The organism is Anaerotruncus sp. AF02-27, assembly GCF_003465835.1.
In the GTDB taxonomy this organism is placed as follows: domain Bacteria; phylum Bacillota; class Clostridia; order Oscillospirales; family Ruminococcaceae; genus Anaerotruncus; species Anaerotruncus rubiinfantis.
In genome coordinates this window covers 53953-107194 of record NZ_QSBX01000001.1, presented here as the reverse complement: position 1 = coordinate 107194, position 53242 = coordinate 53953, and the positions used below count along the sequence as shown (strand labels likewise).

Here is a 53242-nt window from a genome sequence, read left to right as displayed (position 1 = left end):
TTGGGCCCCAGCCGCTTCCGGTGATTCCGCCGTCGGAGGGCAGGCGGCCGAAGCGGAAACCATCCGCATCGGCGTGGTCTGTCCGCTGACCGGAGAAAGCGCTATCTTCGGCGACGTGCTTTCTCAGACTATCATGCTGCTGGCGGAACAGAAAAACGCGGAGGGCGGCCTGCTGGGCAAACAGATCGAGATCAAGGTGTACGATAACCGTGACGACGCGGTGGAAACGACCAACGCGGCACGCAAAGCGATTCTGAACGACAAGGTTGTGGCCTTCATCGGGACCGATTCCTCCGCCAGCACCATCGCGCTTGTGGAGGTTGCCAGCGAATATGAAATCCCGGTCCTCACCAGCATCGCGACCAACTCGAAGGTCACCATGACCGACGACGGCCAGGTGCGCCCGTGGGCGTTCCGCGCCTGCCTCAACGACCCGCAGAGCGGCGCCATCCTCGGCCAGTACGCGGTCAAGGAATGCGGCTATAAGAACATTGCGATCATCTACGAGATCGGTTCCGACTTCCCGATCGGCGTCACCAATGAATTCACCAAGAATGTGGAAGCTTCCGGCGGCAAGATCGTCTGCAGCGAAGCTTACAACACCGGCGATGTGGATTACCGCGCGGTGCTCACCCGCATCAAGAATTCCGGTGACTTCGACGCGCTTTACATCGCGGCGGGATACTATAAGCAGATCGGCCTAATTGCCAACCAGGCGCGCGAGCTCGGCATCGAGCAGCCGTTTTTGACCACCGAGGGCGCGATGTCCAGCGACCTGTTCAACATCGCGGGCGATTCGGTCGAGGGCATGATCTATAACGTTGCGGTTGATACCGGATCCGACAAGGTGCACACCCTGCTGGAAGACTTTATCGAGAGATGGGAGTATGACCCGAGCGTCAACGTCGGCCCGGACTGCTATCTGGCTTACGACGCATTCAAGATTCTGACCGGAGCGATCGAGAAGGCCGGTGCGGCGGATTCGAAGAAGATCCGCGACGAGCTGGAAAACACCACCGAAATCGAGGGTCTGACCAGTAAGATCACCTTTGACCCTGAAACCCATCTGGTTTACCGTGAAGTGCCGATCTGCCAGATCGAAAACGGCGATTTTAAAACCCTGGGCCTGTTTATGCCTGAAAAGACTGCATGAGCAGAGATTAAAAAACCATAACGAGTACGTGCGGTTGTAATGAACCTATAGTTACTGTGCGCGGGCTCTTAAAAAAGGAGGGTGCCTTCATTTGTTTATTCAGCAATTGATAAACGGGTTATCAGTTGGCAGTGTGTATGCATTGATGGCAGTTGGTTACGCACTCATTTACAGTCTACTCAACTTTACCAACTTCGCGCACAGTATCTCTGTTACCATCGGCGCGTTCGCAACATTCTTTTTCCTGACCTACGCGATGCAGGATCTGCTCGCTGGTGTGATCATGGGGATCGTGGCGGCGGCGGCTCTGGCGGCGTTCATCCAGTTCGTCGCCTACCGCCCGCTCTTAAAGCGCAACGCCCGGCGCGTCTACCTCATGATTATCGGGCTTGGTATTTCGGTCATGGGCGACAATCTGATCATCATTGCGTTTTCGGGAAGGTTCCGGATCTATCCGGTCAACTTCTCCTCCCAGAGCCTTGAGATTTTTGGGGCGAGCGTCGGCGTGGTGGACGTCGTTATCTTTGTAGTGAGCATGCTGTCCCTTCTGGTGGTGGAGCTTATCATCCGTAAAACCCGGCTGGGCCTTGCGATCCGCGGCGCCTCCTACAGCCTGGAGACCACCTCCCTCATGGGGGTGGACACCTACCGGCTGATTCTGGCGATCTTTTTGATTGCGGGCGCTTTGGCGGGGGTCGCGGGCGCGCTGCTCGGCGCGAAATACACGACCTATCCGTCGCTGGGCACCTTCTATACGAACAAGGCGTTCATCTGCGCGGTGTTCGGCGGCCTGGGAAGCCTTCCTGGAGCCGTGGTCGGCGCATTGGTGCTGGGCGTGTCGGAAGCGATGATTTCCGCTTATGTCTCCACCACCCTGCGTGACCTGTTCGCATACATACTGCTCATTGGTATTCTGCTGATCCGCCCCTCCGGCCTTATGGGGAAATCCAGCGAAGACAAGGCCTGAAGGAGGGTTATGAGATGGAATATTGGTTGGGTGTAGCGACTCTTGTCGGTATCTATATGATCGCTGTCCTGGGCGTGTCGATCCTATGCGGTTTTACGGGCATGTTCTCAATGGGACACGCGGGCTTCATGGCGGTCGGCGCCTACACGTCGGCGCTTTTGACAAAGCAGTTTGGAATCCCGATTTTCCTTGGCGTCATCGCGGGGATGATCACGGCCTCTATTGTCGGCGCCATCGTCAGTTATCCCACATTGAAACTGCGGGACGACTATTTCATCATTGTGACGCTGGGGATCGGCGAGGCAATCAAGCTGATCATCCAGAACGCGACTTCGATCACGGGCGGCGCGCGCGGCCTTTCGGACATCCCGAAGGGCGCGAGCTTTGGCACCGTGTGGATCATTGTAATCGTCACGATCATTGTCCTGCGGCTCTATATCAATTCGAAACATGGGCGCAACTGTATTGCGGTGCGTGAAGAGGAACTCGCGGCCCAGTCGGTTGGCATCAATATTTTCAAATATAAAATGGAAGCGATGGTCATCAGCTGTGCGCTGTGCGGATGCGCGGGCGCGCTGCTGGGCCACTATATGCACTACCTGCAGCCCAATATGTTCACAATGGTCAAATCGGATGAGTTGGTCATTATCGTCATTCTGGGCGGCCGCGGAAGCCTCACCGGCACTATCCTTGCAAGCCTCCTGCTATTGCCGCTTCCGGAACTTCTGCGCTTCGGCTCCGCCGAACAGTGGCGCATGGTGCTTTACGGCCTGCTGGTGGTCTTTGTCATCCTGTTCCGCCCATCCGGCCTGATGGGTACGCGCGAGCTGTGTCTCAAGGACTTTAAGAATGCTTTTCACTGGGTGACCGGCAAATTTAGAAAACGCCCGGCAGATGCACAAAGTCAAAAGTAACGATACGAGAGATCGGGAAAGGGATACAGCTATGGGAACAAGTACCTATTCACTGGAGATCAGGGATGCCTGCAAGCGGTTCGGCGGCATCGTGGCCACCGACCATGTCAATATCAAAGCACAGCGCGGCCAGATCTTTGGGATCATCGGCCCGAATGGCGCCGGAAAAACCACGCTGTTCAATATGATCACGGGCGTTTATCGGCCCACCGAGGGAGATATCTTCCTGGAAGGCGAATCCATCGCGGGGAAGATGCCCTATCAGATCGCGCGCGAGGGGATTGCGCGCACCTTCCAGAACATCCGCCTTTTTAACGACCTGAGCGTGTATGAAAACGTCCATATCGCCTATCAGAAGAATATGACCTATAACCTGGTGGAAGGCGTTTTAAAGACAAAGAAATACCGGGAGCAGGAGCGGCAGTGCGCCGAAGCCTGCGAGACGTCACTGAGGAGCGTGGGCCTCTGGGAGATGCGCGACCACGTCGCAAGCAACCTGCCGTACGGCATGCAGCGCCGGTTGGAAATCGTACGCGCGCTGGCCACTTCGCCGAAAGTCCTGCTTCTGGACGAACCGGCCGCCGGTATGAACGAGGAGGAGTCGGAACGGCTCTCCGAAATCATCAAAAATATCCGCGACACGCACAGGGACATCACAATCCTGGTCATCGACCATCATATGGACGTCATCATGGATGTCTGCGACGCCATCACGGTCATCAACTTTGGCAAACAGCTGGCCACAGGCACGCCGGATGAGATCCAGCAGAACCAGGAAGTAATCGACGCTTATTTGGGGGTGGGTGACTAAGATGCTGCGGATAGAAAACCTGACTTACAGTTACGGCAAAATCCAGGCGCTCAACGGCGTCAGCTTTGAGATGCGGCAGGGAGAGATCATGTCCATCGTCGGCGCGAACGGCGCGGGCAAATCGACCCTGATGCGCTGCATCGCGGGGCTCTTGAAACCGCAGGGCGGCAGAATCCTTTACGATGAGAAACCGCTCACATCGGCCGCGCACGCGGTGGTGGCGCGGGGAATCGCGCTGGTGCCGGAAGGACGCTGGATTTTCCCAAACCTCACGGTGGAGGAAAACCTTCTGATGGGCGGCTACCTGGTAAAGAACCGGCAGCCCGGCCTGGAGCGTTCTTACGAGCTGTTCGAGCGTTTAAAGGAACGCCGCAGCCAGCGCGCGGGCACCCTTTCGGGCGGGGAGCAGCAGATGCTCGCGATCGCGCGCGGGCTGATGTCGAACCCGAAGGTGCTGCTGCTTGACGAGCCTTCGCTCGGACTTGCGCCGCTCATCGTCAACGATGTCATCAACATCATCGACGAGATCAACAAACAGGGTGTGAGCGTCCTGCTCGTCGAACAGAATGCGCGCAAAGCACTTAAAATTGCACATCACGCCTGTGTTATCGAACAGGGCAGAATTGTCAAATTCGGCACCGGCGATGAAATTGCCAAAAGCGAGAGCGTGGTCTCCGCTTATCTTGGCAAACGGAAAAATGAAGGAGAAAGAGGGCAGCAGTCATGAAAGATTATCTGCAGATCGGCGGAAAAGTAGCGATCGTCACCGGTTCGGGCCGGGGCATCGGCCGTGGCGTGGCGGAGGAGCTCGCCGCCTACGGCGTGAAGGTCATGGTCAGCGATATCAACGATGAAAACGGGAAGAAAGTCAAGGAAGGGATTATCGAAGCGGGCGGCATTGCCGAATACTGTCACTGTGATATCATGAAAATCGAGGACATCAAGAATCTGGTTGCCGAGACGGTCCGGGTGTTCGGTACAGTTGACATTCTGGTCAACAATGGCGGCGGCGGCGAGCCTCCGTGCGATTTCTTCACCATCACCGATGAGCGTTGGGACCACTACATTCGCTTCAACCTCTACAGCGCGTTCTTCATGATCCGGGAAGTGTTCCCGTATATGCGCGCCCAGAAGAGCGGCAAGATCGTGAACATCAGTTCCGGTTATGCGATCGGCGGCGGCGACCAGTGCGCCCACTATGCTTCCGCGAAGGCGGGCATCATCGGGCTCACCACTTCGATTGCGAAGGAAGCCGCGCCGTACAACATCAACGTGAACGTCATCCCGGTCCCGACGACCGACACCCCCGGACTGCGGGAAGCGGACTTCGAGCTGGTCGCGGACGAGATCCCGCTCATCCCGATGGGACGCATCGCGGTGCCGAAGGACGTTGCGAACACGGTGCTGTTCCTTGTTTCCGAAGCGGCGGACTATGTGACCGGCCAGATTGTCGCGCCCAACGGCGGCAAACGGATGCTGGTGTAAGGGCGCCCGGTTAAGAAATACGGGGCGGCCGGGAGTCAGAATATGGTTCCCGGCCGCCTTTTTAGGCTTTTGCAGATTTGCGGCCGCGGCTGGCGCGGCAAGAATACCAACGAAAAGGAGCAATCATTATGGTTTGGCCAAACAAAGCCAAATGCGCGTTTTCCCTGGGCTTTGACATGGACGGCGACACCATCTGGCGCAACAAGATCCGGCATCTGCCGAACGGTTCCGCCTATATCAAAGGGCCGTCGATCGGTCAGTATGGACCGCGCAGAGGCGCTCAGCGCATCCTTGAAATTCTGGAGGAGTATGATCTTCGGGCGACCTGGTTCATACCGGCGGACATGGTGCGGGAATATGCGGACGTGGTGGAAAAGATCCTAGCCAAGGGCCACGAGATCGCCCACCATGGGCTTGACCACACCGGCGCATACGGAAAAACCTTTACGGAGCAGGTCGAGCGGTTCGAACGCTGCCAAGAGATCTTCTTAAAATATGCCGGTGTGAAGGCGCTCGGCATCCGTCCGACCGGTTCGCTGCTGCCCGAGACCGAGCGCTGGCTTTACAGCGACGGCGGCTTTGTCTATTCCAGTGCGGGCACCAGCGGCGAGGAATGCGGCTGGTACAAGGTCGAGGGGACGCCGACAAAGGGCGTCAACATCCCCTGCCGTGACGAACAGACCGACGACTATGTTCAGACGGTCCTGCACAACTACCCTGCGGTGCTCGAAGGGATGCCGCGGCTTGCCTCCTACGACTGCGTTTACCAAAACTGGATTCGTGAAGTGGAAGGCGCGGCGCGTTTCGGAAATTCCGGTTCCACCGCGTTTCATCCGCAGATCGCGGGAACCCCGGGCCGCGCAATTATGCTGGAGAAGTTCTGCAAATATCTTGCGGAAAATCCCGATGTCTGGAGCGTCCCCTGCATTGAAATTGCAAACCACTTTAAATCGGTCATGGAGGGCAAAGGTCATGAGGAATGAAAAAGCAGTATGGCCGGAAGGGAAAAGATGCGCCGCTCTGATCAGCGTGAACCTTGACGCGGAATTCTATGGGCGGATTTTCTATCCGGAGGTGGACGTGGACGAAGGGGATATCCTGCGCCTCGGTCGCACCGGTATGGAATTTGGACTGCCGCATCTGCTGGATGCGCTCGACAATTACGGCGTGAAGGCCACTTTTTTTGTGCCGGGAGAAGTGGCGCGCCGTTATCCGGAAAAGGTGAAAGAAATTGCCGCGCGCGGCCATGAGATCGGCTGCCACGGACTAAAGCATGAGATCTTCGCACATCTTCCCCGCGCGGAGCAGGAAGCTCGGCTGCGCGAGGCCCAGTCGATCCTCAGGGAGACGGTCGGAAAAGACCCGGTGGGCTTTCGGATGCCGGAAGGGGAGATCACCGAGGAAACCCTCTGTGTCGCAAAGGAATTGGGCTTTGCCTATTCGAGCTCGCTTTCGGACAGTGACCTGCCGTATATCCGCGAACCGGCGGGCCTGCTGGAACTGCCGATTCATTGGGCACTTTTCGATCTGCCGTATTTCACCTTTGCGTTCGATCCGCCGATCCCGCCGGGACAGGCGCGCAGCGCTTCGATGGACGACGTGCTGCAAAACTGGCGCTATGAGCTTGAGGGCGCGCGCCGCTGGGGCACCTTGCTGAACCTCCAGCTCGACCCGCAGGCGGTCGGCGAGCAGGGACGCATCTTCATGCTGGAAAAGCTGCTCGACGAGATGCAGCGCGCGGGCGACGTCTGGATCGCCACCGGCGAGGAGATTGCCGCGCGCTGCGGGAAGGCATAACCGCCCCATAACAGAAAATCAGAACAAAGGAGTCTCCCGTCATGTCAGAAACCGCACTTAATGCAATGGCAAAACAGTATGAGGAAATGACCTTATGCAAAAGCCGGTACGACGATATCGATATCCAGTGGTATACCGAAGGCCCTTTCTGGAGAAGGACCGATATGCGGTATTCCCGCGAATACAAGATCCTGCCCGACTATGAGATCGCGGACGCGAAACACGGGCGCACCCTGCGCGACATTCTGGACGAGTCGACCCACCTGCTTGACAACCTCGCGCTCTACAAAAAAACCGCCCGCCCGGAAGAAATCCACCGGGTCAATTACCTGATCGACCACGTGGGCCATGTGCGCACCCGCACCCGGATGCTGCTGGGTGAAAAGATCCCGTTCGATACGATGACCGACGAGCTTTACAGCCTAGTGGCGCCCGACTATGACTACAAAAAATTCGACGATATCCTCGCGGAGCTCGGCCAGGCGCTGCCCGGCGCGGGTTCCGCGCAGGAGAAGGCCTGGGCGTTCCGTGAAAAAATCTCCATTCCAAAGGACAGGGTCCTGCGGGTTCTCAAGGAGACCACCCAGGTATTCCACGATATCTCGATGCGTAGGATGACCCTCACCGGCAACAGCATGCCGCGGGTACGGGTGCGCGAATATGCCGATCCGGGCATGGCGTTTTTGTCGATCCTGTTCGGTTATGACTACAACCACCTCGAATATGAACGCAACTTCAATCTGAACTTCCCCTGGACAGTGGATAATGTAGTGGAATGCATCGGACATGAGATGGAACCCGGCCACATCACCTACTATGAGAAGCGCACCCAGACCTTTATCGATACCTGCTGGCCGGAGATGGCGGTCGTTTCGCAGTTTTCTTCATCTTCAGCCTTCACTGAAGGTTCGGCGCGGTATGTTATCCCCATGTGCTTTGACCTGTCGATGGAAAAGCAGCTCGACTTTGAGCGTGAAACGATCTTTAAAAACGCCGGCCTGGATACCGGGCTGGTCGAATTGATGCCGCTCTGGCACAAGTACGTCGAGATTGCGGGCTATGCGAAGCTCGAGGTCACCCGTAATCTGTGGGAGAACCGCTGGAGCGAAGCGGAAGCGGCGGCGTTCCTGAAAAAGTATGCGGTCATCGGCAAGGACGCGGAGGACTCCTGCGTGAGCCGCCTTGCCGCGGATGACGGACATTTTGTGGCGCATGATTATGCCCGCGACGTGGTCAAGGATTACTTCAACGCGGTCGCGCCCACAGTCGATGAGCAGTGGCGGCTGTATGAGAGCCTTTGCTGCGCCGATATGTCGATGCGGGAGATCCAGGACAAGACCTTCCGGATCGATTTCTAAGCGTTTTTCCTTCTTTTAATCAGCAAGGGGCCCCATACCATCGGTATGGGGCCCCTTGTGTTTTTATCCGCTTTTATTTATTCTGATTCGGTGTTCATACAGAGCGCCGCGGCGTAAAGCCCCAGGCAGAAGTAGAAGCCCGCTTCGGAAAGGCTGATTGCAATGTCGGTAGCCTTTCCAAAGAACGGCGCGGCCAGGATGCCTGCCGAAACGCTGAGCGCCACAATTGCGAAGGAAAGCCCGAACGCGGTCATCTGCCGCATGCCTTTTTCCGGGTTCACGCCGCCCATCACCCGGCCGTATGCGAGCAGGAACGGCACCAGCAGGATCAGCATCACAACGGTGTAACGCTGGTCGGAAACGCTGCGGATCGCAGTATAGGACATATAGGAGGTCAGCAGATTGGCAACCTGCCAAATGAGAGGCACCAGCATCAGTAGGCCGTTGATCCGGAAGGTACGGGAATCGCCCGTGCCTTTAAAACCGATATAGATGAACAGCACAGCCGAGACAACCGGCGCGGCGGCAAGACAGATGAGCCGCAAAAGGAGCATCAGGGCGCCCACCACGACAGGGCCCGGAAAATCGAGGTCGGCCATATATGAAAACTGCGCGAAAGCGGAAAGCCCCGCGACTGGCAGCGCCACGATACCCGCAAGGGCGGCCATCCCGCGCACCTGGTTTGGATAGGCCGCGTAGACCGTGGATGTGTTCTTTCTGGAAAACAGTGCGCTTACAATGATTGCGATGCAGGACGCGCCAAGGATTACGCCGTAAACGATGGCGAAAAGCCGGCCTTCGTCGGTGTAAAAACCGGTATCCGGGTCGATATAGGATAGCTTCAGATAGATGCGCAGGCCGACGCAGGCAACCATAGAAAAGAAAAAGATGAATTTGGAAGTTTTATAAGGCATCGAAATCCTCCGTATTGTATGGATTCTTGAAATTTGCATATTATTAACCTAATAATTATACCTCTTGCCATCGGGGATGGCAAGAGGTATCTTTTTTTGGATTTGGATTATTTGCGCTCCGCAAGGGGGATATACGGCCGGTCGCCAATGACAGGCTTGTAGGCGGGGCGCATGATCTTATTGCTGGTGCAGATCTCCTCGAGCCGGTGGGCGCACCAACCGACCGTGCGCGCGATGGCAAAGAGCGGCGTATGCAGCTCGTCCGGGATGCCGAGCATCCGGTAGACCAGCCCGGAATAGAGGTCGACATTGTTGGAGATCGAGCGGTCGGTTTTCCATTTTTCACGCAGGATATTGGGCGCGAGACGTTCCACCGCATTGAGCAGGCGGAATTCCCCTTCAAAATCGGTGCCGTGCGCGAGGCGGAACGCGTTCTTTTTGAGCACGGCGGCACGCGGATCGCTTTTGGTATAGACCGCGTGCCCAATGCCGTAGATGAGCCCCGACCGGTCTCCTGCCTCCCGGTTGACGACCTTGCGCAGATAGTCGCGGATTTCGTTGTCGTCATCCCAATTTTGGACATTTGCCTTGAGGTATTCGAGCTGTTCTATGACTTTAAAGTTGGCGCCGCCATGCCTTGGGCCTTTGAGCGCACCAATGCCTGCGGAGATGGCCGAATAGGTGTCGGTGCCAGAGGAGGTGAGCACCCGCACGGAAAACGTGGAGTTGTTGCCGCCGCCATGCTCGCTGTGCAGCATCAGGCATAGGTCAAGCAGATTCGCTTCCTCTTCGGTAAAGCGTTTGTCCGAGCGCAGCAGGCGCAGAATGTTCTGCGCGGTGGAGAGCTCGGGATCGGGGTTGTGCAGGTACATGCTGCGTCCGTCGTAGACGCGCTTTTTCACCTGATAGGAATTGACCATGATCGAAGGCATCCGCGCAATCAGCTGGATCGACTGGCGCAGGACATTTTCGATTGAAGTGTCATCGGGGCGGTAGTCATAGGTATAGAGCGCCAGGACCGACCTGGCGAGCATGTTCATGATATTGGGGCTTGCGACCTTCATAATCATATCTTCTGTAAAGTTGTCGGGCAGATTGCGCGATTCAGCGAGCATCTCCTGGAATTTGGCGAGCTGCTGACCGGTGGGAAGATTGCCAAGCAGCAGGAGCCAGGCGGTTTCCTCGAAACAGAACCGGTTGTCAGCGGCGCAGCCAGCGATAATGTCGTTAATATTGACGCCCCGATAGGTCAGCTCGCCGTCGATGGGAACCTTTTCCCCCTCGTTGATGAGGTAACCGTGGACGTTACAGATCTGGGTGATGCCGGCCATCACACCGGTGCCGTCCGCATTGCGCAAGCCACGCTTTACGTTGTATTTGGAGAAGAGTTCCGGATTGATATTGTTATACTGCGCGTACTCGTTGCATAAACTTTTAATATCCTGCTGCAGCTGTTCGCTGGGCAGGTCGAGTTCCTTCATATGCATGATTCGGTGGCTCCTTTCGTCGGTTGGATGCGTTTGACATCGCCGGATGACAGGTATAATTGTACTGTAGCTATGGGGTGAAGTCAAGCAAATACATTCTGAAAATAGAAATAATATGAAGGCGTTCGCGAAAAATCTTTCATAATGAGAGGAAGTAAAAGACAGATGAAACTGATAAACACCCTCGTGTTTGCCCTGGTTATGTTTTTGATCCCACTCCTGGCGCTGAACCAGGATGCTGGAAATCTCCAGCTTCTCCCAGTGCGGGAGCCGGCTCAAAGCGCACAGACGAATAATGAGAACCGGGTTCCTGCAAATTCGCAGCCGCAGGAAGGGGATCCTGCAGAACCGGCCGCGCCGCATCAGACGGTGGAACTGCAGGACGACGGCTTTCAAATCCTGGACGAGCGCACCGGCGAACTTTTTTCGGTGAGCGCGCGGGATTATGTGCGCGGCGCGCTTGCAGCTGAATTGCCGCCGACCTTTCATCCCGAAGCGCTCAAAGCGCAGGCGGTGGCGGCGCATACATACGCTCTGAATCTAAAGCGGCTCAACGCCGAAGGCCTCGGAGAAGAACGGCTGAATGGCGCCGACCTTTCGGCCGACCCGCTCAACTGGAAGAGTTACACCACCGAAGCGGTCTTCCGTGAACGTTACGGTGAACTGGCAGACGCCTACTGGAAAACCATCTGCGACGCGGCGGATTCGGTGAGCGCTTACCTTCTGACCTATGAGGGAGAGCCGATTGTGGCGGCCTATCATTCGATGTCCTCCGGAACCACCGAGGACGCCGCCAATGTCTGGATCGGCGGAAAGCCTTACCTCGTGCCGGTCGAGAGTTTCGGAGATACGCTCGCGCCCGATTTCGTCACGACCGAAACCTTCTCCGCCGATGAGGTCGCCGCGGCCCTGCGCGGCGCCTGTCCGGATATCCAGCTCGGGGCCGACCCGTCCGGATGGTTTTCGGTGCTCGAACGCTCGCAGGGCGGTTATGTGACAAAACTTTCGGCTGGGGATCAGCAGATGCACGGCAAGGAGCTGCGTTCGCTGCTTGACCTGCGTTCTTCCGACTTTGCAATCAGCTGGGACGGCGCAAAATTCATCTTCACAGTCACCGGCTATGGGCATGGTGTCGGCCTTTCGCAGTATGGAGCGGATTATATGGCGCGCCAGGGCGCCACCTTTGATGAGATCCTCGCGCATTATTATCCAGGCACCACCCTGGCGGCAATCGGGCAGTAGGAAGGAATGCGAGAAGCGCCCGCGGACGGAAGTCCGCGGGCGCTTTTTTTACGGGACAACCCCTTGTATCCGGGGAATTTCTGTGATAGTATTGCATTGTTCGGATATAAAGACTATAATAATATTTCGCGCATTTTGGTTAAAGTTTTGCAAAGATGCCGGGGGAAAACGGCAAGAGGAGATACGGAATATGAAGATCGTGATTGTGGGCGACGGCAAGGTCGGTTATACCCTGACCGAGCAGCTCAGCAAGGAAGGCCATGACATCGTGGTGATTGACTCTAACAAACAGGTGCTGCAGGAGTCGGTCGAGACGCTCGACGTGATGGTGGTGCATGGAAACGGCGCGAGCCTCAAGGTGCAGAAGCAGGCGGATGTCGGCGACTGTGACCTGGTGATCGCGGCGACAAGCGCGGATGAGATCAACATCCTTTGCTGCATCATCGCGCGCAAGCTTGGCTGCGCGCATACCATTGCCCGCATGCGCAACCCTGAATATGCCGAGCAGCTTTTCTTTTTAAAGGAGGAGCTGGGGCTCAGTATGACCATCAATCCTGAACGAACGGCAGCGAGCGAGATTTTCCGCCTGTTGCAGTTCCCCTCCTTCCTCAAGCGGGATTCGTTCGCCAAAGGCCGTGTGGAAATTGTGGAGATTGTTCTGCGCGAAGGGAACATCCTCAACGATAAACATCTTTCTGAAATGTATAAGATTGCCGGCGTGCGGGTGCTGGTCTGTGCGGTTGAGCGGGGAGACGGGGTTTTCATCCCGGACGGAAACTTCCAGCTCAAGCAGGGCGACAAAATTTATGTCACCGCTTCGGCAGCCGATCTGGCGACGCTTATCCGCAATCTGCATATCGAGAGCCGCCGGGTGCGCGATATCATGATCATCGGCGGCAGCACAATCGCCTATTATCTGGCGGCCGACCTGCTCGATATCGGCGTGGACGTGAAACTGATCGAAACCAAGCCTGAACGCTGCCGGACGCTGGCAGAAAAGCTGCCGAAGGCAGAGATCATCAACGCGGACGGATCAAGCCAGGCGGTTCTTCTTTCCGAAGGGATCGAAAAGACCGACGCGGTGGTTACGCTGACCAATATGGACGAGGAAAACCTCCTCATCTCGATGTACGCAAACCACATTGGCGTGCCCAAGGTGGTCACCAAGATCAACCGTACCGAGTACAGTGAGGTCTTCCGGGATAAAGGGATCGATTGCGTGATCAGCCCCAAGCTGCTGACGGCAAACGATATCGTGCGTTATGTGCGCGCCATGCAGAACACAACCGGCGGATCGGTGCTGACCCTGCACCGCATCGTGGACAACAAGGTCGAGGCGCTTGAATTCCGCGTGACCGAGACCACCCGCCACCTGGGAGAGACGCTTTTGCAGATCACCCTGAAGCCGAATATCCTGCTGGCCTGCATCAATCGCTATGGGAAGATCATCATCCCAAAGGGCGAGGACACCATTGAACTCAATGACACGGTGATTGTGGTCACAACGGCCGACCAGACCATCTATGACCTCAACGACATTTTTGATGATAAAATTGAAGCGTCCGATTACGAATACACCATCAATGACCAGTATATCGTATAACGGGATTGTTTTTTCGGGAGTAAAAAGATTATGAATTATCGGATGATCCTGTTCCTGATCGGTTATATCCTGCGGGTCGAGGCGGCCTTCATGGTTCCCGCGCTCGCGGTTGCGCTGCTCTATCACGAGCAGGCCTCGGTCAGCGGCTTTTTCATCACCATTTTGATTCTTCTGGCGGTGAGCATGCTGACGGTTTTTGTCCGTCCAGAGAAAAGGACCCTCTATGTGCGCGACGGGATGTTCACGGTTGCGCTGGCATGGATCGCGGTGTCGTTCTTCGGCGCGCTGCCGTTTTTCCTCAGTGGGTCGATCCCCAGTTTTGTCGACTGCATCTTTGAAACCGTTTCCGGCTTCACCACCACCGGCGCGAGTATCCTGACCAACGTGGAGGGGCTGCCGTTCGGAATGCTTTACTGGCGCAGCTTTACCCACTGGCTGGGCGGCATGGGCGTGCTGGTGTTCCTGCTGGCAATCGTACCGCTTGCGAAGGGCTCGGGCAACTCGCTGCATCTTCTGCGCGCGGAAAGCCCGGGGCCGCAGGTCGGCAAACTGGTCCCGAAGATGCGCGACACCGCCACCATCCTCTACGGTATCTATATCGTGCTGTCGCTCATCGAGGTCATCTTCCTGCTGGCGGGCGGGATGTCGCTCTTTGACAGCATCACCACCATGTTCGGTACGGCCGGCACCGGCGGCTTCGGCGTGAAAAACGACAGCATCGCCGGCTATAGCCCCTATCTGCAGGTGGTCGTCACTGTCTTTATGGCGTTGTTCGGCGTCAATTTCAATATCTTTTATCTGCTGCTCATCCGTGAGTTTTCCAAGGCGTTCCACAACGAAGAACTGCGCGCTTACCTTGGGATTATGCTCGGATCGATTATGATCATCACTGTCGACATCATGCCGATGTTCGGCAACCGCTTCGGTGAAGCGCTGCGGCATGCGGCGTTCCAGGTTTCCTCGATCATGACGACCACCGGCTTTGCCACCACCGACTTTAACGTTTGGCCGGAGCTTTCCCGGGTGATCCTGGTGGTGCTGATGATCGTCGGCGCGTCGGCCGGTTCGACCGGCGGCGGCATCAAGGTCTCAAGGCTTCTGCTGCTCTTAAAGTCCGCAAAACGGGATCTGCAGAAGATGCTGCGCCCGCGCGCGGTCAAGACGGTGCGGATGGACGGCGAAATGATCGACGATGCCACCCTGCGCGGGGTGCACGCGTATATGACCGTTTACTGCGCGATTGCGGTTGTGTCGATCCTGCTGATCGCGCTCGACAATTTTTCGTTTGAATCGAACCTGACCGCTGTGCTTGCCTGTCTCAATAACATCGGGCCGGGCCTCGGCGTGGTGGGGCCGATCGAGAACTATTCCGTGTTTTCCGATTTCAGCAAGGTGATCCTCACCGCGAATATGCTGATTGGCAGGCTCGAGATTTTTCCGATTCTTCTCTTGTTTGCGCCGTCCATGTGGAAAAAGATCTAAAAGCCAAAGAAAAAGGCCGCTGCATTTTGCAGCGGCCTTTTTGGGCGCTTTTCAAAGGAACAGACGCATGACTTGTTCGGCCAGAAAGACAGCGGCGGTCGAGCCGAGCGCCACCGTGAGGAGCCCGCGTCCCAGATAGGCGAGCACCAGCGCGGCCAGCAGCCCGATGGCTGCGGATGCGATGCTGGAAGTGGCGAAGAGGATGTCCGGGAAGGTCATCGCGGCGAGCACGGCGTAGGGGACATACTGCAAAAACGATTTGACGAACCGGTTTTCAATCTTCCGTTTCATAAAGACGAGCGGCACCATGCGCGGGATGTAGGTGACCAGCGCCATGATAAAAATCCCGGTGAAGATACGTGGATAATTCATTCGGCGGCCACCTCCGGTTCATCCTCGTCACCCGCGGGATAGCGCAGAGCGGCGTAAGCGGAAGCGGCGATTGCGCAGAGGATGATTGCCCAGCCGCTCGAAAGGTTTTTGAGTATCGGCGTGAAGCGCAGGACACAGCTCAGCACAACCGCAATCGCGATGACGACCGCAACCGGCTTCACCTTGCGGGCAGGCGGCACGATGATTGCGATAAACATACCGTAGATGGCCACGCCGAGCGCGCTGCGCAGGACGGCGGGCAGAAGGCTGGTTGCCGTCGCGCCGAACAGGGTTCCGAGCGCCCACCCCCAGTACGGGGTGAAGATCAGCCCGGCCAGATAGGCGGCGGTGACCGGCCCTTTCTGCTGCATGCCCACCGCGAAGATTTCGTCGGTCACACCGAACGAGAGAACCGCCCGCTGCCAGGTTGGCATCGCGGGGTCCGCCTTCTGCGCAAGCGACAGGCTCATAAGCATGTAGCGGATATTGATGACGAAGGTCGTGACGGCAATCTCTATGTAGGCGCCGCCGGAGAGCAGCAGCGCCGTTCCGGCGAACTGTCCGGCGGAGGTGAGATTTGTCATCGAGATGAGCAGGGAGATCCAGAATGGCAGGCCGTTTTCGGTGCACATCATACCGAAAGTGAATGAGACCGAAAGGTATCCGAGGCAGATTGGCACACCATCCTTGAGCCCCTTTATGAATGCTGTTTTATTATTCACGTTTTGTTACTCCATTGTACTGTTCATGAGAAATCAGAGGCTGTCCACTTCGGCAAGCCAGAGCGAAGCCACCGCGTCGCTGGGCATCCGCCAGTCGCCGCGCGGCGAAAGCGAAACCGAACCGACTTTCGGGCCGTCCGGCAGGCAGGAACGCTTGAACTGCTGCGCGAAGAAACGGCGGTAGAAGTTTCTGAGCCATTTGAGGATGGTTTCGCGGGGATAGTCCTCCCCAAAGGCGTAAAGTGCGAGCCGGAAGATCTTGCGCGGTGCGAATCCCCAGCGCATCATATAGTAGAGGAAGAAGTCGTGCAATTCGTACGGGCCGACGAGGTCCTCGGTTTTTTGCTCGATTTCACCCTCGCGCGGCGGCAGAAGCTCAGGGCTGACCGGCGTTGCGAGAATGTCATAGAGCACCTCCCGCAGCTTTTCATCGTCCGCGCGCTGTGCCTCGTAGGCAACCAGATGGCGTACCAGCGTTTTGGGAATCGAGGCGTTGACCCCGTACATCGACATGTGATCGCCGTTGTAGGTCGCCCAGCCAAGCGCCAGCTCGGAGAGGTCGCCGGTGCCGACCACCAGACCGTTCGTTTCATTTGCCAGATCCATCAGCACCTGGGTTCGTTCCCGTGCCTGGGCATTTTCGTAGGTCACGTCACGTTTTTGTGGGTCGTGGCCGATGTCCGCGAAGTGCAGGTCGACCGCCTTCTTGATATCGATGTGATGCAGGGTCACGCCGAGCCGTTCGCAGAGAAGTTCGGCGTTGCCCTTGGTGCGGGCGGTGGTGCCGAAACAGGGCATGGTCACAGCGACCACATCCTTGCGGCTGCGGGCGCAGAGGTCTGCCGCGCGCACCGCGACAAGAAGCGCCAGCGCCGAATCGAGCCCGCCCGAGATACCGACCACGCAGGTGTTCGCGCGGGAATGTTCGATCCGCTTTTTTAGGCCATAGGACTGGATGCGCAGGATGTCCTCGCAGCAGCTTTCCCGGGCGGACTTATCGGACGGAATGAATGGTTTCGCGGGCACCGGGCGGGAGAGCGGCGTCTCGCGTGCCGGGAGGGAAAAGGTCGAATGCAGATAGCCTTTGTCTTTTCTCTCCGGATAGGTGGTGAGCCTGCGCCGCTCGTAGACGAGCCGCTGCACATCGATTTCCGAGAAGATGAACCCATTTTCAAAGCGGCGGCTCTCAGCGAGCGGCACGCCGTTTTCGCAGATCAGGTTGTGTCCGGCAAAGACCATGTCGGTGGTGGATTCGCCCTCGCCCGCATCGGCGTAGAGGTAGCCGCAGACGAGCCTTGCCGACTGCCCAGAGACGAGCGCGCGCCGGTAGGCGTCCTTGCCGACCGTCTCGTCGCTGGCAGAGAGATTCACGATGACCGTCGCGCCCGCAGCGGCGTGCGCGGTGGAAGGCGGATTGGGGGCCCAGAGGTCCTCGCAGATTTCAGCCGCCACAGTGAGGCCGGGCAGCGTATCGCAGGAGAAGAGCTGGTTTTGACAGAAGGGGACCGCGTCGTCCCAGAGGTCGTGATAATCATATTCGTCCGGCGCGGGCGCAAACCAACGCTTTTCGTAAAACTCGCCATAGTTCGGCAGATGTGTTTTCGGCACGAAACCGAGAATCTCGCCGCCGCAGATCGCGGCCGCGCAGTTATAGAGCTTACTGCGGTGGATGACCGGAAGGCCCGCAAAGAGGAGCATGTCCAGCTTTGCAGTCTCCTTTGCGATTTTTTTCAGCGCTTCGAGCGCTCCTTCCAGGAGCGTCTGCTGCAAGAAAAGGTCGCCGCAGGTGTAACCGGTGATACACAGTTCGGGAAGCGCAAGCAGCTGCACCCCGGCCTCCCGCGCTTTTTTCGCAAGCGCGATGATCGAATCAGCATTATGGGCACAGTCGGCCACGCGGATGTCCGGCGTGCCGCAGGCGACCCTGATAAATCCATCCTTCATTGAAAAAATCCCTCCGAAACCTGGAATGGCGTTTCCACATATTTACCAAATTATTATACTACATTATTGCGCAGACAACCAACAAAAAATAGCCGTATAACGGCTATTTTTTTATCCTGTATGATCTATCTCAACGGGTTCGTTCAAATCCTTTGTAACGGGTCCCCTGGAAGGTGAGTTTTCCGTGGTCCCCCTCAGCGAGCATCCCGTATTCCCGGCCGGACACCCAGAATTCCAGCCGGTCGCCGCTTTCTACCTCAAAGGTGACATAGTAATCGGTGGAGGAGGTGGTGTGCATCCCGTGCGCACCGGTCGCATCACCGGCATTCATATGCTGATGATGGTGCACGTCGGTGCGCTTCGAGACGAGCGTGGCGTCCACCGTGAGAACCGGTGAAGCGTTATTCCGGCTGTACTGCCGGGCGCCGACGACCGCGTTGCGGATAAAAATGCCGATGATGATGGCGAAAACGACAAAGAAAAAAATTGGAAAGAGAGTCGACATCAGGTCAAACCCGAATCCGAAAGGACTGATGCTCATGAACCAAGTACCCCCATTTCTGTCAGCTGCGCGGATGGAAGTCCGGTGAGGTCGACCGTGTAATCCGCTCCGGTGTAGGCGTAGCCGATAGGCGCGCCTCCCGCGGCGAGGTCAGCATTGTAAAAGCTGTCGGTGAACGCGCCGTAATTATAACCGGCCACGCAACCGATCCGCCGGTATTTAGCGGGAGCGGTGACGCGCACCGACACGATTCCGCGGCTGATATAAGTGTTTTCATTATGCCCGATGAACCCGCCAATGTCAATTGGAAGCTGGTTATCTTCCGCGTCCGCGGTCACGTTTCCGGTTGCGGTGCAGGTATAGACCCCGGCGTCCAGCGTGCGGCCAATGAGTCCGCCGGTCGATGCTGTGCCGGACACCTGTACGTCAGCCCGGCAGCCGCGGACCGTCCCGCCCACAAGTTTCCCGATGAGCCCACCGGTTTCTTTGCCGCCCTGTACCTGACCGGAAAAGCTGCAGTCCTCTATGACGCCGTAACAGGCGCCCGCGAGCCCGCCGGCGGGTGCGCAGTCATCCCCGGATTCCGTTTCAAGACGAACCAGCCCACCCCAAAGCGAAAGCCCGGTGACGCGTCCGTCCCTGCCGACGCAGGAAAATAACCCGGCGGGCGAGCCGGAAACGACCATCGAAAGGTTCCGGATGGTGTGACCGCCGCCATCGAAAACCGCGGAAAAACCGGCTGGGGCCGGGTCGCGCGGGTCAGTGGGCAGATAACAGCCAATCGGGTCGATTGAGATCCCGCCAAGGTCGAGGTCGGCTGTAAGTCGGTAGGTATTCGCGGCATAGGCGCTGTCGCCGGAGTTGACCAGATCCGCGAGCTTTGCAAGTTCCCGCGGCGTGCTGATCGGGATCTCCCGGCCATGCGCCGCGGGAAGAGGGAGGTTTTCGACCGATACGAACCGGTAGAGCTGCCGCCCGGCGGGAATGATCCCGGCAAGCACGGCTGGAACAGGCGCGGCCGACGGGGCGAAGACGTACCGCGCGGTGCGCCAGGCGCGGCTGTCCATTGTCCGTTCAATCGTTAAAGAAAGCCTGCCGGCCGGATCCATTTCACAGGCCAAAAGTGAAAGCTCCGGAGACTGCGGGGACACGGGCGTTTCCGAAGGGAAGAGAAAGCCTTCGTCCGAGCCGCTTTCCGGCGCATGGCAGCCGAAAAATAAGGAACAGAGCTCATCGATCTCCGCCGCGGGGATCGAATAATGCAGAATGGTTCTGCTGTCCTGATAAACGGCATAAGGCGCAAGCCCGCCGGTTTCCCGCAGGAACGCGAATGAGAACGCCACAGCAGCTTCAGGATCGGCTTTTCCTGGTTCAAATTGCGCGCCAAGCAGCGCGTTTTCGTAAATGCGGATGTAGTCGCGCATTAAAAGGTCCTCGGCCGCAATGTTTTTCGGATCCGGAATGGAAGGGGAACCGGCGGCGTACGCGACAGGGGAGGACAACAGGCAGAGCGCGAGGGTCAACACAGCGGCAAGGATTTTGGCAAGAAATCGATTTTTCATTCTGTGCTCCTATCCATATAGTAATTATGCTGCGTGGTTATTACGTATGGTTATGATTCTTTACTATATTATACCCATTCGCAGGATGCCTGTCTATCAAATAGTGTCGGTTCCAGATTCGTTTTGTTGCATCATGCCTCCGAAATATGGTATGCTTAGCCTCAGAATGCAGATGATAAGGAAGGTGCAATTGCCGCCATGCCAAAATTAGTTTGGAAACCTGGGACGCTGCTCGCACCGGTCCCGCCTGCGCTGGTCAGCTGTGGGACGTTGGAAAAGCCGAACACCTTTACAGTTGCCTGGACCGGCATTGTCAATACCAATCCGGCAATGACCTATATTTCTGTCCGGCCGGAGCGGTATTCCTATGGGCTCATTCGGGAGAGCGGCGAATTCGCGGTGAATCTCACCACCACGGCACTGGTGCGTGCGGCGGATTTCTGTGGCGTGCGTTCTGGCCGCGACTTGGATAAGTTCGCGGCCTGCAAGCTCACTCCGGAGGCCGCCGCGGAGATTTCAGCGCCGCTCATTGCGGAAAGTCCGCTTTCGCTGGAATGCCGGGTGGAGCGGATGCTCGAGCTGGGTACCCATCATATGTTCCTGGCGAAGATCGTGGCGATCGATGTAGATCCGAAGCTTGTGGATAAAGCGGGCAGGCTCAATCTGGGCGCGGCGGGGCTTGCGGCCTATGCGCATGGAGAATATTTCGAACTCGGCAGACAGATCGGCACGTTTGGTTTTTCGGTCCGCAAGAAACCCGCGCGGAAAAAATCCCGCCCCAAAAGAGGCGGGAAAGGTTCGCCGGATGCTTGACTTCGCAGGCATTTTGTGGTATTATAATCTCCGTCACGTACGGAGAGATGTCCGAGCGGTTTAAGGAGCTGGTCTTGAAAACCAGTGACTCGCAAGAGCCGTGGGTTCGAATCCCACTCTCTCCGCCAATTCTCCTTACGAGGCAAATAGAATTAAGAGACGTTACCACCTATTTGGAGATGTACCCAAGTTGGTGAAGGGGCTCCCCTGCTAAGGGAGTAGGTCGGGAAACTGGCGCAAGGGTTCAAATCCCTTCATCTCCGCCAAAAAGCATACCCACTTTGGATACCATCGGCAGAAATGCCGATGGTATCGGGCTTTTCGGGGGTTTTTGTCCCTCAAAATTCAGAGGTGAAACCAAAGATCCAAATGAGGGTTTTGCACAAGCTGGCAGGATTCGAACCTTCAAAGTCCCTCAGAACTCACAGCGCCCTTTTTGAAATGGAATTTTCAAAAAGGGCGCTGTTTTTGTATCCAGCAAAAGTCAGAGTGCCAAAGGCGTCAATCTCTCAGCCAACAGGCTGAAGGGTTGGCGCCTTTTTTCATTTCCCGAAAAAGGGCGCTAAAGTTACAAAGGAGGAAAATAATGGAAAACATCCATGCCCGGCAGGAGAAGGCCCGCAGCCGCTTCTTCGATGAACTATCCCTGCAGCTGCGGGAAAAGGGCATCGTATCAGAGAGGAAAGGCGCAAACATCCTGCATGTGTATCTGGACGGGGAACCCGTCTGCGACGTACACCATACCAGCAACATCTTCAGCTGTGAAGGCCGCAAAGAATCCGAGGAGGCCAATGAACTCCAATATGAAACAACGAGGATCGCGCACACGGTCAGAGCGTACCTCAATGCGTTGGAAGCCGCGCCCCCTCTCCACGCCAAGGGTCTTGATCCAGAGGATGGTTACAAGCAGCTGGCCGACTTCGGCGGCGTGGTGCTGGCAGGCAGGGAAACCGCACACGGCTGCCAGTTTGTCACATGGAGCTGGGACCCCAGGCATGAATATGTGGAGACGGGCCACTACTTCGCCGGTAGCTATGAGGGTGCCAAGCAGGATTTTGCCTTCCGCGCCAGATTGGTGGACCGTGACCTCGTTTTTACCCCAGAGCAGCTGTCGGAAATCTACCGCTGTGTGTCAGAGGAACTGGAGAATAGCTGCTATGTGGGGGGCAAACGACAGCTGCTGGAGGATATCTGCCGCCAGATCGAGTGTGGCGTTCCAAATCTGCAGGAGCTGGTGAGCCAATCCAATCAAAATGAAATCAATATGAGTTTGTGAGCGCCGGGGTTTTAGAAATAAGGCTCCGGCGCTTTTTTGCGTTCCAGGGTAGGTGAAACACAAACCAAAGCAGGCCCACAGCGGCAGAGAGCCCACAGATGATATATCCCCAGATAAAGACGGGCAGATAAACTTACAATTAAAGGAGTTGTTGAGATGCAGCAAAAATATTTTATAGAGTTGTCCAGACGTCTGGCGGGAGTAGGAATCGACAGCAGAGAGACCTCTCCTACCTGCCTTTCCGTCCTGCTTGGCAGTCACCCCTCCCTCACTGTCGATCCCACCGGTAATGTGTCCCTGTTGCGGGAATGGAGTGAGAGTATGGAAGCGAATGACCTGTTTCATCGAACGGACGCCCTTGCCGGCGAGGTATATGAATATGTCCATGCCGTTGAAACCGCACCCCGTCTCTCTGCCGGGGGATTCGCAAACAAGCTCTGTTCGCTTGCGGATTTTGGCGGCGCGGTGCTGATGGGGTGGGAACAGGAGGATGGGCAGGTGTATCAGTTTGCCACATGGATCTGGGAACGCAGCCGGACCGAGGCCAACCATGTCCATCGCTATGGAAACGACTTTCGGAACGCAAAGCAGGATTTCGCTGTCCGCTCTGGGCTGATCTCCAAGGCCCAACTGTTTACGCCGGAGGAAATGACGGAGTTGTACCGCGCCACAGACGTTTTGCTGGAAATGAGCCCGCAGGATGAGCAGTTGAAGGCCCTGCAGAACGCCCGGCTGAAAATCGCGTACACAATCCCAGATCTGGCGGAACGGCTGGAACGGGGCCAAGAAACGGAACAGCAAATGAACATGTAAAAATGTGTGAGAGCCGGGGTTTTGGAAACAAAGCCCCGGCTCTTTTTGCGTTTGGAGGAGGTGAGAGACATGACCACGAAGCAAAGCGATCCCAGATCCCATATCGGCAAGGCCAGCGGGAGATCCGCCCATAAGTGTGAGGGCTGCCTGTATCCCCACCACGGCTTTATCTGTTGGGGCAGGGACGGCAGCTGTATGCGCACCGATGTGGAGGAGCTGACCGAGCGGCACTGGCGGTCAAAGATAGGCAGGTAAGATTGGTAGGTTTGGGTATTCCCTTTGACCCGCTGTTTCGGTATTGTGTGTCGTTAAGAAATGGAGGTGGAAGCGTTGATTTTCAACGCAATTCTCAAAAATCCAAAGCACGAAGAATATGGCGAGGCAGCCGTCCCCTTCCCGATTCCACCCAATGAGTATGAACCCATTTTGGAGCAGATGGAGGCATTGGAGTTGGGGGACGCTGTGCAGCAGGACTGCCGGATCAGCGAAATCGACGGCGCGTATCCCATCCTCAAGCGGATGGAAGGCAGCAGCGTCAATCTGGACGAGCTGGACTATCTGGCCAAACGGCTGGACAGCTTCACAGATCAGGAGGCGGCGCAGTTCCAGGCAGCGGCGGTAAAGTTCGGGATCAATGGGATCAAGGATCTCATCAACCTGAGCTTCTGCTGCCAGCAGACGACGGTCATCACTGACTTCTCAGATCTGAACCAGATCGGGCGGGATCATTATTTGACCCTGCACGGCGGGTGTGTCCCTACTGAAAAACTGGAGCAGCTGGACACCCGACAGTTTGCCCTCTCGCTCATCTGCAATGCAGATGGGTATGTGACCCCCTACGGGGTGATCTACGACAACGGGCTGGAGATGGAAGAACTCTATGATGGAACCCATTTCCCCTGTTACCTGTATGATCAATCAGAGCTGATCCTAGAGGTTCCCTCGCAGACAGGATGGAACGAAGCATCCACCTGGCTGTACCTACCCATGCCGGAGAGACAGATTAAACGGCTTCTGGAGCGGGACTGCCTTACCCCAGAGGATGCCGGTTACAGGATTACAGACAGTGAACTGTCTCCCAAGGTCAAATACATCGCGGAAAAGCAGGAAAGTTCTATCTTGGAACTAAACAAAATGTGCGCTGCAATTTCAGCACTGGACAGGTGCAGCCGCACAAAGCTGGATGCTGCCATTGAGATGGCCGAACCGGGAAACCCTCTCCAGATCGAACAGCTTGCCAAAAATCTGGAACTGTTCGACTTCGTTCCCGGCATCAAAACCGCAGCGGAATATGGCCGGTATCTCATCCAGGAGTCAGGGGATTTTTCCTTCGACAAGAACCTTGAAAATTATTATGACTATCAAGCCTACGGCGAGGATCGTCTGGACAGGGAGATGGGACTGTTCATCCCGGAAGGATATGTTTGCTATCGAGGTTTCCTCAGCCTGGATGAAGTGATGGCGGGACTTGAATCGGAACGCATGCCCCAGATGGGAGGGATGTAAATGCGGGAGATGACCGATCTCGCCGGCGTCCGGCAGACGGCGAAAGCCCTCCTCATGCTCGACCTGGTATTAACCCCGTATTCCCCGATGGTGGTTCAGCATCCCTTTACCAACAGCGGTATCACCTATGGCCAGAAAGATGGGAAGATGCAAATTCTGAATCTTGTGGAAAATCCGGACGATCTGGACGCATGGCGCGGTAGTATAAAAAAAGCGATTGAAGAAGCAGACAGCCCATACCACCTCTATATGATGGTCAATCCTCCCTATGCCCTGACTTTCCTCAAGTACACAAAACCATATCTCGGGCGGGATGACTTCTCAAAAATCCTCGCTGGAGCATGGATCATGTCGGAATACGCCAACAGCGATGAGGCTGTGAGCAAGGTGGAATTGGTGGAGATGTTCCGGGCGTCCGACCCGGCGATCCTGATGGATACCGACGAGCGGGAACAGCTGGCGGGGCTGGATGACCCGGTCACCGTCTACCGGGGCGTCACATCCTACAATGCAGAAAATATCAAGGCCCTGTCATGGACACTGAGCTATGATACCGCCAGGTGGTTTGCGGACCGGTTTGTAGAATCGGGAACAGTTTACAAATCGCAGATGGAAAAAGCCCATGTACTGGCCCTGTTCAACGGCAGGAATGAGTCGGAAATCATACTCGACCCCAAGTATCTGCCGGAGATCGAACCGGTATTGGAAAACAGGGAGGCAGAAGCAATGGAACCGAAAAATGAAATTGAGATACAGATGTGAGGATGAGATGTTTTGGGCACCAGAAGCTACATCGCAAAACAGATTGGAGAAGATCAATACCTGACTATCTTCTGCCACTTCAATGGATACCCTGATGACAACGGAAAAATTCTGGCAGATCACTACAACACACCGGAAGAGGTTGACCAGCTGCTGGCTTTGGGCAGCCTGTATTCCCTTGGAGAACGGATATCGCCTGACCCGCAATATCCCCACAATTCCAATCACGAGCAGCCTGGGGTGACCATCGCATATGAAAGGGACGAGGGTTTGACAGATTGCGGCGTCCACATAATGTCCTTGGATGAATTACTCTATAGAGTTTGAGTACTTCTCAGGTATAATGATAATAACTACAAATTGAAGCGACAAGTTGGATTCTTGTTATTAGGGTTTATCTAATAAAAACCGCTCGTCAGGTAATGCGTCAACTGCACGGCATAAACAAGATGAAAAATTTGATTTTTGTTGTATTTCGACAAAATTCGATATGAATTAACAAACAAAACGGAGAAGATGATGAGAATGGATTGAAATGGAGAAAATATGTGTTAAAATATGATTAATGACTAGAGGTTGTGAGAAGGTCAAAGCGCTCTCTGAGAGGGCTTTGGTCTTTTTTTTGTATTTTTAACGTAGTTTCTTTATTCTAGTCATTATAAAAAACGAATGATAATGGAGGGTTGACTGTGATCACAAAACATCTGGGACAATATGATGTCATTGTAATCGGTGGTGGGACTGCCGGCGTACCTGCGGCGATTGCTTCTGCGCGCGGCGGCGCGAAAACACTGCTGGTTGAAAGGACAGGGGCACTCGGGGGATTGATGGCGTCTGGAATGCCCGCATTGGGAATCCTGGATCGACAACAAAACAAAGTTGTGGGTGGGATCATCGAGGAAATTGTGGATGAATTGACAGAAGAAAAGCTCGCTTTTGGAAATCTGCGCTGCCCGCTTCACAACTCCATTACCACAGTGAGCCCCTGGTGGTACCGAATCGCCTGTACGCGGAAATGCGTGGATGCAGGGGTGGAAATCTTGTATAGTGCGGCATTATTGGACGTGCGTGTAGAATGCTCCAAGGTATGTGGCGTAAGCCTTGTATCCGGCAGTTACCTCTATATCGCGGACTGTCAGGTGCTGATCGACGCCACAGGAGATGCTACCGCCGCTTACTTGGCTGGGGCGGACTTTGAAATTGGACAGCCGGAGGAACTGGAAGAGATCATCGCGGTACACGCTAAACAGGAAACCCGGTACGATATCGGGCATTCCAAGTGCGGCAAGGTCCAGCCGGTGAGCATGACCTTTTGCCTGGGCGGGGTGGATACTGAAAAATTCTTGCAGTACATCGAAAAGCACCCGGAGACTTATGAATCCCCAAAAGGTTACGGCATGCACTATGATAAAGAATACCTTTTTCATTCGTCGGCGATCTATTTTACCGGATTTGGCGAATTCATTGAGCAGGCCAGAAAAAATGGGGATTTTGACATTCCGCGCGACCGGGTCATCTTCGCCACACAGCCCAACAAGGGCGAGTATCTGATCAACGCCTCCCGCGTCATCGATATCGATCCCACTGACCCCATTCAGATGAGCCAGGCAACCAATGAGCTGCACCGTCAGGTTGCTATGCTGACCCGGTTTTTCAAAAAATACTGTCCAGGGTTTGAGGACTGCTATCTGGCCAATATCGGCGCTTTTGCAGGGGTGCGGGAAAGCCGGCGGGTTCGAGGGCGAAGGACGGTCACCAAAGCTGATATTGATGCGCTAAATATACCGGAGGACAGTATTGCGCTTGGCGGTTACAACTGTGACATTCACCTTTCCGGCGTGGGTCTGTATTTTCAGCCGGTAAACCACGGGATTGGGATTCCTTATGGAGCGATGATTCCTGAAAGGCTGGATGGGCTAGTGGTGACTGGCCGGTGCATTTCCACAGATTCCTATGCTCTGGCGGTGCTGCGGGTGATGGGCGCCTGCCTGGCCTTGGGGGAAGCGGCAGGAACGGCTGCGGCATTGGCTGTGAAAAACCATCTGTCGGTGACAGAGGTGGATGTGCCTACTCTGCAAAAAATACTGGTCGAAAATGGGGGCGTCGTCTCCATATAATAAACGGATTCGCCGGGATTTCCGACGGATCAATGTTGAGAGGATGATGGATTTGTCCAAAATGATTGCCAAAGTGGTAAAGTTGCTGGAATGGATTCTCGCATTGCTACTGTTCCTTTCTATCGTGTTCATTCTGGCGCAGGTGATCTGCAGATATGTGCTGCGCAGCCCGCTTTCCTGGACGGAACAGACCTCCCGGTATCTGTTTATCTGGATGATCATGCTGGGCGCGCCGATCACTTTTTACCGGAAAAATCCGATGAGCTTCGACCTGTTGGTGCAAAGCCTTCCAGCGAAGTTTAAATATGCAGTCGAGCTGTTCGCAATAATCCTGATTATATTGTTTTCCATGTATTACGGGTATCAGGCCATCACACTGGCGGCAAAGGTGATGGGCAGATATACGACCGGTGTGGAGGTTCCGTTGACATTTATGTATTCTTCCATGGCGGTGTCCAATCTGCTGATTATCCTTGTTATGTCCGATCAGCTGCGCATCCATTTGGGGATGCTCAAAAAACAAACGCCCCATCAAAATTACGGGCAGTAAGGCTGGAGGAAATACACGATGTTACTGGCTATGATATTGCTTTTCATGCTACTGATCATGTTGGGGATCCCGATCTATATCTGTATGGGCGCTTCGTCCGCCATGTGGCTTTTATGTTCCGATGTGCCGGGTTTTATCTTGGCCCAGAAAATGTTTGGGCAGACCGACAGTTTTTCCCTGATGGCGATTCCCTTCTTTATGCTGGCAGGCCAGTTGATGGAAACAACTGGGATCACCGAGGGAATTATGAAATTTGCCAACAGTCTGGTGGGACATATCAAAGGCGGTCTGGCGCACACCGCCACACTGACCGGTATGATCATGGCCGGGGTATCCGGCTCAGCGAACGCAGACGGCGCGGCGATCGGTGCGGTGATGTTGCCCGCTTTGAAACGTAGCGGATACGAAGATGGACAGGCTGTATCGATTGTGGCTGCGGCGGGCGCGTTGGGACCGATCATTCCGCCAAGCATTTTCATGGTGATCCTGGCGAACGCGACAGGCACCAATGTGGGTGATTTGTTTCTTTCCGGTTTGATCCCCGGGATCATCATGGGCGTTGGTTTCATGATCGTCAACTATCTCTACGCCCGCAAGAAAAATGTCCCAGTTTCCCCGTTCCTGGGTTTTCAAAATATCTGGAAAACCTTTCAAAAAGCAATTTGGGCGCTACTGATGCCGATGATTATTCTGGGCGGAATCCTGATGGGGGTATTTACCGCCACGGAAGCGGGTGCGGTCGCTTCGCTGTATGGAATTCTCTATGGCATTTGCATCCGAAAACTGAACCTCAATTCCTTTATCAACTGCCTGGTGCAGGGGGTGCTTTCCTCAGTGGGCCCGATGCTGCTGATCGCGTCCTCCGGTGTGTTCGCTTATATGCTCACCACCTTGGGAACGGATAAGATCGTTGCAGATTTTGTACTTACCTATATTCCGCATCAGCGACTTTTCCTGTTTTTTATTCTATTGCTGGGGTTGCTGCTGGGATGCTTCATTGACTCGATTGCTTCCTGCCTCATGCTGATGCCGATCCTGATGCCGATTGTGGCGGAACTGGGCATTGACTTTTCGCTTTTTGCAATTGTGTTTTCTATTTCCTTCTTGACCTGCACCATTACGCCGCCGGTAGGCACTTTATTGTATGTGGTCTGCGGGGTGGACGGTACGCCGGTCACCAAAACCATCCGGCCGATTATTCCTTATGTACTGACAATGGCAATTATCGTAATCTTGATTATTTTTTTCCCCGGATTGGGAATCTGGTTGCCGTCAGTTCTCTAATAATAAGGAATGTAAATTTTGTGAAAATAGAATGGAGGCATTTGAATGAAAAAGGTTCTTTCTGTATTGCTTGGATTGGTTCTGTGCCTGTCGCTGATGGCCTGTGGATCCTCTGCCGACAACGCGGCTGCGCCTGAAACGGCGCCCAGTACATCTGCCGCGGATTCCCAAACGCCGCAGTCCACGGTCGGAGGCGATGATTTTTCCGATATAAAGCCGGTAAAGATCAAATTTGCACACGGTTACGCCGGTGGTGAATTGGCAGTGGAACTCGTGGAGGAGTGGATGGACCTGGTGACCGAGAAGACCGGCGGCGCTGTGGAATGGGAATACTATTCTGGAGGCTCCCTGGGTTCCATCACCGAGATTATTGAACAGACGGACCTTGGAGCGGTGGACCTCACTGTTACCGATACCTCCCAACTGCAAAATTACGCGGAGGAATATGCGATTCTGTTTTATCCATTCCTGTTCCAGTCCTATGAACATCAGCTAAAGACGCTGGAGAGCGACATCATGGACAAATTCTCCGCTGCGCTGGAGGAGAACTCTAATCTGCACGCACTGGGTTATTATGTCAACGGTGTGCGCAATATCTGCTCGAAAAAGCAGCTTGCCTCTCTGGAGGATTGCAAGGGTGTGATCCTGCGCGTCCCGGAGATCCAGGTTTATAAGGATACGGCGACCCTGCTGGGAATGGTACCGACTACGATCTCCTACAGTGAGATGTACACCGCCTTCAACAGTGGTATCTGTGAAGCTGTGGAATGCCCGAACAACTCGCTGTATCCCAGTGGCTACCACAAGGTGGGCCCGTACATCCTAAAAGCAGGGCATATGTTCTCATCCTGTGCAGTAGAATTTAACAAGGATTTCTGGAACCAGTTGGATCCACAGGTGCAGGCGGTGCTGCAAGAGAGCTTTGACAGCCTGACTGCTGCGCATGCCGAAAAGGTGATTGCGGCGGATGAAGAATTCTATAAACTCTATGAAGAAGAGGGAGCAACCGTCAGCGAATGGGCCGACGCGCAGGCCCCCGCGGATGCCAGTAAGGACTATTGGTACACCAGCGCAGAGGCGCTGGGCGGTGATTCCAAGGATATCGTTGATGCGATTGTTGCGCTCAGAATCTGATGATTATGGATGCGCCACAGGCAGTCTGCGGCGCATCCATAGTCCAATCCCACCGCTGGAAAAGATTTGATTCTTGACAGAGTATGGCTTTGCATATATCCTAGTTTAGGGAAGGTGGGATAAATCGATGGAAAAGGAAAGCATTTCAGACTATTTGCAGGATTGTCCGGTCATCGCGGCGATCAAACGTCCTGAAGAACTGGAGGCTTGCCTGACAAGCGAATGCAGGGTAGTTTTTTTCCTGTTTGGAGACGTTATGAATATTTCCGGATTTGTTTCCCGGGCAAAAGCGGCTGGGAAATTGGTACTGGTGCATATCGATCTGATTGAAGGGCTGGCGGCACGGGATGTGGCTGTGGATTTTATCTCAACAGGAACTGACGCGGATGGGATCATTTCAACCAGGGTGAACCTGCTTCGGCGTGCCAGACAATGCGGGCTATATACGGTACAACGCTTTTTTGTACTGGATTCGCTTTCGCTGGAGAATATTTCCAAGCAGTTTCCGTTGGAATATGCAGACGCCATTGAAATCCTGCCTGGCGTTATGCCGAAGATTATACATAAAATTGCATCCTTTTCCCATCGGCCCGTAATCGCCGGTGGACTGATATCGGACAAAGAAGATGTGATGAATGCATTGCGTGCTGGCGCAATATCGGTATCCACCACAAATCCGGATATTTGGTTTTTATAAGGCCGGATTTTCCCAGTGAGCGGGAATAGAAAAATCTAAAATAGTATGCTGTTGCAGAGAATGTGGAGTATGGCAAAAGCACCCGAAAGGGAGCTTTTACCATACTCTTTTTCATTCCAGCTTTGGTATAACACAAATCGGGGGGCAGAACACATGTTTGATGTGGCAATTGTAGGATGCGGGATCGTAGGGGCAGCGGCCGCGTATGAACTCTCGCGCTACCGGTTGCGTGTGATTATTATCGAAAAAGAAAACGATGTTGCTGTGGGGACCACCAGGGCCAACAGTGCAATCCTTCACGCTGGGTACGACCCGGAACCGGGGACGATGATGGCGAAGCTGAATGTGGAGGGAGTCCGGCTGGCCAAAGAGCTATGTAGGAAGCTGGATGTTCCCTATCGCCAGTGCGGTTCGCTGGTGCTGGCTTTTACCCCGCGGGAATTGGCCCTTTTAAAAACGCTTTATCACCGGGGGAAGGAAAACGGAGTACAGGAGCTGGAACTGCTGACCAAGGAGCAGACCCTGCGGATGGAACCTAGCTTAACCCCCGGGACATTGGGGGCTTTATATGCTCCGGGTGCCGCGATCGTGAACCCCTGGGAATACTGTCTGGCATTGGCGGAAACCGCCGTGCGCAATGGAGCGGAACTGCGGCTGAACAGCCCTGTGATTGGAATCGAACGGCTACCGGGAGGATTCCAGCTGTCCCTTCCCACAAAGAAAGTCCAGGCCCGCTACATCCTGAATGCCGCAGGAATCCATGCGGATAAGATCCACAACATGGTGGCAAGTCCATCTTTTCAGATCCTTCCCGTCAGGGGGGAATATTACCTGTTGGACAAAAGCGCTGGGAACCTGGTAGAACATGTGATCTTTCAGTGCCCGACCAGAATGGGGAAGGGCACATTGGTTGCGCCCACTGTACACGGCAATTTAATCGTGGGGCCGAATAACGAGCCGGTTGCGGACGGTTCCGATACATCCACTACACGGGACGGTTTAGAACAGGTGGCGGAGATGGCCTGCAAATCGGTCCCTTCGCTGGATTTGAAAGAATCCATCCGGAACTTTTCCGGTGTTCGAGCCGTCAGTGACCAGGAGGATTTTATTATTAGACGAGCCGAGGACTGCGCGGGGTTTATCGACCTGGCCGGGATCAAATCCCCGGGTCTTTCCGCCGCACCTGCGATTGCCCGGATGGCAGCGGCGCTGTTGGAGGAGGCCGGATTAACACTGACGGAAAAAACAGATTTTATCGATACGCGCAGACGGGTTCGCTTCCGGGAATTATCCCTAGAAGAAAAGGAAGCCCTGATCCGGAAAGATTCCGCCTATGGCCAGGTGATCTGCCGTTGCGAAACCATCACGGAAGGGGAAATCCTGGATGCGTTGCGCGGTCCGATACCACCGCAGTCGGTGGATGGAATAAAACGACGCTGCGGGTCGGGCATGGGCAGATGCCAAGGAGGTTTTTGCACTCCGAAAGTGATGGAACTGCTTTGCCGGGCAGAAGGCAAGGACCCGCTGACGCTTTTACAAGATACGGCTGGAAGCTGTCTTTTGGCAAAAGAAACAAAGGGAGGCGCGGCCGATGTATGAACTGATTGTAGTGGGGGGTGGGCCGGCAGGCCTCGCAGCCGCTTATGCTGCCTGGGAAAGCGGATTGCAGCGGATTCTGATTGTGGACAGGGATCAGGCGCTGGGCGGAATCCTGAACCAGTGTATTCATAGCGGGTTCGGCCTTCACCGTTTTGGGAGTGAATTGACCGGCCCGGAGTATGCGGGGCGGTATATCCGCATGCTGCAGCATACCGACGTAGAAGTGGCGCTGGAAACAATGGTGCTGGAAGTAACCGCTGACAGGCAGGTCCATATGGTCAGCCGGAAAGAAGGATACCGGGTGTTGGAAGCCGCGTCGGTGATACTGGCCATGGGATGCCGGGAACGTACCCGGGGCGCCATCGCCATCCCGGGAACACGGCCGGCCGGCGTGCTGACCGCCGGAACCGCACAGCGGTTTGTCAATTTAGATGGATACCTGCCCGGACGAAGGGTTGTGATTTTGGGTTCGGGGGACATCGGCCTGATTATGGCGAGGCGGATGACTTTGGAGGGGGCAAAGGTGCTTTGCTGTGTGGAGATCATGCCATACAGCAGCGGACTGAACCGGAACATTGTCCAGTGCTTAAGAGACTATGACATCCCCCTTTATCTTTCGCACACCATTACGGAAATCCGCGGGAGAAATCGGGTGGAACAGGTGGTTCTGGCAAAGGTGGACGAACGACGGATGCCGATTCCTGGGACAGAGCGTGTCTTAGACTGTGACACATTGCTATTGTCGGTGGGACTTATTCCCGAAAATGAATTGACCCGCAAGGCAGGGATTAAGATGGATCGGCGTACAGGCGGCGCAATAGTCTATGAAAATATGGAGACCTCGTTGCCGGGGATTTTTGCATGCGGAAATGTTGTGCATGTACATGACCTTGTGGATTTTGTTTCAGCCGAGAGCGAACGGGCTGGTAAGGCGGCGGCATCCTATGTGCTTCATAAAGAGGAGCCACAGAGTCAGGTGCTGGAACTGATAGCGGGGGAAGGGATTTTCTATACGGTCCCACAGAAAATCCACCTGGATAAGGTCGGGCAGACGATAGAAATATTTTTCCGGGTTACCCGTCCCTGCAATAGTAGCCGGATCAGGGTCACGTCAAATGGGACGCTCTTGTCTGTCTTTAAGCGGGAACATTTGGCGCCAGGTGAAATGGAGCATATCCGGTTGCCGCGCGAGCTGTTTGAGAAAGCCACAGGTTCGCTGGAACTTTCAATTGAGGAGGTGATAGGATGACGGAACTGGTCTGCATTGTTTGTCCCAAGGGATGCCATCTTTTTGTGGATGAACAGAAAGATTTTGCAGTCACCGGACAGAGTTGTCCCCGCGGGGAGGCTTATGGCAGGGAAGAACTTATCAGTCCGATCCGCACGGTGACCTCCACCGTGCGGATCGAAGGGGCACTGTGTCGGCGCTGTTCGGTCAAGACCGACCGTGCCATTCCAAAGAGCTTGGTTTTTGAAGCGGTCAGGCAGTTGGATGGCGTTTTGCTTCATGCCCCTATCCGAGAGGGGCAAACAGTGATTGCGCAGGTATGCGGCACGGACGTATGTTTTGTATGCACAAGGGATATGGAAAGAGAGGATACTTATGAATCGGTATATTCTGGCCTTGGATCAAGGGACTACTAGTTCGCGCGCCATTTTGTTTGATCAGGAACAGAATATTGCAGGGTTAGTTCAGAAGGAATTTACCCAATATTATCCACAGGCGGGGTGGGTTGAACACGATCCGATGGAGATTTATTCCTCCCAGTATGCGGTAATGATGGAAGTCATCGCCCAAAGCGGGGTGGATATTCATGCGATTGCGGCGATCGGAATTACCAACCAGCGAGAGACTACCATCCTATGGGACAAAGATACTGGCCGTCCAATCTACAATGCAATTGTTTGGCAGTGCAGACGTACAGCCCCCATTGTGGATCAACTGGTGAAACAGGGCCTTGGGGAGTATATTAAAAAGGCCACGGGTCTGATTCCAGATGCCTATTTTTCGGCGACAAAGATCAAATGGATACTGGATCATGTTGTGGGGATAAAGGAACGCGCGCGGCAGGGAAAAATCCTTTTTGGCACGGTAGATAGCTGGCTTGTCTGGAAGCTAACTAATGGAAAGGTGCATGCAACCGATTATACCAATGCCTCCCGCACGATGCTTTTTAACATCCATACGCTGGACTGGGATCAAAACCTTTTGGATGCCTTGGAAATCCCCCGCCAGATGTTGCCGCAGGTGCATAACTCCAGCGAAATATACGGACATGTCATGGTGCAGGGGAGACAGATCCCGATAGCTGGCATTGCCGGAGATCAACAGGCAGCTCTGTTTGGTCAGTGTTGCTTTTCAAACGGAGAAGCAAAAAATACCTATGGAACCGGCTGTTTTCTGCTAATGAATACCGGAGAGACGCCTATTGAAAGCAAAAACGGTCTGGTGACGACGATCGCGGTTGGATTGAATGGCAAGGTACAATATGCGTTGGAAGGTAGCGTGTTTGTAGGCGGGGCGGTCATTCAGTGGCTACGCGATGAGTTGCGTTTCCTGAGCGAAGCAAAGGATGCGCAGTACTATGCGCAGAAGGTGGAAGATACGGGCGGCGTTTATTTGGTACCTGCTTTTACAGGCCTTGGAGCCCCTTATTGGGATATGTACGCACGTGGTTGTATTATTGGAATCACCCGTGGCACGCGCAGAGAGCATATTATCCGGGCGGCGCAGGAATCAATCGCATACCAAGTGTACGACCTGATCCGTGCTATGGAATGCGATACGGGAAATAATCTAGCTGAGCTTAAAGTGGATGGCGGCGCCAGCAGAGACCAGTTTTTAATGGGCTTTCAGGCGGACATTTTGGGCTGCAACGTCCGCCGTCCTATGATACGGGAAACCACGGCCTTGGGTGCCGCGTATCTGGCTGGCTTGGCAACAGGAGTTTGGAAAGATGTGCAAGAGCTCAAAAAGCTGTGGAACTGCGACTCGGTTTTTGAACCCAAACAGACGGCTTCCGACCGGGAGCATCTGCTTGCCGGTTGGCATCGGGCAGTGAAAAGAAGTATGGGGTGGAGCCAAGCGGAAGATTGACAATCCGGCCGTCTGAATGGGGGTATCCGCGCATATAGATACCATGAGGTGATCGTATGTACAGGGTATATTCGCGAAGGGCAGTCCTTTTGGCGGCGGGGTGCATTCTGCTGGGAGTTCTGCTGCTGCTCGGTGTGGCGGGCCGTGCGATGCATACCTCCGCCGCGAAACGGGAACTGCCGGTTTATTCAGTGGATACCACAGAAAAAGTCGCGGCGCTCGGGATCAACTGTGCCTGGGACGATAGCGGCATCGACAAGCTGATCGGGTTACTTGGCGAACGCAAAATCAAAGCGACATTTTTCCTGGTGGGCGACTGGTGCAAAAAATATCCGGAAGTAGCCCAAAAACTGTCCGCGGCCGGGCATGAGTTTGGAAGCCATTCCAATACCCATCCCGATATGACGAAGCTTGGCCGGGAGGAGATCGTAAAGGAGCTTGACGATTCAAAACGGATCATTGAGGAAACGACTGGGCAGAAGCTGCATCTCTTCCGGGCTCCGTCCGGTGCATATAACGATATGGTGATCTCGACTGCGCGTTCTCTTGGCTGGGAGGTTATGCAATGGTCAAATTACTCCATAGAGTTTGAGTACTCAAAAATCGCAGTGATAATAGCCACAGATTAAAGCCATGACTTTTCGAGTTTGCTATAAATAGGGTAGAAGAGAATTGATCTCAACTACCCTATTTATATTTACTCAATATTTCTTAGAGGATTAGCTCTCATTGCCGACGTATACATTTCGAAGGCATCTTTAGGGTTTAATCCAAACATAAAAAGGAAATCCGTCAGTAAAATTATAAAATCAGATTTAAAATCGTCTTTTATTCGCCGCCCAAAATATCGAGCGGGTGTTTGTAAGGTGCTTTTACAGCAATAAGGAACATCGTATTTTTTTACATATGTCGCATAAGGTTCGCTATATCGATTCGTAAAAAATGGGGAAGACCAGAACAAAATCTGGTCTTCCCTATATCTATTTATTTATCAGCACCCAGAGCGTTTGCTTTAACTTTATCATTTTCAAACGTCTTTTGCATTTCTTTTAACGCCTCATTGACAAGCTCGTCAAACTGCTCCAAAGTAAACCATTTCTTAGTTTCTGGATATTGAGCACAGAACTTGTCATAAACTTTAGCTAATTTAAATTTCCCGGTTTCACTGCCAAGATCTGCTCCAGCTTCACGCACCCACTCAAGCAGACGATTTTTAATCTCAGCTTTCTTTTTTTCTGTGGGTAGGGCGATAAACTCCCAAATACGTTGAGCAGCTAAAATAATAACACAAATAAATGCAACAAGCATTGTCCAATTTTCCACTACAAATTTAATATATTCCATAAGAACCTCCTATTATTGAATTTTCACCATATCAACGTCAGCACTGGTTGAATAACCGTCGTTCAATCGCCTTACAGTCTGTCGATCCGGGGTCGAGGTTTTCACATGCAGCACTTCAGCAGGGTTGATCGTAGAATCACTCCCGGCTTTCAGGATATTGCTATTGCCAGATAGAGTAGGAGTCCAGCAGGCATATTGCTCCCTTACGTCGGTATCGACCTCAATATGAAGGTGCACACCAGTGCTGTAGCGCCCTGTATTGCCCATAACACCTAAAACGGTATCCTTATCCACTTTTTGCCCGGAACGTACTTTGAGGCTTGCCAGGTGATTGTAGCGCACAGTTACATCAAAGACTTTTCCTGTTTTGTGATTAAACACCTTTTCATACTTAATTACAATTACATTTCCAAGGATGTTATCACATCCACAAGACAAAACAGTACCATTTCCGCTTGCATAGATTGTAGGCTGTCCAATTAGATCTAGTCCATAATGTTTAAAACCAAATTCACATTTGCAAATCATAGACCAAATATCCCAAAAAAGTTTTCTGAAAAAATCATTCTGATTAATTAAAATGAGAATCAGGTAAAAATAGATTTCATTATTAATCTCATCAAATTTGGACGAAACGCTTTTCTCAAACATCTCTAACAAACTTTCTCTTGGGATAGTAAAAAAGTTGAGTGCGTGCATAAAATCCGTATAACCATATTCAACAATTTGTTTTAAACTAACTGGATATATTGGGATTTGATTTATTACAACAGATTCACCCGATAAGAGTTTTAATTCCAAATCAAGTGGTAGCATCACATCAACTCCGCACTCTTATATATCTCACTACAATGCCGACATAATCCCGATTAGTCTCTGAAACGATATCTTCCATCCCAAGAAATTCAAGCTTTCCAATCCAATAGGGAGCTGGACGATTGGGAAACCGATGGTGTGGAATATAGCTATATCTTTGATCTGGTGGGGAAATGGATGTATTTCCCCATAGGGGAAGCCGAGAATGGGCTGCGCGCTCTGAAGGACGATCTGGAGTCCGATACGATCCACTTCGCAGAGCCGCCCTTGGGCTTGGACGATCTCACGGACTTGCTGGGTGACGAGGAGGATCTCCAAGAAAACGAGGATGACCAGAATGAGAAAATTGAATTGGGGGGTGTGAGATGAATATCTCAAAGGAAAGGCTGACGTTTCTGCGGGAGCAGTATCCCGTTGGGACCCGCATCAAACTGCGGGAGATAAAAGACCCATACCACCCGGTGGAGCCAGGAACGATGGGGACCCTACAGGCCATAGACAATGCGGGGACCTTTCACTGCCGGTGGGACAATGGGCGCACATTGGGGCTGGTGGTCGGAGAGGACGCTTCACCGTCCTGCCTTCGGAACCCACCACTATGAAGCTGTATATGCCCCTCACCGCCGAGCTTTACAGCAGAAACGAATGGGGCGATTGGGAGGACGAACCCACCGAACTGGACGGCAGGGATCTGCTGCCCTACGAAAACGAAATCCTTGCGTCCCTGGTGAAATATCGTACCCCGGAAGAAACAGAACGGGGCCTCATGCATTGGTATGGTGAAAACAACAGTGTGGATGATAAAGTGAAATCCACTGTCTTTACCGTCGAATCAAGAAACCGACAACTTTTGGGGGGCGGAATGCCGCGTAGTTGGAACCCTCTCCCCAAGGAGTTGGATATTCTGAAAGAGTATATCATCGGACAGGCGGCAGACGGCTGGGGAGAGAATTTCGAGCAGCGTGAGATTCATATCAATGAGGGGGAACTGTATGTCCACCTGTGGAACAGCGAAAACTGAGAGATCAAGACCGAGGCGGAGCTGTTCTCGACGGAGCAGGATAACTCGATGAGGCTGCAGATGACCTGAAAAAAGGAGGAGGAAGGCATTGAACAGAGAAAAGGAATTTGAAGTGGAGATCAGCAACGGCGGGTCAAGAGGATATGAAACGGCCATCGTGCTTGAGCTGCCCGCAAGCTGGGCGGAGTTTCATGACGCACAGGAAAAGGCCCGGATCAGGGATGGCCGCTCCTGTGAAATCTATCTGCTGGATATTCGAAGAAAGAAAATTTCCCAAGCGGATATTGGAGAACCCCACAATCTGTATGAACTCAATCTCTTCGCCCAGCGCCTTTCCATGCTGGCAACAGATCAGGAGGGCGGCTTTGAGGCATTGCTGCAAATGGAACACAGTAACCGTCCCAGTCCCATCCCACTACAGAGGCTCATCAATCTCACCTTCAACACCAGCACCTGCCATATAGCGCCCCATGTCCACAGCGCAAAGGACTTGGGCGCCCTTTTATATGAGGAAGAAATGTTGTCGGATGCGGCAGCCGCCCTGCTGGACGAAGCAGAGGCAGGCAGCGGGTTTCAGCAACGGCTGCTGGAGCTGCTGGGGGAACGCCATCTGGAGAAGAACGGCGGCGTGTTCACATCATACGGCTACGCCGAACCGGACGGCAGCGAATGGGAGGAGGTGTATGTCCCCGGTCAAATGGCATATTTCACCCGTTCCGGCATGCCGGTGGTATTGGAGGTGCGAAAGGGGTTTTTCAATACCCCGGCCTATGACAATCATCTGGCCGCCGTTCTTGACCTGCCGGCTAATGAATCCGCCATCAGTAAGGCAATCGAAGAGGTGGATGGCGCAGATCTGGATGAATGCGCTTTTACCTGTACCGACTGCCTGATTCCCGCCGCAAGGGAATGGATCAACGACGCCATTGAGAGCGGTGATTTTGAATCAGCAAACAATTTTGCGTATCAGCTGGAACAAAAAGAAAGGGTGTGGGGAACGGAGGAGTTTACACGCTACAAGGCGCTGCTGCAGGCCAGTGGGTGCGGCTGCCTGCAGGATGCGGTAAAACTGCTGGAGGAAACAGAACAATACGAACTGCTCCCCGACGCCGCGCAGCCCTGGGACTATGCAAGGATCGCCCTGCAGGAGAAAAACCCGGATCTGCCTGCCATACTCTTTGACACAGGGCAGGGCTATCAGGCTGGGATAGAGCTGCTGAAGCGCGATCATGCCTCCCTGACCGATTATGGAGCGATCCGCAGGAAAGACCGTGAATCGTTGCCGTGCTTTGGAAAGGAACAGCAGGTAGAAGGATTGCAGCTTGGTTAAGATAGATTTAATGATTGGGGGAAAAGAAATTGCCAAATCACATTACAAACCGACTGACCATCCGAGCGGAAGGAGAACAGCTGGAGAAAATCCTTAACGCCACCCAAAGCGATTCCATCGGACGCGGCAGCATTGACTTCAATAAACTGATCCCCATGCCGGAATCCCTGAATATTGAAATCGGAAGTAAAACCGACAGGGCCATATCTGTTTATCTTACCGCCTTGAATCCACATAGCCCGAATATGGGCTGTGAAAAGATGGAGTACCATCAGCTGCTTGAACTGCGGGATCGGATTAATGGCAGTGACACATTTTACAAATTCCAGTGTGAGATGAGCCCAGAGGAATTATCTAAGGTTACCCAATATTGCCCACTCGATGAAATGCTGGCGCTGAGCAAGACAGCGGTGGACAATTTATTCAATACGGCAGCATCGACTGGTATCAGTGGTGCAACAAAAACTGGGGGACGAAATGGAATGCCTACGGATATGACTATATCGGTATCCCCTCTCGGGATAATGTCCTGACCTATCTCACCGTATGGGATGGGGTGCCTGAACTGATGGCTGCACTCTCCAGCCGTTTCCCCGACGTCGAATTCCAATATGAATACGCGGATGAGGATGTAGGTGCTAACGTGGGAAGGGTAGATTTCCTCGGAGGGGAAACCATCTATGAAGATATCCCGGGCACGCATTCCAAGGAGGCATATGAAATGGCGTTCGATATCATGAACTGCACAGCGGATTCCTATGACCTGGTCTTCAATGAAGAAACACAAAACTATGAATATCAGGAGGAGATGGGTATGAACATGGAATAAGGCAGGCTATATCAAATATAGAATAACACAGGGGCCGTTTTCCCGAAAGGGGGATGCGGCCCCTTCTTTTTTGTGCCCTTTTTCGGGAAAACACCCCGGAACAGGAGGAAAAGATGAACGAAGAAAAGCTGCTGCAGTATCTCAAACAGTTCTGCAAGGGCAAAGCGCACACCAAAAGAAGCGAGGGAATTGAGAGTGCGGTCGGGATCAGCGGCAAGGAGCTGCGCAAGTTGGTCAACCGGATGCGGCGCAGGGGCGTCCCCATCGGGAGCAGCCGGGACGGGTATTTTTATGCGGTCACTGCGGGTGAGGTGTATAGTACCATTGTCCAGCTGCGGGTGATGGCAAACGGGCTGGAGGCCGCCATCGCCGGTCTGGAAGGGTCGCTGGACGCCTTTGGACAGGGGGAGCTGTAAATGGCCCGCCCCTTCTTCCCCTGGGTGGGGAGCAAAGAGAAGCTCATCCCCTGCATCCGCCGGATCATGCCGGAGAAGTTGAGCCAATATGTGGAACCCTTCGGCGGCAGTGGGGCGGTGCTGCTGAGTATGAAGCCCCGCCCGGGCCGTCTGGACATCTACAACGATTCCAATGTGGAGCTGGTCAACCTGTTCTGCTGCGTCAAGGAGCGGAGCAACGCCCTGCTGCGGGAATTACAGTTCTTTCCCCTCCATTCCAGGGAGGAGTTCGAGTGGTACAAAAGCTTTCTGGAACACAGGGCGGTGTTCTTCGAAAATATCGAGGCGGAGCTGGCGGTGCTGGAGGACCGGGACTGCTTCACAGAAGAACAGGCGGCGGCCCTCGCCCCCATCCTGCGGGAGAGGGCGCAGCTCTATGACGCCTGCCGGGCGGCGGCTTATTTCAAGCGGGTGTGGGGCAGCTTCAGCGGCACCACCAATTCCTTCGGCATCAAGCCCCTGAAGTTGAAGGACGCGATGGAACGGCTGGCGGAGGCAGCAAAACGGCTGGAGGATGCAGTCATTGAAAACAAGGACGCGGTGAAGCTGATTCTGGACAGGGACCGCCCGGATGGGCTGATTTACTGCGACCCGCCCTACTATGACGCGGAGCAATATTACGACGCTGCGTTTTCCGCAGAGGACCATGTCCGGCTGCACGATGCCATCAGGGAATGCAAGGGCTATGTCATCGTCTCCTACAACGACTGTGAGGAGATCCGCAGGCTTTACAGCGACTTTTACCAGCTGTCCTTCACCCGTCAGAACACTATGGCTCAACAGGCCGGAGCGGTCTATGAAGAACTGCTCATGACCAACTACGACCCAAGGCCCTTTGCGTGGCAGGTGACCTTGTTCGACAGCCCGCTGGAATTTGGCGGGATGCGTCTGACCCATATCCCCGAAAAGCCATTGAAGATTATTTAAAGGAGTGTTTTTACAATGAAATTTCTGAGACAAGCGACTGCCAAGGGGTTGCGTATCCTGCCCGCCGAACTAAAGACTGCCGGGTTCCCCGAGAACGCCGAAGCGGAAACCCATGTGCTTGATGATGTTATTGTGGTCCTCAAGCGCCGGATGACTGGGATGGAGCTGATCCGCGCCGCAAGGCGGCTCCATGAGTTGTCGGTGGAGCTGAACGTCCAGCTGGCGAAAACCTGCGGCTTCTGCCATGACTGCGCGCAGGTGTGCCCCTTTGAAGAACTGGAGGAGGAAATCGGTCTGCCCGACTTTTTGCGGGAGGAGGCCGGCATCGATGAGGGTGCCAAGCTCTGCGCCTATGTGAACGAGGAGGAGAACAGCGTCACCATCGTCCAGGCGGACCACCAGTACGACCTGCGGGATGTGCCCCCGGAGGTACTGGACATGTTCCTGGACACAGGACTCTGCCTGGGGGAACTGGACGAGCTGCTCATCAAGGGGGATATCGTCTATGAGGGATGATCTTACCCCCTGCAAAAAAACACTTGCCCCTGCGTTCACTTTGAAAGGAGGAATTTTACAAATGAGAAGGATCAGGATGCTTTTGCTGGCCTGTCTGCTGGTTTTGTCCATGAGCGTCACAGCGTTTGCAGAGCAGCCGCCGCAGACGGTCATCGGCGCGGATGAGAATGGGACCAGCATCACCATCACCGACATCACCCCCAGGGAGGACGAGGAGAATGAGCAGGAAACAGAGCAGAAAACAAACTACAGGGTGGGGAGCTTCTACCCTATCGAAATCCAGACCGCCGAAGATGGCGGAACCCGCCTGCTGGTTAAGACCTTCCTTGTGCCGCAGGGTACAGACCCCGCGGCGCTCATCGAGGAGGGGCTGACCCGCCGGGGGATCAAATATCAGGTGTCGGACATCCTGTGCCGGGAGCTGGCCGGGGAATCCGAAAGCAAAACGGTAACAGAAACCGTCTCCATGCCCTCTGAAACGGATGACGAGGAAGAACTGCTGGCGCTGTTCACCGCCTCCATCCCCTACAGCCAGGACGGGTTTGCGGGGACGCTGACCCTGGAACCGGAGTCCATCAAGGCCAAGGCGACCGATACCGAGGGGTATGCGTACACCCTCAAGGATGTGCGGGAGTTTTCCGGGCTGGACCGCAACGACCCCTATTACATCCCCAAGACTTCACAGAAGAACGGCGTCACCCTGCAGCTGGCGGACGTCCAGTGGACGCCTATGGCAAGCGCCGCCGAGAACAGCGAGGTCCCGTCCCTCTTTTCCGCCACCGCCACCTATACCGGCACCGGCTGGGGCAGCAAAGCCAGCGCATATCTTGCAGCTGCTTCCTACAGCGGCGAGGTGACCAAGACCGAGTCCGGCGACCAAATGATCAGCATCGTATATGAGGAAATCCCAGCAGAGGCGGGGAATTTCGATATGAACAGAATCCTGCTGCCGATCCTGGGAATTTTGCTGGGAACAGGGCTGCTGGCTGGCGGCTGGTTTGGCGTCAGATGGATCTTGCAAAAGAGAAAAGAGAGCGTCCGGGAACCGGTCCGAAATGACCCCTACGCGGGCCGCCCGCCGATGGACACCCCAGATCTGCTCTATGAGATGGACCGGGGATTGGAGGAGGATGACCGATGAAACAGAAGCTTAAGGATCTTTGGAACAGCAGCGGCAGATGGTTTCTCATTGGGTTGCCCATTGCGGCGGTTGTCATCGCCGCAGCAGCATGGCATGCCCACCAGACCTTCCGGCCTCTTCCCCAGACCATCGCCCAGCCGCCTGTGGAGCAGGAGGTGACCTTTGATATGGAGGTCAACCGGGCATATACCTCGGAGGATGGGATTGTGGTGATCCAGCCCTCCGGCAAGGAGGAGCAGACCGCCGCCCAGAATGCGCTGAAGCTTTTGGAACAGGCTGCTGCTGCCGACCCCGAACAGGTATGGACGGAGAGTATCCCCCTCTCGGCGGAGGACTACACCCTGCCCAGCGAAACCGCGCTGGCGGACGGCTCCATCGGGACGCTGTCCATCCCGAAAATCTCCCTCACCGCCCCGGTGTATGAGACGGAGGACGGCGGTGAATTGGAGGGAATGACCCGTGGAGTGGCTCACTTCGCCATCACATCCGCCTGGGACGGGAACATCGGACTCAGCAGCCACAATGTGGTCCCGGAAGGAGCAATCGCCTATTTCGGCCAGCTTCATCTGCTGAAGGAGGGCGACCGGATCACCTACAAAACTGCCCTCGGGGAACGCAGCTATACCGTTTCCGAGGTCAAAGAGATCCCACAGGACAACTGGGACTACCTGATGCGCACCGAGGATAACCGGATTACCCTCATCACCTGCATCACCGGCAAACCCAATCTGCGCCTGATGGTGCAGGCGGTCGAAGTTTGACCCCTCTTTCTTGTTGGGTTTGATGAATAGCTTTCCCTTGCTTTTGCTGGTATCCTTTGTGGCAAAAGGAGGTTATCCACCATGAAAAAATTTCTAAGAGCAATGCTCATTGCCGCCACGCTGCTGGTCTGCGCCGTCACCGCCTATGCGTCATCCTCTGAGCTGGAGGGATATCAGGTCGCTGTCAATGACTGGGATACCCCCGCCGTCTTCGCGGGAGGAAAAGACTGGCCCATCACCACCTGGTACCTCTACGCAGAGGATGGTTCTGTGCTGGGGAGCATCCCCAACCGGACAGTGATGGAGCTTGTAAAACAGCATCCCACCGGCAGCATCCAGTGGGAAACCTGGCTGGCGGAAGCCTTCAATGAGTACCGGCAAATAAACGGCACTGTGCGGACAGGTGAGGGTAGCATTGTCCAAGAAACAGAGCCGGTGAAACCGCAGCCGCCCAAACTGGGGCCGCCAGAGGAGAAAGAGCCGGTCATCGAGGCCGCACCCCCGGCAGCAGAGCCGGAACAACCTGACGCCGAAGCCCTCGCGTTGGAGGTTATCCGCCGCACCAATGCAGAGAGGGAAAAGAATGGTCTCGGCCCGCTGATTACAGATGAAGCTCTCATGGAGCTGGCAATGATCCGCGCAGAGGAGGTGTCCTACAAATACAGCCATGAGCGCCCAGACGGGTCGAGAGTGGTCCATCTGGGCTGCGGCGAAAACGTAGGAGCAAAGGCCACGCCGGAAAAACAGGTGTCCTCCTGGATGAGTTCCGAAGGACACCGGGAAAACATCCTGCTCGATTGGTACTCCTCCATCGGAGTGGGATACTATCAGGCTGATGACGGCAGCACCTACTGGGTGCAGGTCTTCGCCCCATAAAAGAAAAACAGCCACATAGACCAAAGAGCCGCTCTGCTTTGCAGAGCGGCTTGATTTTTTGAAAGGGAATGTGATATGCGAAACAAGACGAATCGAATACTTTGCATGATCCTCACCGTTGTCATGCTGCTGGGCGTTATCCCGGTACAGGCGTTGGCGGCGGCCGTCGATACCGGCGGCATGCTTGCCCCCAGCAGGTTTCGGACAGCGGGGTGGAAACACCTCCTGACCCGGGGTTGACGGAGGAGCCTGGCCCCACACCCGATCCCTCCACCGGGCCGGACGCCGCTCCTCCCACCGAGGAACCGCCAGTGGAGGACGCAGACCCCGGCACAGAGCCGCCGCAGGAGGTGGAAGGAAATCCAGAAGAATCCCCCGCCGATCTCACCATCGGAGAGTCGGATGAGAAAACGCCCCCGGAGGAACCCCCCGAGGGCGACGCACCGGTCCACTGGCTCCAGCAGTACCAGCAGGCAGCACTGGAAGCCTCCCAGAAGCCCCAGCCCCGGATTAGGGCCGCGGCAAAAGCTGCTTCCACATCCCCGACCTATTCCATGATCACATGGACGGCTGGCTCGGAAAACGGCATCCAATTTGCCAACGGCGCGTGGCTGGGCAGCCCCATGCCGAAGATTTACCTGGACGGGGAGATCGCGTTCTGCGGCGAATGGAACGGCGAAGTCCCTACCGGCAGCTATACCCAGTCGGGCGAGGGGAACGATCCTGTTATCAAGCAGATCCTCGCCAACTACGACAAGTCGGGAAAGAGCAACGCCGACTACGCGGCGGCCCAGGCTGCCATCTGGGCCCATCTCATGGGTACGACAGTTGTCAGCTGGGGGGACTGCCCCGGCGCGGGCTCTGCGGACAAGATCTTTAACGGCAAAGCGGACGCCAGCAGCCTCAAATACAACTATATCTCCTGGACGGGCGGTACCCAGGACCTCATCACCTACAATACAGAGGAAAAGCCTGATCTTCCGGAAAAGCCTCCCACCGAGGAAGAATACCCTTCGGACAAATACCGCATCGAGGTAACGACCGACACCCAGACCGAAACCGAGGTCCGAAACCGCAAGACCTACGAATACAGCGACGCCATCGGGCAGATCACCATCCGCAAGCATGACCAGGATGAAAAGAGCCTGGATGGGGCGCTGTTTGACATCGATGTGGCCTTTTCGGACGGCTCCCACACCACGGTGGAGAACTGGGAGGTGGATAACGGCGCCCGCCTCTTTACCTGGACCCATCCCAAGGACAACCATGACCCGGCGACCGTGACGGTCACCGAGGTGCGCGCTCCCCACGGCTATGAGATGGACCCCACCCCGCAGACGGCGGTGGTGGCCCCCACCTACACCCGCGTCACCCATGTGGAGACCTGGACAGTGACCATTGTCACCGAGACCACCAGCTCCACCGTCATCGAGATTGACAGCGGCGATGTGGTAGCCGAATCGGAATCCTCCTCCAGCGCAGAAACCGAGAGCGACCCACAGGTGGAGGAATTTGCCGACTTTATTGAGGGCGACCGGGAAACCACCATGACCTTTGTGAATACGGCCATGCCCTGTTCGCTGACGATTTATAAATATGAGACTGGGAAGAAAGCGGTGGCGCTGCAGGGGGCGTCCTTCCGCATCCGCTATGCCGATCCCCATGTTTCCGCCCAGGTCTGGACCCAGACCACCGACCGAAACGGCGAGATCCGCATCTCGCTTCCATACGAGGGCGCGCTGATCATCGAGGAGCTGTCCGCCCCGGATGGGTATGTCATGGGCGAAAAAACCACCTATGATGTGACGGTTGCCAAGGGAGAACACAAGGTGGTCGATATCCCCAATGACAAAAAGTCCACCCTCACCATCGAGAAGGTAGACAGCATGACCCTGCAGCCGCTGGATGGCGTTGTGTTCGAGGTTTCCATCAAGAATGGGAAATCCCTCGGACAGTTCACCACCAGCGCGGGAGGGAAAATTACCGTTGAGCCGCTGGAGCCGGGTGAAATCTATCTGGTCAAGGAGATCCGAACCTTACCCGGCTACTTTCTGGATGACACTGTTCATGAGATCAAATTGGATGAAAACGAGAACCCTGTCCTCAAGCTGAAAAATATCCCAGAACACCCAATTTTAATTGAGAAAAGGGACTCCATTACCGGCGATCCCATCCCGGACACCACCTTCCTTGTCACCCACTCGGACGGTCGGCTGGTGGGCGAATTCACCACCGGGGAAAACGGCATGGCGACGGTCACGGGGAATGACGTCGTTCCCGGCTGGTATCTCATCAAGGAGGTACGTGCAAATCCCGCCTATATCGCCAGCGGTGAAACCAAACTCATCGAGCTGAAGTATGAGGCGCCCGCTGTTGTGGAGTTCCTCAACAAGCCCCGCACGGGGCTGCAGATCCGTAAGGTGGACAGCGTCACCGGCGAACCCATCCCCGATGTGGGCTTCTACATCGAGGAGATCGACGGCCGCGCCATTGGCACCTTTTATACCGACGATGCGGGCGTCATCAACCTGCCGGATCAGGAGGAAATCTGGGTGCGGGTGACCGAGATCAAGCCAGTGGACGGCTACAAGCCCGACCCCACTCCAAAGACCATGAAACTGGAATCCGGCAAGCTGAACGTTATGGAATGGCACAACCAGCCCTGGCCCACCCTCAAGATTGTGAAGCTGGACGCGGAAACCAAGCAGCCGCTGGAGGGCGTCAAGATCCGCGTCTATGATAAATTCCACCGGGAAGTAGGGACCTACAGCACCAATAGGCTGGGCGAGATCCTGCTTTCCGGCATCGATGGCGGAGAGACCCTCTATCTGCAGGAGGTGGAGACCCTGCCGGGGTACCAGCTGGATGAAACCGTCCATGAGGTGACGCTCCAGTGGGGCAAGATCAGCACGGTGGAGCTGCTCAACAAGCCGCTCTCCACCCTGCGGCTCACCAAAATCGACAGCGAAACCAGGAAACCCATCTATGGCGCGGTGTTCAACCTCTATGACGCCAAAAACAATCTGCTGGGGGAATTTACCACCGACCAGAACGGCGTGATTGAGTTCCCGCGGGAGCTGGCAGAGGGAAAATACAAGCTCAAAGAGGTAAAGTGCGACGGCTATGTGGTGGACCCCACCATCCGAACCATCGAGGTAAAGTCTGGGGAAACCACCGAGCTGACCATCGAAAACCAGCCTATGCGCGGACAGATCCAGATCGTCAAGAAAGCCGCAGCGGACAACCCCATCACCAAGGACAAGGCGGGGGCGCTGCTGGAAGGGGCGGAGTTTACCATCTACAACGACAAGCTGGAGGTGGTGGATACCATCACCACCGATTCCAGAGGCGTTGCCACCAGCAGGCCTCTGCCGCTGGCGACCTACGCCATTAAAGAGACCGCCAGCCCGGAATACTACCTGCGGGATGAAAAGGTATTCTATGCGACCCTGAAAATCCACAACGATCTGGTCCGGTTCGAGGTACAGAACCAGCCCGCCGATGTGAATGTGACGGTGGAAAAGCGCGGCAACATGGAAGTGTTGGCTGGGGACGTCATGTCCTATTCGTTCTCCCAAATCAAAAACCATTCCAACGTGGCGCTGAAGGAGTTTTACTGGCGGGATATGCTCCCCGATGAAGTGCGGCTGGGCAAGATCGTCACCGGCACTTGGTCGGAGCGGCTCACCTACTCGATAGAGTACAAGACTAACCGCAAAAACAGCTGGCGCACACTGGAGGACGGCCTATCCAGCAAGGTGAGCTACACCCTGGATTGCGGCAGGGAGAATCTGAAGCTGGCGGCGGACGAGTATGTCACCGAGTTCCGCTTCAATTTTGGGACCGTGCAGCCGGGCTTCTGTGAGGAAACGGGCCCCACCATCTTTGTGACCACCCTTGCCAATCTCAAGGATGGCTATCGCATTGTCAACCGCACCGACGCGGGCGGCAGGATCGGCGGGGAATGGGTGATTGGAAAGGACAGCTGGATCACGGTGGTCTGGAACAAGGACCGGGGGAATCTGCCTAAGACAGGGGTTTAAGTTGATAAATTTCCAAATATGTATTGCTAATGTGCGGACAAATGGATATAATAAAGATAGAAAGGGGCGATGAACATGGCGAGAACAGCCAATCTTTATGCACGCATTGAGCCTGAAGTAAAGGAACAGGCGGAAAGCATCCTGTCCGCACTTGGCATCCCAGTGTCCAACGCGATCAATATGTTCTATAAGCAAATTATTTTGCAGCGTGGGATTCCCTTTGAGGTGAAGCTCCCAGCAGCTTCTCTGCTGGATCTGAGCAAACTGGGTGAAGAACAACTCCACGAGGAATTGGAAAAGGGTTATGCAGATATCGCTGCTGGCCGAACCAGACCTGCACGCGCGGCCTTTGATGAAATTCGGAGGGACTGCGGGCTATGATGCGCTATGCGGTAGAGATCTCGGAACAGGCTGTACGGGATCTGCAAGGTGTGTTTGCGTACATCGCATATGAGCTGAAATCGTTGCAGAATGCCTCCGGGCAGCTTTCAAGGCTGGAAAAGGGCATCCTCTCTCTGGAGCAACTGCCGGAGCGGTTTCGCAGATATGGGAAAGAGCCTTGGTACAGCCGAGGGCTGCGCATGATGCCAGTGGACAATTTTGTTGTCTTTTATCTCCCAGATCATGACCGGCAGGTTGTGAGCATCGTTCGGGTGATGTACGGCGGGCGCAACATCGAAGCCGAACTGAATCGGTACAGCCCAGAGGAAGAAAAATAAACAAAACCCAATCAGAAAGCGGCCTCTCAGCAGGCCGCTTTTTGTTATGCATAAAGCAGCGGCGGGAAAAATCCCGCCGCTGCCTGTTGTATCCTATATTCATAACCGTAAAGCATTGTTTCCAGAAAGGCGGCTACTCAGCAAGCTCCTGAAATGCCTCCAGGTTTTCCGCAATGAGTGTATCCGCGGTTTTGCCGATGAGGGAGCGGCGGTACTCCTGAAAGCTGTCATATTCCGAAAAATCCACCACAGCATAGCGCGGTTTGTTGTTCTTGAGGATCACTGCCGCGCCCTGTTCGTCAACCAGCCGTGCGACCTTGGAAAAATTCTGGTTCGCCTCGGTCATAGCGACCAAAGCGTTGGTATTGATCATCATGGTTATCACCTCAAGAATAGTATACTCAAAATATAGGATAAATACAACCTATAAAATTATCTTATTTTAGGCAGAGGAGGAGTGGATATGCCAACCATTCAAAACATCCTCCATATCCAGGGCGGCGGTGCGAAAGCCGCAGCCCTTTTGGATTTCATCGCAGACCGGAGGTATGGCCGGGGGTCCATCGACTTTGGCCGGATCACCCCCATGCCGCCCTGGGTCTACCGACAGCCCACCAATCAGGAGCTGCTGCGGCAGTATGGCGAGGAGAACTGCTCCCGCGGCTGGTGTCAGCAAAACTGGGGCACCTCGCAAAACGCCCTGCGCCCAGAGCGATGGACCAAGCGGTACGACGGCGGAGAAACCATCCGCTTCGACACCGAGGACAGCGATGTGCGGGAGCTGGTCCGCAAGCTCTCGCTGGTGTTTAAAGACCTGTATCTCGATTACCTCTGGGCCAGCGAGGATGTGGGGAGCAATGTGGGGGCGGTCCAGTATAAAGACGGGGCTGCCCTCATCGAGTTCATCCCAACCCCGGCGACCAGGGCGGCGATTGAGAAATCGCTGGACATCCTGGGGGCGAGGGCCGCGGACTATGGACTCGTCTATAACCCGGCCAAAAACAACTATGAATACAAAGGAGGAGATCGCCATAGAGAAGAAGCTGATCTATCAAGGCAGCATCCCCATCGGCTATTTTGAGGGGAGGTCGGCTGTGCTGGACAGCGACTTCATGGGCTGCAGCGCCGGCAAGGAGCTGACCCTTGCCGGCGTCGCCATCCGCTGGTTGGATGGGATTGCGGACACCCTCAAAAATGAGCTGGAGGGACAGAGGAAGAAAGGCGGCAGGGTCTGCGTTTACCAGCTGATGTCCGGCGCCCCGCCGGAGCGGAAGTTCATCCCCTACCGGCAGCTGGAGGAGCGGTACGGCGGGGCGGACCGGCTGGATTACCACCTCATCTTTGACGGGATGGTGGAATACGACAGCCTGGGCGACCTCTATGAGCTGTTCAGTGTCGGGACACTGCCCAAGGGATATATTGGACGGCCACTGTCCATATCAGATGTGATTGAACTTTGCAAAGAGGATGGCTCCGCCCTCTACTATGTGGACGCAGAGGAATACATCAAAATACGTTGGAAGGAGCATCGATAGGCTATGAAAAAGAACGAGACAAAGACGATTATAAAAACCGAAAATAACAGTGTGATTTTGCCGGTCACCATGCGCGTCCACTCTCTTGGGGATGGCGGGACAAAGCTGGCAAACCTTTCTGTCAATCTGGGCGGTGCGTTTGTGGTGCGGGGACTGAGGCTGATGGAGGGTAAAAACGGCCCGTTCCTCAATTTCCCCAGCTACAAGGGGCGGGATGGGTACACCGATATCTGTTTCCCTCTCTCCGCCGAGCTGCGCCAGCAGATGACCGACCAGGCGGTGGAGACGTACCGGCAGGCCCTTGCCCAACACCAGAGCCAGCAGATGGAAACGGGGATGGAGGAACCCCAGTACGAACAGGAGCCTGTGATTGGGATGCAGATGGGTTAAAAATGGAGGGAATGAAGATGAAAAAGAAGATTGTTTCGTTGCTCTGCACCGTGGGAATGATGGCTTCCCTTGCCATTCCCGCGCTGGCCGCCCCCACTGGGGATGTGTCGGGCGTCATCGAGCAGACCTGGACCAGCGCCGCCACCCAGATCAAGACGGTGGTCAATTCGGTGGTCTTTCCGGCGCTGGATATGATCCTGGCGGTGCTGCTGTTTGTCAAGCTCGCCAGCGCATATCTGGATTACCGCAAGCACGGCCAGATGGAATGGGCGCCGGTGGCGATCCTGTTCGCAGGGCTTATTTTCTCTCTAACGGCGCCCCAATATATTTGGAACATCCTGGGGATATGATGTCTGAGAAAGGCAAAAGAATGCCCCCTGTTAGATGGGGCAGGGCTTTGAATAGGAGGCAAAGAAGATATTGAACTGGTATATGAGGTTGACTATAGTCAACCAGCAAGGCGGCCAGAGCGCAATGGCAATGTACCCGGATGATCCATACAGCATTTTGGAGAATCTGGATGCATGCCAAATTCCCTATGGGAGCGGGAACTACAGGCATTTAGCGGTGAGTCCC

59 protein-coding genes and 2 tRNA genes are annotated in these 53242 nt (G+C 54.7%); 51 read left to right on the top strand and 10 right to left on the bottom strand.

Features of this window, described 5'->3' with window-relative positions:
* From DWV16_RS00565 to DWV16_RS00525, 9 genes are all read left to right on the top strand, one after another.
* Nucleotides 1–1153, top strand: a 1153-nt coding sequence (locus tag DWV16_RS00565) for an ABC transporter substrate-binding protein (protein ID WP_243007247.1), incomplete at its 5' end; no start/stop codon positions are given.
* A 91-nt stretch (nt 1154–1244) separates the two neighbouring features.
* The gene (locus DWV16_RS00560; protein WP_066457504.1) at nt 1245–2120 is read left to right on the top strand and encodes a branched-chain amino acid ABC transporter permease; all 876 of its coding nucleotides are present in this window, start codon (nt 1245–1247) and stop codon (nt 2118–2120) included.
* A gap of 14 nt (nt 2121–2134) precedes the next feature.
* Nucleotides 2135–3034, top strand: a complete 900-nt coding sequence (locus DWV16_RS00555; RefSeq protein ID WP_066457509.1) for a branched-chain amino acid ABC transporter permease — start codon at nt 2135–2137, stop codon at nt 3032–3034.
* A gap of 31 nt (nt 3035–3065) precedes the next feature.
* A complete protein-coding gene (locus DWV16_RS00550) occupies nt 3066–3845 on the top strand; it encodes an ABC transporter ATP-binding protein (RefSeq protein ID WP_118477545.1) in 780 nt (259 codons plus the stop codon).
* A 1-nt stretch (nt 3846) separates the two neighbouring features.
* Nucleotides 3847–4572, top strand: coding sequence for an ABC transporter ATP-binding protein (locus DWV16_RS00545; protein WP_066457514.1), 726 nt, complete (start codon nt 3847–3849; stop codon nt 4570–4572).
* Nucleotides 4569–5330: an SDR family NAD(P)-dependent oxidoreductase gene (locus DWV16_RS00540; protein ID WP_066457518.1), complete on the top strand. Its 762-nt coding sequence runs from the start codon at nt 4569–4571 to the stop codon at nt 5328–5330. Before DWV16_RS00545 ends, DWV16_RS00540 begins: the two co-directional genes overlap by 4 nt.
* A gap of 128 nt (nt 5331–5458) precedes the next feature.
* Nucleotides 5459–6313, top strand: coding sequence for a polysaccharide deacetylase family protein (locus DWV16_RS00535; RefSeq protein WP_066457522.1), 855 nt, complete (start codon nt 5459–5461; stop codon nt 6311–6313).
* Nucleotides 6303–7127 (top strand): polysaccharide deacetylase family protein, encoded by an 825-nt coding sequence (locus DWV16_RS00530; RefSeq protein WP_118477544.1) that lies wholly within the window; start codon nt 6303–6305, stop codon nt 7125–7127. The genes DWV16_RS00535 and DWV16_RS00530 overlap by 11 nt, the downstream gene beginning before the upstream one ends.
* A 41-nt stretch (nt 7128–7168) precedes the next feature.
* Nucleotides 7169–8485, top strand: coding sequence for a hypothetical protein (locus DWV16_RS00525; protein ID WP_118477543.1), 1317 nt, complete (start codon nt 7169–7171; stop codon nt 8483–8485).
* Nucleotides 8486–8562: 77 nt separating this feature from the next.
* On the opposite strand, the gene DWV16_RS00520 is transcribed toward DWV16_RS00525, so the two are convergent.
* Both DWV16_RS00520 and DWV16_RS00515 read right to left on the bottom strand, forming a co-directional pair.
* A complete protein-coding gene (locus DWV16_RS00520) occupies nt 8563–9399 on the bottom strand; it encodes a hypothetical protein (protein WP_118477542.1) in 837 nt (278 codons plus the stop codon).
* A gap of 107 nt (nt 9400–9506) precedes the next feature.
* A complete protein-coding gene (locus DWV16_RS00515) occupies nt 9507–10886 on the bottom strand; it encodes a citrate/2-methylcitrate synthase (RefSeq protein WP_341472906.1) in 1380 nt (459 codons plus the stop codon).
* A gap of 165 nt (nt 10887–11051) precedes the next feature.
* Here DWV16_RS00515 and spoIID point away from each other — a divergent pair, with 165 nt between their 5' ends.
* From spoIID to DWV16_RS00500, 3 genes are all read left to right on the top strand, one after another.
* The gene (gene spoIID / locus DWV16_RS00510) at nt 11052–12128 is read left to right on the top strand and encodes a stage II sporulation protein D (RefSeq protein WP_066457541.1); all 1077 of its coding nucleotides are present in this window, start codon (nt 11052–11054) and stop codon (nt 12126–12128) included.
* A 190-nt stretch (nt 12129–12318) separates the two neighbouring features.
* Complete coding sequence (trkA, locus tag DWV16_RS00505; protein ID WP_066457546.1) at nt 12319–13731, top strand: Trk system potassium transporter TrkA; 1413 nt, start codon at nt 12319–12321, stop codon at nt 13729–13731.
* Nucleotides 13732–13761: 30 nt separating this feature from the next.
* Nucleotides 13762–15213 carry a TrkH family potassium uptake protein gene (locus DWV16_RS00500; protein WP_066457549.1) on the top strand — a complete coding sequence of 484 codons (1452 nt, stop codon included), beginning with the start codon at nt 13762–13764 and terminating at the stop codon, nt 15211–15213.
* A gap of 51 nt (nt 15214–15264) precedes the next feature.
* Here the strand turns inward: DWV16_RS00500 and DWV16_RS00495 are convergent, their stop codons facing one another.
* The 5 genes from DWV16_RS00495 to DWV16_RS00475 form a co-directional block, all read right to left on the bottom strand.
* On the bottom strand, nt 15265–15585 hold the full coding sequence (locus tag DWV16_RS00495) for an AzlD domain-containing protein (RefSeq protein WP_066457551.1): 321 nt from the start codon (nt 15583–15585) through the stop codon (nt 15265–15267).
* Nucleotides 15582–16307 carry an AzlC family ABC transporter permease gene (locus tag DWV16_RS00490; protein WP_118477541.1) on the bottom strand — a complete coding sequence of 242 codons (726 nt, stop codon included), beginning with the start codon at nt 16305–16307 and terminating at the stop codon, nt 15582–15584. The genes DWV16_RS00495 and DWV16_RS00490 overlap by 4 nt, the downstream gene beginning before the upstream one ends.
* A gap of 33 nt (nt 16308–16340) precedes the next feature.
* Nucleotides 16341–18251, bottom strand: a complete 1911-nt coding sequence (locus DWV16_RS00485) for an NAD(+) synthase (RefSeq protein ID WP_118477540.1) — start codon at nt 18249–18251, stop codon at nt 16341–16343.
* 130 nt (nt 18252–18381) lie between these two features.
* Nucleotides 18382–18792, bottom strand: a complete 411-nt coding sequence (locus DWV16_RS00480; protein ID WP_066457557.1) for a DUF2500 domain-containing protein — start codon at nt 18790–18792, stop codon at nt 18382–18384.
* The gene (locus tag DWV16_RS00475) at nt 18789–20315 is read right to left on the bottom strand and encodes a hypothetical protein (RefSeq protein WP_118477539.1); all 1527 of its coding nucleotides are present in this window, start codon (nt 20313–20315) and stop codon (nt 18789–18791) included. The genes DWV16_RS00480 and DWV16_RS00475 overlap by 4 nt, the downstream gene beginning before the upstream one ends.
* Before the next feature lie 198 nt (nt 20316–20513).
* On the opposite strand from DWV16_RS00475, the gene DWV16_RS00470 reads away from it, so the two are divergent.
* From DWV16_RS00470 to DWV16_RS00380, 19 genes are all read left to right on the top strand, one after another.
* Complete coding sequence (locus tag DWV16_RS00470; RefSeq protein WP_066457560.1) at nt 20514–21128, top strand: flavin reductase family protein; 615 nt, start codon at nt 20514–20516, stop codon at nt 21126–21128.
* A 41-nt stretch (nt 21129–21169) separates the two neighbouring features.
* Nucleotides 21170–21256 (top strand) — tRNA-Ser (locus DWV16_RS00465).
* Between the two features lie 47 nt (nt 21257–21303).
* Nucleotides 21304–21394 (top strand) — tRNA-Ser (locus DWV16_RS00460).
* 320 nt (nt 21395–21714) lie between these two features.
* Nucleotides 21715–22404 (top strand): hypothetical protein, encoded by a 690-nt coding sequence (locus tag DWV16_RS00455; protein WP_118477538.1) that lies wholly within the window; start codon nt 21715–21717, stop codon nt 22402–22404.
* A gap of 156 nt (nt 22405–22560) precedes the next feature.
* On the top strand, nt 22561–23217 hold the full coding sequence (locus DWV16_RS00450; RefSeq protein ID WP_118477537.1) for a hypothetical protein: 657 nt from the start codon (nt 22561–22563) through the stop codon (nt 23215–23217).
* A 69-nt stretch (nt 23218–23286) separates the two neighbouring features.
* Nucleotides 23287–23472 (top strand): hypothetical protein, encoded by a 186-nt coding sequence (locus tag DWV16_RS00445; protein ID WP_118477536.1) that lies wholly within the window; start codon nt 23287–23289, stop codon nt 23470–23472.
* 75 nt (nt 23473–23547) lie between these two features.
* Nucleotides 23548–24723, top strand: coding sequence for an antirestriction protein ArdA (locus tag DWV16_RS00440; protein ID WP_243007246.1), 1176 nt, complete (start codon nt 23548–23550; stop codon nt 24721–24723).
* Nucleotides 24724–25485, top strand: a complete 762-nt coding sequence (locus DWV16_RS00435; RefSeq protein ID WP_118477534.1) for a hypothetical protein — start codon at nt 24724–24726, stop codon at nt 25483–25485.
* Nucleotides 25486–25497: 12 nt separating this feature from the next.
* A complete protein-coding gene (locus DWV16_RS00430; RefSeq protein WP_118477533.1) occupies nt 25498–25812 on the top strand; it encodes a hypothetical protein in 315 nt (104 codons plus the stop codon).
* Nucleotides 25813–26174: 362 nt separating this feature from the next.
* Nucleotides 26175–27602 carry an FAD-dependent oxidoreductase gene (locus tag DWV16_RS00425; RefSeq protein ID WP_158572743.1) on the top strand — a complete coding sequence of 476 codons (1428 nt, stop codon included), beginning with the start codon at nt 26175–26177 and terminating at the stop codon, nt 27600–27602.
* A 61-nt stretch (nt 27603–27663) separates the two neighbouring features.
* A complete protein-coding gene (locus DWV16_RS00420) occupies nt 27664–28152 on the top strand; it encodes a TRAP transporter small permease (protein WP_243007254.1) in 489 nt (162 codons plus the stop codon).
* An 18-nt stretch (nt 28153–28170) separates the two neighbouring features.
* Nucleotides 28171–29436: a TRAP transporter large permease gene (locus tag DWV16_RS00415; RefSeq protein WP_118477530.1), complete on the top strand. Its 1266-nt coding sequence runs from the start codon at nt 28171–28173 to the stop codon at nt 29434–29436.
* Nucleotides 29437–29481: 45 nt separating this feature from the next.
* Entirely contained in the window at nt 29482–30570 is a 1089-nt protein-coding gene (locus DWV16_RS00410) for a TRAP transporter substrate-binding protein (RefSeq protein WP_118477529.1), read from the top strand.
* A 127-nt stretch (nt 30571–30697) separates the two neighbouring features.
* Nucleotides 30698–31267, top strand: a complete 570-nt coding sequence (locus tag DWV16_RS00405; protein ID WP_118477528.1) for a glycerol-3-phosphate responsive antiterminator — start codon at nt 30698–30700, stop codon at nt 31265–31267.
* A gap of 153 nt (nt 31268–31420) precedes the next feature.
* Nucleotides 31421–32866, top strand: coding sequence for an NAD(P)/FAD-dependent oxidoreductase (locus tag DWV16_RS00400; RefSeq protein WP_118477527.1), 1446 nt, complete (start codon nt 31421–31423; stop codon nt 32864–32866).
* Entirely contained in the window at nt 32859–34115 is a 1257-nt protein-coding gene (locus DWV16_RS00395) for an NAD(P)/FAD-dependent oxidoreductase (protein ID WP_118477526.1), read from the top strand. Before DWV16_RS00400 ends, DWV16_RS00395 begins: the two co-directional genes overlap by 8 nt.
* On the top strand, nt 34112–34510 hold the full coding sequence (locus DWV16_RS00390; RefSeq protein WP_118477525.1) for a DUF1667 domain-containing protein: 399 nt from the start codon (nt 34112–34114) through the stop codon (nt 34508–34510). Before DWV16_RS00395 ends, DWV16_RS00390 begins: the two co-directional genes overlap by 4 nt.
* Entirely contained in the window at nt 34470–35963 is a 1494-nt protein-coding gene (glpK, locus tag DWV16_RS00385; protein ID WP_199719748.1) for a glycerol kinase GlpK, read from the top strand. The genes DWV16_RS00390 and glpK overlap by 41 nt, the downstream gene beginning before the upstream one ends.
* Nucleotides 35964–36019: 56 nt before the next feature.
* Nucleotides 36020–36592: a polysaccharide deacetylase family protein gene (locus DWV16_RS00380; RefSeq protein WP_118477524.1), complete on the top strand. Its 573-nt coding sequence runs from the start codon at nt 36020–36022 to the stop codon at nt 36590–36592.
* Between the two features lie 355 nt (nt 36593–36947).
* Here DWV16_RS00380 and DWV16_RS00375 read toward each other — a convergent pair whose 3' ends face one another.
* Both DWV16_RS00375 and DWV16_RS00370 read right to left on the bottom strand, forming a co-directional pair.
* Nucleotides 36948–37307, bottom strand: coding sequence for a hypothetical protein (locus tag DWV16_RS00375; protein WP_118477523.1), 360 nt, complete (start codon nt 37305–37307; stop codon nt 36948–36950).
* A 12-nt stretch (nt 37308–37319) separates the two neighbouring features.
* Nucleotides 37320–38123 (bottom strand): M23 family metallopeptidase, encoded by an 804-nt coding sequence (locus DWV16_RS00370; protein ID WP_118477522.1) that lies wholly within the window; start codon nt 38121–38123, stop codon nt 37320–37322.
* Nucleotides 38124–38300: 177 nt separating this feature from the next.
* On the opposite strand from DWV16_RS00370, the gene DWV16_RS00365 reads away from it, so the two are divergent.
* From DWV16_RS00365 to DWV16_RS00300, 16 genes are all read left to right on the top strand, one after another.
* The gene (locus DWV16_RS00365; RefSeq protein WP_118477521.1) at nt 38301–38492 is read left to right on the top strand and encodes a hypothetical protein; all 192 of its coding nucleotides are present in this window, start codon (nt 38301–38303) and stop codon (nt 38490–38492) included.
* Nucleotides 38489–38725: a DUF4314 domain-containing protein gene (locus DWV16_RS19460; protein WP_243007245.1), complete on the top strand. Its 237-nt coding sequence runs from the start codon at nt 38489–38491 to the stop codon at nt 38723–38725. Before DWV16_RS00365 ends, DWV16_RS19460 begins: the two co-directional genes overlap by 4 nt.
* A complete protein-coding gene (locus DWV16_RS19455; RefSeq protein WP_243007244.1) occupies nt 38722–39144 on the top strand; it encodes a hypothetical protein in 423 nt (140 codons plus the stop codon). The genes DWV16_RS19460 and DWV16_RS19455 overlap by 4 nt, the downstream gene beginning before the upstream one ends.
* Before the next feature lie 88 nt (nt 39145–39232).
* The gene (locus DWV16_RS00355) at nt 39233–40474 is read left to right on the top strand and encodes a hypothetical protein (RefSeq protein WP_243007243.1); all 1242 of its coding nucleotides are present in this window, start codon (nt 39233–39235) and stop codon (nt 40472–40474) included.
* 29 nt (nt 40475–40503) lie between these two features.
* On the top strand, nt 40504–41007 hold the full coding sequence (locus tag DWV16_RS00350; RefSeq protein WP_118477520.1) for a hypothetical protein: 504 nt from the start codon (nt 40504–40506) through the stop codon (nt 41005–41007).
* Nucleotides 41008–41042: 35 nt separating this feature from the next.
* On the top strand, nt 41043–41303 hold the full coding sequence (locus DWV16_RS00345; protein WP_118477519.1) for a hypothetical protein: 261 nt from the start codon (nt 41043–41045) through the stop codon (nt 41301–41303).
* Between the two features lie 113 nt (nt 41304–41416).
* Nucleotides 41417–41719, top strand: a complete 303-nt coding sequence (locus tag DWV16_RS00340) for a hypothetical protein (RefSeq protein WP_147349406.1) — start codon at nt 41417–41419, stop codon at nt 41717–41719.
* Nucleotides 41720–42685 carry a DNA adenine methylase gene (locus tag DWV16_RS00335; protein WP_118477517.1) on the top strand — a complete coding sequence of 322 codons (966 nt, stop codon included), beginning with the start codon at nt 41720–41722 and terminating at the stop codon, nt 42683–42685.
* Nucleotides 42686–42700: 15 nt separating this feature from the next.
* On the top strand, nt 42701–43201 hold the full coding sequence (locus DWV16_RS00330; protein ID WP_118477516.1) for a hypothetical protein: 501 nt from the start codon (nt 42701–42703) through the stop codon (nt 43199–43201).
* Nucleotides 43202–43262: 61 nt separating this feature from the next.
* Nucleotides 43263–44342 carry a hypothetical protein gene (locus DWV16_RS00325; RefSeq protein ID WP_118477515.1) on the top strand — a complete coding sequence of 360 codons (1080 nt, stop codon included), beginning with the start codon at nt 43263–43265 and terminating at the stop codon, nt 44340–44342.
* Nucleotides 44339–45103: a class D sortase gene (locus tag DWV16_RS00320; protein WP_118477514.1), complete on the top strand. Its 765-nt coding sequence runs from the start codon at nt 44339–44341 to the stop codon at nt 45101–45103. The genes DWV16_RS00325 and DWV16_RS00320 overlap by 4 nt, the downstream gene beginning before the upstream one ends.
* Nucleotides 45104–45184: 81 nt before the next feature.
* Nucleotides 45185–45979, top strand: a complete 795-nt coding sequence (locus DWV16_RS00315) for a CAP domain-containing protein (protein WP_118477513.1) — start codon at nt 45185–45187, stop codon at nt 45977–45979.
* A gap of 75 nt (nt 45980–46054) precedes the next feature.
* Nucleotides 46055–46219 carry a hypothetical protein gene (locus DWV16_RS18950; protein WP_158572740.1) on the top strand — a complete coding sequence of 55 codons (165 nt, stop codon included), beginning with the start codon at nt 46055–46057 and terminating at the stop codon, nt 46217–46219.
* A complete protein-coding gene (locus DWV16_RS00310) occupies nt 46192–50022 on the top strand; it encodes a collagen binding domain-containing protein (RefSeq protein ID WP_158572739.1) in 3831 nt (1276 codons plus the stop codon). The genes DWV16_RS18950 and DWV16_RS00310 overlap by 28 nt, the downstream gene beginning before the upstream one ends.
* A gap of 75 nt (nt 50023–50097) precedes the next feature.
* Nucleotides 50098–50403: a type II toxin-antitoxin system RelB/DinJ family antitoxin gene (locus tag DWV16_RS00305; RefSeq protein ID WP_118477511.1), complete on the top strand. Its 306-nt coding sequence runs from the start codon at nt 50098–50100 to the stop codon at nt 50401–50403.
* A complete protein-coding gene (locus DWV16_RS00300; RefSeq protein WP_370218546.1) occupies nt 50400–50741 on the top strand; it encodes a type II toxin-antitoxin system RelE/ParE family toxin in 342 nt (113 codons plus the stop codon). Before DWV16_RS00305 ends, DWV16_RS00300 begins: the two co-directional genes overlap by 4 nt.
* A gap of 133 nt (nt 50742–50874) precedes the next feature.
* Here DWV16_RS00300 and DWV16_RS00295 read toward each other — a convergent pair whose 3' ends face one another.
* The gene (locus DWV16_RS00295) at nt 50875–51117 is read right to left on the bottom strand and encodes a type II toxin-antitoxin system prevent-host-death family antitoxin (RefSeq protein WP_118477510.1); all 243 of its coding nucleotides are present in this window, start codon (nt 51115–51117) and stop codon (nt 50875–50877) included.
* 87 nt (nt 51118–51204) lie between these two features.
* Here DWV16_RS00295 and DWV16_RS18945 point away from each other — a divergent pair, with 87 nt between their 5' ends.
* From DWV16_RS18945 to DWV16_RS00280, 4 genes are read left to right on the top strand one after another with little or no spacing between them, the layout of a single operon-like run.
* Nucleotides 51205–51822, top strand: coding sequence for a hypothetical protein (locus DWV16_RS18945; RefSeq protein WP_158572738.1), 618 nt, complete (start codon nt 51205–51207; stop codon nt 51820–51822).
* On the top strand, nt 51749–52276 hold the full coding sequence (locus DWV16_RS18940; RefSeq protein ID WP_158572737.1) for a YodL domain-containing protein: 528 nt from the start codon (nt 51749–51751) through the stop codon (nt 52274–52276). The genes DWV16_RS18945 and DWV16_RS18940 overlap by 74 nt, the downstream gene beginning before the upstream one ends.
* Before the next feature lie 3 nt (nt 52277–52279).
* Nucleotides 52280–52666: a SpoVG family protein gene (locus tag DWV16_RS00285; protein WP_118477508.1), complete on the top strand. Its 387-nt coding sequence runs from the start codon at nt 52280–52282 to the stop codon at nt 52664–52666.
* A gap of 17 nt (nt 52667–52683) precedes the next feature.
* Nucleotides 52684–53016, top strand: coding sequence for a DUF3852 domain-containing protein (locus DWV16_RS00280; RefSeq protein ID WP_370218543.1), 333 nt, complete (start codon nt 52684–52686; stop codon nt 53014–53016).
* Nucleotides 53017–53242 lie beyond the last annotated feature (226 nt).

Bases quoted from the DNA above. Each gene is read 5' to 3' on its own strand.
- DWV16_RS00435 (WP_118477534.1), top strand. From the start codon at position 24,724: ATGCGGGAGATGACCGATCTCGCCGGCGTCCGGCAGACGGCGAAAGCC.
- DWV16_RS19460 (WP_243007245.1), top strand. From the start codon at position 38,489: ATGAATATCTCAAAGGAAAGGCTGACGTTTCTGCGGGAGCAGTATCCC.
- DWV16_RS00470 (WP_066457560.1), top strand. From the start codon at position 20,514: ATGCCAAAATTAGTTTGGAAACCTGGGACGCTGCTCGCACCGGTCCCG.
- DWV16_RS00555 (WP_066457509.1), top strand. From the start codon at position 2,135: ATGGAATATTGGTTGGGTGTAGCGACTCTTGTCGGTATCTATATGATC.
- DWV16_RS00530 (WP_118477544.1), top strand. From the start codon at position 6,303: ATGAGGAATGAAAAAGCAGTATGGCCGGAAGGGAAAAGATGCGCCGCT.
- DWV16_RS00335 (WP_118477517.1), top strand. From the start codon at position 41,720: ATGGCCCGCCCCTTCTTCCCCTGGGTGGGGAGCAAAGAGAAGCTCATC.
- DWV16_RS00395 (WP_118477526.1), top strand. From the start codon at position 32,859: ATGTATGAACTGATTGTAGTGGGGGGTGGGCCGGCAGGCCTCGCAGCC.
- trkA (WP_066457546.1), top strand. From the start codon at position 12,319: ATGAAGATCGTGATTGTGGGCGACGGCAAGGTCGGTTATACCCTGACC.
- DWV16_RS00370 (WP_118477522.1), bottom strand. From the start codon at position 38,123: ATGCTACCACTTGATTTGGAATTAAAACTCTTATCGGGTGAATCTGTT.
- DWV16_RS18945 (WP_158572738.1), top strand. From the start codon at position 51,205: ATGCCAACCATTCAAAACATCCTCCATATCCAGGGCGGCGGTGCGAAA.
- DWV16_RS00285 (WP_118477508.1), top strand. From the start codon at position 52,280: ATGAAAAAGAACGAGACAAAGACGATTATAAAAACCGAAAATAACAGT.
- DWV16_RS00415 (WP_118477530.1), top strand. From the start codon at position 28,171: ATGTTACTGGCTATGATATTGCTTTTCATGCTACTGATCATGTTGGGG.
- DWV16_RS00340 (WP_147349406.1), top strand. From the start codon at position 41,417: ATGAACGAAGAAAAGCTGCTGCAGTATCTCAAACAGTTCTGCAAGGGC.
- DWV16_RS00455 (WP_118477538.1), top strand. From the start codon at position 21,715: ATGGAAAACATCCATGCCCGGCAGGAGAAGGCCCGCAGCCGCTTCTTC.
- DWV16_RS00365 (WP_118477521.1), top strand. From the start codon at position 38,301: ATGTATTTCCCCATAGGGGAAGCCGAGAATGGGCTGCGCGCTCTGAAG.
- DWV16_RS00325 (WP_118477515.1), top strand. From the start codon at position 43,263: ATGAGAAGGATCAGGATGCTTTTGCTGGCCTGTCTGCTGGTTTTGTCC.
- DWV16_RS00475 (WP_118477539.1), bottom strand. From the start codon at position 20,315: ATGAAAAATCGATTTCTTGCCAAAATCCTTGCCGCTGTGTTGACCCTC.
- DWV16_RS00450 (WP_118477537.1), top strand. From the start codon at position 22,561: ATGCAGCAAAAATATTTTATAGAGTTGTCCAGACGTCTGGCGGGAGTA.
- DWV16_RS00515 (WP_341472906.1), bottom strand. From the start codon at position 10,886: ATGCATATGAAGGAACTCGACCTGCCCAGCGAACAGCTGCAGCAGGAT.
- spoIID (WP_066457541.1), top strand. From the start codon at position 11,052: ATGAAACTGATAAACACCCTCGTGTTTGCCCTGGTTATGTTTTTGATC.
- DWV16_RS00500 (WP_066457549.1), top strand. From the start codon at position 13,762: ATGAATTATCGGATGATCCTGTTCCTGATCGGTTATATCCTGCGGGTC.
- DWV16_RS00480 (WP_066457557.1), bottom strand. From the start codon at position 18,792: ATGAGCATCAGTCCTTTCGGATTCGGGTTTGACCTGATGTCGACTCTC.
- DWV16_RS00540 (WP_066457518.1), top strand. From the start codon at position 4,569: ATGAAAGATTATCTGCAGATCGGCGGAAAAGTAGCGATCGTCACCGGT.
- DWV16_RS18950 (WP_158572740.1), top strand. From the start codon at position 46,055: ATGCGAAACAAGACGAATCGAATACTTTGCATGATCCTCACCGTTGTC.
- DWV16_RS00380 (WP_118477524.1), top strand. From the start codon at position 36,020: ATGTACAGGGTATATTCGCGAAGGGCAGTCCTTTTGGCGGCGGGGTGC.
- DWV16_RS00525 (WP_118477543.1), top strand. From the start codon at position 7,169: ATGTCAGAAACCGCACTTAATGCAATGGCAAAACAGTATGAGGAAATG.
- DWV16_RS00345 (WP_118477519.1), top strand. From the start codon at position 41,043: ATGGCTGCACTCTCCAGCCGTTTCCCCGACGTCGAATTCCAATATGAA.
- DWV16_RS00375 (WP_118477523.1), bottom strand. From the start codon at position 37,307: ATGGAATATATTAAATTTGTAGTGGAAAATTGGACAATGCTTGTTGCA.
- DWV16_RS00535 (WP_066457522.1), top strand. From the start codon at position 5,459: ATGGTTTGGCCAAACAAAGCCAAATGCGCGTTTTCCCTGGGCTTTGAC.
- DWV16_RS00315 (WP_118477513.1), top strand. From the start codon at position 45,185: ATGAAAAAATTTCTAAGAGCAATGCTCATTGCCGCCACGCTGCTGGTC.
- DWV16_RS00405 (WP_118477528.1), top strand. From the start codon at position 30,698: ATGGAAAAGGAAAGCATTTCAGACTATTTGCAGGATTGTCCGGTCATC.
- DWV16_RS00400 (WP_118477527.1), top strand. From the start codon at position 31,421: ATGTTTGATGTGGCAATTGTAGGATGCGGGATCGTAGGGGCAGCGGCC.
- DWV16_RS00320 (WP_118477514.1), top strand. From the start codon at position 44,339: ATGAAACAGAAGCTTAAGGATCTTTGGAACAGCAGCGGCAGATGGTTT.
- DWV16_RS00305 (WP_118477511.1), top strand. From the start codon at position 50,098: ATGGCGAGAACAGCCAATCTTTATGCACGCATTGAGCCTGAAGTAAAG.
- DWV16_RS00550 (WP_118477545.1), top strand. From the start codon at position 3,066: ATGGGAACAAGTACCTATTCACTGGAGATCAGGGATGCCTGCAAGCGG.
- DWV16_RS00545 (WP_066457514.1), top strand. From the start codon at position 3,847: ATGCTGCGGATAGAAAACCTGACTTACAGTTACGGCAAAATCCAGGCG.
- DWV16_RS00295 (WP_118477510.1), bottom strand. From the start codon at position 51,117: ATGATGATCAATACCAACGCTTTGGTCGCTATGACCGAGGCGAACCAG.
- DWV16_RS00410 (WP_118477529.1), top strand. From the start codon at position 29,482: ATGAAAAAGGTTCTTTCTGTATTGCTTGGATTGGTTCTGTGCCTGTCG.
- DWV16_RS18940 (WP_158572737.1), top strand. From the start codon at position 51,749: ATGAATACAAAGGAGGAGATCGCCATAGAGAAGAAGCTGATCTATCAA.
- DWV16_RS00390 (WP_118477525.1), top strand. From the start codon at position 34,112: ATGACGGAACTGGTCTGCATTGTTTGTCCCAAGGGATGCCATCTTTTT.
- DWV16_RS19455 (WP_243007244.1), top strand. From the start codon at position 38,722: ATGAAGCTGTATATGCCCCTCACCGCCGAGCTTTACAGCAGAAACGAA.
- DWV16_RS00330 (WP_118477516.1), top strand. From the start codon at position 42,701: ATGAAATTTCTGAGACAAGCGACTGCCAAGGGGTTGCGTATCCTGCCC.
- glpK (WP_199719748.1), top strand. From the start codon at position 34,470: ATGAATCGGTATATTCTGGCCTTGGATCAAGGGACTACTAGTTCGCGC.
- DWV16_RS00420 (WP_243007254.1), top strand. From the start codon at position 27,664: ATGATTGCCAAAGTGGTAAAGTTGCTGGAATGGATTCTCGCATTGCTA.
- DWV16_RS00485 (WP_118477540.1), bottom strand. From the start codon at position 18,251: ATGAAGGATGGATTTATCAGGGTCGCCTGCGGCACGCCGGACATCCGC.
- DWV16_RS00300 (WP_370218546.1), top strand. From the start codon at position 50,400: ATGATGCGCTATGCGGTAGAGATCTCGGAACAGGCTGTACGGGATCTG.
- DWV16_RS00520 (WP_118477542.1), bottom strand. From the start codon at position 9,399: ATGCCTTATAAAACTTCCAAATTCATCTTTTTCTTTTCTATGGTTGCC.
- DWV16_RS00495 (WP_066457551.1), bottom strand. From the start codon at position 15,585: ATGAATTATCCACGTATCTTCACCGGGATTTTTATCATGGCGCTGGTC.
- DWV16_RS00445 (WP_118477536.1), top strand. From the start codon at position 23,287: ATGACCACGAAGCAAAGCGATCCCAGATCCCATATCGGCAAGGCCAGC.
- DWV16_RS00280 (WP_370218543.1), top strand. From the start codon at position 52,684: ATGAAAAAGAAGATTGTTTCGTTGCTCTGCACCGTGGGAATGATGGCT.